This is a genomic window from Streptomyces sp. SID5469 (genome assembly GCF_009862865.1).
Classification (GTDB): Bacteria; Actinomycetota; Actinomycetes; order Streptomycetales; family Streptomycetaceae; genus Streptomyces; species Streptomyces avermitilis.
Window position 1 is genome coordinate 1,770,343 of record NZ_WWIN01000001.1, and the last position, 57,005, is coordinate 1,827,347.

Annotated in this window: 50 protein-coding genes (1 of these 50 running past the window's edge); 23 read left to right on the forward strand and 27 right to left on the reverse strand. The window is 71.5% G+C overall.

The features are described 5' to 3' along the window. Positions 1-156, forward strand: the 3' portion of a protein-coding gene (locus tag GTY58_RS07615) for a DeoR/GlpR family DNA-binding transcription regulator (protein ID WP_010982871.1). It extends 675 nt beyond the left edge of the window; 156 of the gene's 831 nt are visible here — the last part of the coding sequence; its start codon lies beyond the left edge, outside the window; it ends in the stop codon at positions 154-156. Positions 157-268: 112 nt separating this feature from the next. Continuing rightward, positions 269-748, forward strand: coding sequence for an SRPBCC family protein (locus tag GTY58_RS07620; protein WP_010982872.1), 480 nt, complete (start codon positions 269-271; stop codon positions 746-748). 52 nt (positions 749-800) lie between these two features. Here GTY58_RS07620 and GTY58_RS07625 read toward each other — a convergent pair whose 3' ends face one another. Beyond that, positions 801-1,925, reverse strand: coding sequence for a PLP-dependent cysteine synthase family protein (locus tag GTY58_RS07625; protein WP_010982873.1), 1,125 nt, complete (start codon positions 1,923-1,925; stop codon positions 801-803). A gap of 366 nt (positions 1,926-2,291) precedes the next feature. On the opposite strand from GTY58_RS07625, the gene GTY58_RS07630 reads away from it, so the two are divergent. Together GTY58_RS07630 and GTY58_RS07635 are read left to right on the forward strand one after the other, a co-directional pair. Next, positions 2,292-2,615: a hypothetical protein gene (locus tag GTY58_RS07630; RefSeq protein ID WP_010982874.1), complete on the forward strand. Its 324-nt coding sequence runs from the start codon at positions 2,292-2,294 to the stop codon at positions 2,613-2,615. Positions 2,616-2,863: 248 nt separating this feature from the next. Beyond that, positions 2,864-3,379, forward strand: coding sequence for an ATP-binding protein (locus GTY58_RS07635; protein ID WP_010982875.1), 516 nt, complete (start codon positions 2,864-2,866; stop codon positions 3,377-3,379). 210 nt (positions 3,380-3,589) lie between these two features. Here GTY58_RS07635 and GTY58_RS07640 read toward each other — a convergent pair whose 3' ends face one another. After that, complete coding sequence (locus GTY58_RS07640) at positions 3,590-3,901, reverse strand: SHOCT domain-containing protein (protein ID WP_010982876.1); 312 nt, start codon at positions 3,899-3,901, stop codon at positions 3,590-3,592. A gap of 163 nt (positions 3,902-4,064) precedes the next feature. Here GTY58_RS07640 and GTY58_RS07645 point away from each other — a divergent pair, with 163 nt between their 5' ends. The 3 genes from GTY58_RS07645 to GTY58_RS07655 all read left to right on the forward strand — a co-directional run bounded on the left by GTY58_RS07645 (position 4,065) and on the right by GTY58_RS07655 (position 6,208). Then, a complete protein-coding gene (locus tag GTY58_RS07645) occupies positions 4,065-4,625 on the forward strand; it encodes a TetR/AcrR family transcriptional regulator (protein WP_237528736.1) in 561 nt (186 codons plus the stop codon). Positions 4,626-4,718: 93 nt separating this feature from the next. Next, on the forward strand, positions 4,719-5,303 hold the full coding sequence (locus GTY58_RS07650) for a DUF4865 family protein (RefSeq protein WP_010982878.1): 585 nt from the start codon (positions 4,719-4,721) through the stop codon (positions 5,301-5,303). Continuing rightward, positions 5,300-6,208 carry a phosphotriesterase gene (locus GTY58_RS07655; protein WP_037646225.1) on the forward strand — a complete coding sequence of 303 codons (909 nt, stop codon included), beginning with the start codon at positions 5,300-5,302 and terminating at the stop codon, positions 6,206-6,208. The genes GTY58_RS07650 and GTY58_RS07655 overlap by 4 nt, the downstream gene beginning before the upstream one ends. 85 nt (positions 6,209-6,293) lie before the next feature. On the opposite strand, the gene GTY58_RS07660 is transcribed toward GTY58_RS07655, so the two are convergent. Together GTY58_RS07660 and GTY58_RS07665 are read right to left on the reverse strand one after the other, a co-directional pair. Then, positions 6,294-7,538, reverse strand: coding sequence for an ROK family protein (locus GTY58_RS07660; RefSeq protein WP_010982880.1), 1,245 nt, complete (start codon positions 7,536-7,538; stop codon positions 6,294-6,296). A 133-nt stretch (positions 7,539-7,671) separates the two neighbouring features. Next, a complete protein-coding gene (locus GTY58_RS07665) occupies positions 7,672-8,340 on the reverse strand; it encodes an alpha-ketoglutarate-dependent dioxygenase AlkB (protein WP_010982881.1) in 669 nt (222 codons plus the stop codon). A gap of 80 nt (positions 8,341-8,420) precedes the next feature. Here GTY58_RS07665 and GTY58_RS07670 point away from each other — a divergent pair, with 80 nt between their 5' ends. Then, complete coding sequence (locus GTY58_RS07670) at positions 8,421-9,563, forward strand: methyltransferase (protein ID WP_010982882.1); 1,143 nt, start codon at positions 8,421-8,423, stop codon at positions 9,561-9,563. On the opposite strand, the gene GTY58_RS07675 is transcribed toward GTY58_RS07670, so the two are convergent. Both GTY58_RS07675 and GTY58_RS07680 read right to left on the reverse strand, forming a co-directional pair. Further along, on the reverse strand, positions 9,553-10,458 hold the full coding sequence (locus GTY58_RS07675; RefSeq protein ID WP_010982883.1) for a class II fructose-bisphosphate aldolase: 906 nt from the start codon (positions 10,456-10,458) through the stop codon (positions 9,553-9,555). The genes GTY58_RS07670 and GTY58_RS07675 overlap by 11 nt on opposite strands. Before the next feature lie 33 nt (positions 10,459-10,491). Next, the gene (locus GTY58_RS07680) at positions 10,492-11,382 is read right to left on the reverse strand and encodes an SIS domain-containing protein (RefSeq protein ID WP_037645982.1); all 891 of its coding nucleotides are present in this window, start codon (positions 11,380-11,382) and stop codon (positions 10,492-10,494) included. Between the two features lie 126 nt (positions 11,383-11,508). Between GTY58_RS07680 and GTY58_RS07685 the strand changes: the two genes are divergently transcribed. The 4 genes from GTY58_RS07685 to GTY58_RS07700 all read left to right on the forward strand — a co-directional run bounded on the left by GTY58_RS07685 (position 11,509) and on the right by GTY58_RS07700 (position 16,994). Next, positions 11,509-12,288, forward strand: coding sequence for a DeoR/GlpR family DNA-binding transcription regulator (locus GTY58_RS07685; protein WP_010982885.1), 780 nt, complete (start codon positions 11,509-11,511; stop codon positions 12,286-12,288). 313 nt (positions 12,289-12,601) lie between these two features. After that, positions 12,602-13,471 carry a MoxR family ATPase gene (locus GTY58_RS07690; protein WP_010982886.1) on the forward strand — a complete coding sequence of 290 codons (870 nt, stop codon included), beginning with the start codon at positions 12,602-12,604 and terminating at the stop codon, positions 13,469-13,471. After that, positions 13,468-14,841: a VWA domain-containing protein gene (locus GTY58_RS07695; protein ID WP_010982887.1), complete on the forward strand. Its 1,374-nt coding sequence runs from the start codon at positions 13,468-13,470 to the stop codon at positions 14,839-14,841. Before GTY58_RS07690 ends, GTY58_RS07695 begins: the two co-directional genes overlap by 4 nt. Positions 14,842-14,951: 110 nt before the next feature. Further along, a complete protein-coding gene (locus GTY58_RS07700) occupies positions 14,952-16,994 on the forward strand; it encodes an alpha-glucuronidase (protein WP_010982888.1) in 2,043 nt (680 codons plus the stop codon). 48 nt (positions 16,995-17,042) lie between these two features. Here the strand turns inward: GTY58_RS07700 and GTY58_RS07705 are convergent, their stop codons facing one another. Genes GTY58_RS07705 through GTY58_RS07730 form a run of 6 tightly spaced genes read right to left on the reverse strand, consistent with a single transcriptional unit; the run spans position 17,043 to position 24,912 of the window. Then, positions 17,043-19,079, reverse strand: a complete 2,037-nt coding sequence (locus tag GTY58_RS07705) for a beta-galactosidase (protein ID WP_010982889.1) — start codon at positions 19,077-19,079, stop codon at positions 17,043-17,045. Next, complete coding sequence (locus GTY58_RS07710; RefSeq protein WP_042492836.1) at positions 19,076-19,792, reverse strand: DUF624 domain-containing protein; 717 nt, start codon at positions 19,790-19,792, stop codon at positions 19,076-19,078. The genes GTY58_RS07705 and GTY58_RS07710 overlap by 4 nt, the downstream gene beginning before the upstream one ends. Then, the gene (locus tag GTY58_RS07715) at positions 19,789-21,312 is read right to left on the reverse strand and encodes a xylan 1,4-beta-xylosidase (RefSeq protein ID WP_010982891.1); all 1,524 of its coding nucleotides are present in this window, start codon (positions 21,310-21,312) and stop codon (positions 19,789-19,791) included. The genes GTY58_RS07710 and GTY58_RS07715 overlap by 4 nt, the downstream gene beginning before the upstream one ends. After that, a complete protein-coding gene (locus tag GTY58_RS07720; protein ID WP_010982892.1) occupies positions 21,309-22,958 on the reverse strand; it encodes an extracellular solute-binding protein in 1,650 nt (549 codons plus the stop codon). Before GTY58_RS07720 ends, GTY58_RS07715 begins: the two co-directional genes overlap by 4 nt. A 35-nt stretch (positions 22,959-22,993) precedes the next feature. After that, positions 22,994-23,917 carry a carbohydrate ABC transporter permease gene (locus GTY58_RS07725; RefSeq protein ID WP_042494282.1) on the reverse strand — a complete coding sequence of 308 codons (924 nt, stop codon included), beginning with the start codon at positions 23,915-23,917 and terminating at the stop codon, positions 22,994-22,996. Further along, positions 23,914-24,912 carry an ABC transporter permease subunit gene (locus GTY58_RS07730; protein WP_010982894.1) on the reverse strand — a complete coding sequence of 333 codons (999 nt, stop codon included), beginning with the start codon at positions 24,910-24,912 and terminating at the stop codon, positions 23,914-23,916. Before GTY58_RS07730 ends, GTY58_RS07725 begins: the two co-directional genes overlap by 4 nt. A gap of 298 nt (positions 24,913-25,210) precedes the next feature. Here GTY58_RS07730 and GTY58_RS07735 point away from each other — a divergent pair, with 298 nt between their 5' ends. Beyond that, on the forward strand, positions 25,211-26,200 hold the full coding sequence (locus GTY58_RS07735; RefSeq protein WP_037645981.1) for an acetylxylan esterase: 990 nt from the start codon (positions 25,211-25,213) through the stop codon (positions 26,198-26,200). Between the two features lie 44 nt (positions 26,201-26,244). Here GTY58_RS07735 and GTY58_RS41565 read toward each other — a convergent pair whose 3' ends face one another. After that, a complete protein-coding gene (locus GTY58_RS41565; protein WP_107083178.1) occupies positions 26,245-27,423 on the reverse strand; it encodes a glycosyltransferase family 4 protein in 1,179 nt (392 codons plus the stop codon). 76 nt (positions 27,424-27,499) lie between these two features. Further along, the gene (locus GTY58_RS07745) at positions 27,500-29,701 is read right to left on the reverse strand and encodes a glycogen debranching N-terminal domain-containing protein (RefSeq protein ID WP_010982897.1); all 2,202 of its coding nucleotides are present in this window, start codon (positions 29,699-29,701) and stop codon (positions 27,500-27,502) included. A 282-nt stretch (positions 29,702-29,983) separates the two neighbouring features. Here GTY58_RS07745 and GTY58_RS07750 point away from each other — a divergent pair, with 282 nt between their 5' ends. Both GTY58_RS07750 and GTY58_RS07755 read left to right on the forward strand, forming a co-directional pair. Further along, positions 29,984-32,977, forward strand: coding sequence for a tetratricopeptide repeat protein (locus GTY58_RS07750; RefSeq protein WP_078234587.1), 2,994 nt, complete (start codon positions 29,984-29,986; stop codon positions 32,975-32,977). 109 nt (positions 32,978-33,086) lie between these two features. Further along, the gene (locus GTY58_RS07755) at positions 33,087-34,250 is read left to right on the forward strand and encodes an MFS transporter (protein WP_037645980.1); all 1,164 of its coding nucleotides are present in this window, start codon (positions 33,087-33,089) and stop codon (positions 34,248-34,250) included. Positions 34,251-34,401: 151 nt separating this feature from the next. Here the strand turns inward: GTY58_RS07755 and GTY58_RS07760 are convergent, their stop codons facing one another. Further along, complete coding sequence (locus GTY58_RS07760) at positions 34,402-34,812, reverse strand: MarR family transcriptional regulator (RefSeq protein ID WP_037645977.1); 411 nt, start codon at positions 34,810-34,812, stop codon at positions 34,402-34,404. An 85-nt stretch (positions 34,813-34,897) separates the two neighbouring features. On the opposite strand from GTY58_RS07760, the gene GTY58_RS07765 reads away from it, so the two are divergent. Then, on the forward strand, positions 34,898-36,379 hold the full coding sequence (locus GTY58_RS07765; RefSeq protein WP_010982901.1) for an MFS transporter: 1,482 nt from the start codon (positions 34,898-34,900) through the stop codon (positions 36,377-36,379). A gap of 101 nt (positions 36,380-36,480) precedes the next feature. On the opposite strand, the gene GTY58_RS07770 is transcribed toward GTY58_RS07765, so the two are convergent. The 3 genes from GTY58_RS07770 to GTY58_RS07780 all read right to left on the reverse strand — a co-directional run bounded on the left by GTY58_RS07770 (position 36,481) and on the right by GTY58_RS07780 (position 39,236). After that, positions 36,481-37,146, reverse strand: coding sequence for a response regulator transcription factor (locus GTY58_RS07770; RefSeq protein WP_010982902.1), 666 nt, complete (start codon positions 37,144-37,146; stop codon positions 36,481-36,483). After that, positions 37,143-38,480 carry a sensor histidine kinase gene (locus GTY58_RS07775; protein WP_010982903.1) on the reverse strand — a complete coding sequence of 446 codons (1,338 nt, stop codon included), beginning with the start codon at positions 38,478-38,480 and terminating at the stop codon, positions 37,143-37,145. Before GTY58_RS07775 ends, GTY58_RS07770 begins: the two co-directional genes overlap by 4 nt. A gap of 105 nt (positions 38,481-38,585) precedes the next feature. After that, positions 38,586-39,236: a TetR/AcrR family transcriptional regulator gene (locus GTY58_RS07780; RefSeq protein WP_010982904.1), complete on the reverse strand. Its 651-nt coding sequence runs from the start codon at positions 39,234-39,236 to the stop codon at positions 38,586-38,588. A 185-nt stretch (positions 39,237-39,421) separates the two neighbouring features. Here GTY58_RS07780 and GTY58_RS07785 point away from each other — a divergent pair, with 185 nt between their 5' ends. After that, positions 39,422-40,465, forward strand: coding sequence for a medium chain dehydrogenase/reductase family protein (locus GTY58_RS07785; protein ID WP_010982905.1), 1,044 nt, complete (start codon positions 39,422-39,424; stop codon positions 40,463-40,465). A 53-nt stretch (positions 40,466-40,518) separates the two neighbouring features. Here the strand turns inward: GTY58_RS07785 and GTY58_RS07790 are convergent, their stop codons facing one another. Then, positions 40,519-41,253, reverse strand: coding sequence for a TetR/AcrR family transcriptional regulator (locus GTY58_RS07790; protein WP_010982906.1), 735 nt, complete (start codon positions 41,251-41,253; stop codon positions 40,519-40,521). 185 nt (positions 41,254-41,438) lie between these two features. Between GTY58_RS07790 and GTY58_RS07795 the strand changes: the two genes are divergently transcribed. Next, entirely contained in the window at positions 41,439-41,891 is a 453-nt protein-coding gene (locus GTY58_RS07795) for a nitroreductase/quinone reductase family protein (RefSeq protein WP_037645973.1), read from the forward strand. Positions 41,892-41,974: 83 nt separating this feature from the next. On the opposite strand, the gene GTY58_RS07800 is transcribed toward GTY58_RS07795, so the two are convergent. Beyond that, positions 41,975-43,180 (reverse strand): geranylgeranyl reductase family protein, encoded by a 1,206-nt coding sequence (locus tag GTY58_RS07800; RefSeq protein ID WP_010982908.1) that lies wholly within the window; start codon positions 43,178-43,180, stop codon positions 41,975-41,977. Between the two features lie 184 nt (positions 43,181-43,364). Between GTY58_RS07800 and GTY58_RS07805 the strand changes: the two genes are divergently transcribed. Both GTY58_RS07805 and GTY58_RS07810 read left to right on the forward strand, forming a co-directional pair. Then, the gene (locus GTY58_RS07805; RefSeq protein WP_010982909.1) at positions 43,365-44,720 is read left to right on the forward strand and encodes a dipeptidase; all 1,356 of its coding nucleotides are present in this window, start codon (positions 43,365-43,367) and stop codon (positions 44,718-44,720) included. 61 nt (positions 44,721-44,781) lie between these two features. Then, entirely contained in the window at positions 44,782-45,510 is a 729-nt protein-coding gene (locus GTY58_RS07810; protein ID WP_037646210.1) for an MBL fold metallo-hydrolase, read from the forward strand. A gap of 121 nt (positions 45,511-45,631) precedes the next feature. Here the strand turns inward: GTY58_RS07810 and GTY58_RS07815 are convergent, their stop codons facing one another. Together GTY58_RS07815 and GTY58_RS07820 are read right to left on the reverse strand one after the other, a co-directional pair. Then, positions 45,632-46,672, reverse strand: coding sequence for an NUDIX domain-containing protein (locus GTY58_RS07815; protein WP_010982911.1), 1,041 nt, complete (start codon positions 46,670-46,672; stop codon positions 45,632-45,634). Between the two features lie 152 nt (positions 46,673-46,824). Continuing rightward, a complete protein-coding gene (locus GTY58_RS07820) occupies positions 46,825-47,019 on the reverse strand; it encodes a hypothetical protein (protein WP_010982912.1) in 195 nt (64 codons plus the stop codon). A 417-nt stretch (positions 47,020-47,436) separates the two neighbouring features. On the opposite strand from GTY58_RS07820, the gene GTY58_RS07830 reads away from it, so the two are divergent. Further along, positions 47,437-49,485 (forward strand): NPCBM/NEW2 domain-containing protein, encoded by a 2,049-nt coding sequence (locus GTY58_RS07830; RefSeq protein ID WP_010982913.1) that lies wholly within the window; start codon positions 47,437-47,439, stop codon positions 49,483-49,485. A gap of 30 nt (positions 49,486-49,515) precedes the next feature. On the opposite strand, the gene GTY58_RS07835 is transcribed toward GTY58_RS07830, so the two are convergent. After that, positions 49,516-50,475 carry an ROK family protein gene (locus GTY58_RS07835; RefSeq protein ID WP_010982914.1) on the reverse strand — a complete coding sequence of 320 codons (960 nt, stop codon included), beginning with the start codon at positions 50,473-50,475 and terminating at the stop codon, positions 49,516-49,518. Positions 50,476-50,699: 224 nt separating this feature from the next. Here GTY58_RS07835 and GTY58_RS07840 point away from each other — a divergent pair, with 224 nt between their 5' ends. Beyond that, positions 50,700-51,764 (forward strand): LacI family DNA-binding transcriptional regulator, encoded by a 1,065-nt coding sequence (locus GTY58_RS07840; protein ID WP_078234907.1) that lies wholly within the window; start codon positions 50,700-50,702, stop codon positions 51,762-51,764. Between the two features lie 215 nt (positions 51,765-51,979). On the opposite strand, the gene GTY58_RS07845 is transcribed toward GTY58_RS07840, so the two are convergent. Further along, positions 51,980-53,284 carry an aldolase/citrate lyase family protein gene (locus tag GTY58_RS07845; protein ID WP_037645967.1) on the reverse strand — a complete coding sequence of 435 codons (1,305 nt, stop codon included), beginning with the start codon at positions 53,282-53,284 and terminating at the stop codon, positions 51,980-51,982. A gap of 142 nt (positions 53,285-53,426) precedes the next feature. On the opposite strand from GTY58_RS07845, the gene GTY58_RS07850 reads away from it, so the two are divergent. Next, positions 53,427-54,320 (forward strand): endonuclease/exonuclease/phosphatase family protein, encoded by an 894-nt coding sequence (locus tag GTY58_RS07850; protein ID WP_037645965.1) that lies wholly within the window; start codon positions 53,427-53,429, stop codon positions 54,318-54,320. Positions 54,321-54,440: 120 nt separating this feature from the next. Here GTY58_RS07850 and GTY58_RS07855 read toward each other — a convergent pair whose 3' ends face one another. From GTY58_RS07855 to GTY58_RS07865, 3 genes are all read right to left on the reverse strand, one after another. Further along, on the reverse strand, positions 54,441-55,403 hold the full coding sequence (locus GTY58_RS07855) for an electron transfer flavoprotein subunit alpha/FixB family protein (protein ID WP_010982918.1): 963 nt from the start codon (positions 55,401-55,403) through the stop codon (positions 54,441-54,443). 54 nt (positions 55,404-55,457) lie between these two features. Then, entirely contained in the window at positions 55,458-56,252 is a 795-nt protein-coding gene (locus tag GTY58_RS07860; protein WP_010982919.1) for an electron transfer flavoprotein subunit beta/FixA family protein, read from the reverse strand. A 191-nt stretch (positions 56,253-56,443) separates the two neighbouring features. Beyond that, on the reverse strand, positions 56,444-56,950 hold the full coding sequence (locus GTY58_RS07865; RefSeq protein ID WP_010982920.1) for a flavin reductase family protein: 507 nt from the start codon (positions 56,948-56,950) through the stop codon (positions 56,444-56,446). Positions 56,951-57,005 lie beyond the last annotated feature (55 nt).

Genomic DNA, 57,005 nt, shown 5'->3' on the forward strand with positions numbered 1-57,005 from the left:
TGGGGCACGGTGGGCCTGAGTTCGTTCGCATCGCTGGATCAGGTCGACACGCTGGTGACCGACGCCGGACTGCCGGCCGGGGCGCGCGCGGAGGTCTCGGAGCACCTGCGGCGTCTGGTGGTGGCCGGGGAGCCCGGGGACGGTACAGACATCTGACGGCCCGCCAGCTATGGTGACGCTGCCCGCGCCGCGCCCCGTGGTGGGGGCCCGGCCCTGTCACCGTTCGCTTCCGCTCGGGAACTCCGTTTCCCGCAAGGGGGTTTCGTCCATGGCACGCCGTCTGCGCCCGGTCGGGCTCGACTTCACTCAGATCGCTCCCGTGTGTCTGGTGTTCGCCCGCGAGGTGGCCGCGCCCCCGAAGACGGTCTTCCGTGCGCTGGCGGAGGACGTCGGGGGCTGGAGCGAGTGGTTCGGCGCGGTCACCTCCGCCCGGCCGGTCGAGGACGGCGCCGGGCGGGAGGTCCGGCTCAAGGGCGGGACCCGCTTCCGGGAGACGGTCGTCGTGGCGAAACCGGCCGAGGTGTACGCGTACCGGGTCGACGAGACGAACGCTCCCGGGATGTCCGCGCTCCTCGAGGAGTGGCGGCTGACGCCGGCCGGTACGGGCACCCGGGTGCAGTGGACCTTCGCGGCCGACGGGCCCGCGGTCTTCCGGTTCGTGGTGAACCTGGGGCGAGCGGGTCTGGGGCGCGCGTTCCGGGACGCGGTGACCTCGCTGGACCGGCGGCTGGCGGCCACGCGCGCGTGAACCCCCTGCGACGCTGTCCGGCCGCCCCGCGTGCGCGCGCGGGGTCCGCGGCTCAGTCCCGCCAGACCCCCGTCGCCAGCAGCGAGTCGATCGCCGCCGTGTACGGCGCGATGTCCAGCCCCTGCTCGGCCAGCCACGCGTCCGAGTAGTACTTGTCCAGGTAGCGGTCGCCCGGGTCGCACAGCAGGGTCACCACGCTCCCCCGGCGCCCCTCGGCGACCATCTCCGCGACGATCTTCAGGGCGCTCCACAGGCCCGTGCCGGTCGAGCCGCCGGCCTTGCGGCCCATGGCCTGTTCCAGGGCGCGTACCGCGGCGACGCTGGCCGCGTCGGGGACCTTCATCATCCGGTCGATGGCGCCGGGCACGAAGCTGGGCTCCATACGGGGTCTGCCGATGCCCTCGATGCGCGAGCCGCAGTCGCAGGTGACGTCCGGATCGCCGGTCGTCCAGCCCTCGAAGAAGCACGAGTTCTCCGGATCGGCCACACAGATGCGGGTGTCGTGCTGCATGTAGTGGACGTAGCGGGCGAGGGTCGCCGAGGTGCCGCCGGTGCCTGCCGTGGCGACGATCCACGTGGGCTCCGGGAACCGCTCCAGCTCCAGCTGACGGAAGATGGATTCGGCGATGTTGTTGTTGCCGCGCCAGTCCGTGGCCCGTTCCGCGTAGGTGAACTGGTCCATGTAGTGGCCGCCGGTCTCCGCGGCGAGGGCGGCGGACTCCTCGTACATCTTGCGCGAGTCGTCCACGAAGTGGCACTGCGCGCCGTGGAACTCGATCAGGCGGCACTTCTCGGCGCTCGTCGTGCGGGGCATGACCGCGATGAAGGGCACGCCGATCAGCTTCGCGAAATAGGCCTCGGAGACGGCCGTCGAGCCGCTGGACGCCTCGATGACCGGGCGGCCGGGCCGGATCCAGCCATTGCAGAGTCCGTACAGGAACAGCGAGCGGGCGAGCCGGTGCTTGAGGCTGCCGGTGGGATGGGTCGACTCGTCCTTGAGGTACAGGTCGATTCCCCACTCCTCGGGCAGTGGGAAGCGCAGCAGATGCGTGTCGGCCGAGCGGTTGGCGTCGGCCTGGACCTTACGGACGGCTTCCTTGAGCCAGCTCCGGTAGTCGGCGTCGCTGTGGTCGACATCGAGGGTTTCGCCGGGATGAGTGGTACGGGGAGTGCTCACGGCGGGGCTCCTTACACGGTGTGCCGACGCCGCGTCGCGCGGTCGGACGCCTCGATCATAAACACCTTCCGCACGCTTCTCACCTGCATAAACACACCTTTGAGCACCCCAAAGGCACCCCTGGGGCAGGGGTGCGCCGGGTGGTGGGGGCGCATCCGCGCGAGTGCGCCGGATACCCGCCCCCACCTCGCCGTGCGTACTGGTGCTCGCTGCCGGGGGCGGGCAGACTGCACCGCAGGGGACGTCGGTTCCGAACGCGGGCGCACACTGGAGCACGACCACACTCGATCAGGGCCCGCCTGGATCACGACCCGACGCGGGATCCACGGCACGGCACAGGCGAAGCGCACAAGGGGGCGGAGCATCATGGCGGAGCCGGAGTTCACGGCCACAGGCGTGCGGATCGGGAAGAGGCTGCGCTCGCTCACCCGGGCCGGGCAGGTCCGGATCAGCGGCGGCAGGCTTGAGCTGCTCACCAGCTACGGCAGCGAGATCGACAGCGCGCCGGTGCAGGCGGTGCGCGCGTCGAAGCCCTGGTTCGCCCCTGAGGACCGGGCGTTGGCGGATGTCAACGGCACCCGCTATTCGCTGACCCTCGGCGAGCACGATCCCGCGCCCGGGAAGCCGGGTCCGCCGTCGGCACGCCGGTTCATAGAGGCGGTCCGCAAGGCGTCCGGGCGCCGTAGCTGAGAGTGGCGCGAGTTGCAGGAGTGCATCCCCTGGGCCACGCTGGTCTCACCTCACTCTGGGTGTACCGGCGATAACGCTGCGAACCAGCCCGCCGGGTCATCAACAGCGGGCGGCCGACGTACGCAGCCGCTCCACAGCAGACAGCCGGAATGGCCGGCCGCCTGCTCAGCAGGCGGCGTTTTCACGCAGCCACCCTGCTGGATCCGATCTCCGTCTTCTTCCGGACCTCAATTCGGGGAGTCGCAGCCGTGATCAGCAAACCAAGCAGGCACTGCACGGTAGAGCTCCAAGCCCTTCCGTCGCGGATCGGCCAGGTCCGCAGAATCGTCTCTGCGCAGTTGCGCTACTGGCATCTCGACCCCTTGATAGACCAGGCCGCACTCGGTGTGACCGAGCTGCTGTCCAACGTCCACCGCCATGCCCAGCCCGACAAGACGTGCATCGTGGAGATGGAGCTGCTGCTGGACCGGCTCACGGTCTCGGTGCACGATCACGACCCCCGGCTGCCCGTGGTGCGGGACGCGGAACCGTCGGCCACCTCCGGGCGCGGCCTCGCCATGGTCGCCGCGGTGAGCGAGAGCTGGGGGGTGCGGCCGGAAGGCGAGTCCGGGAAGGTCGTGTGGTTCACGCTCCCGGCCCCCTCCGCGACGGCGCTGCCCACACGTCCGCCGCGCGACATCGGCCGACCCGTGCCCGTTCTCAGGCGCGCGGTCGACGGGCGCAGGTCCGAACACGCTCCCGCCCGGTCCGCCGTTGCCGGCTGACCGGGCGGTGACCCGTCGCTCGTACCTCCGGTTGCCGTGCCTCGTACGTCCCTCATGTGGACGTCGGGGCCGGCCGCGCCCGTCGGATCATTCCGTGGCGCCGACGCGCGGCACGTGCAGGCGTGGCCGCCCGTCGGCAGTTCGGCCGATGAGCGGTTCGAGATAGCGGGCCACGTTGCCGCGGTTACGGCTGCCGCCGACGTCCCGGGGCTAGACGGATGCCGCGCCGCCCTTGCCCAGGCGGCCGAACTGCTCGTCCAGGACGGAGAGCCGACGCCAGTACTCGTCCTCGTCGATCTCACCGGAGGCGAAGCGCCGGCCGAGCACGGCGATCGGCGAGTCGCCCGTCGGGCGGCCGTCGCCCATGGCGCCCCACGCTCCGCCACCCCACGGTCCGCCGCGTCCGCGCCTCACGGTGCGGCGCAGGACGGTCACGACGCCGATCACGACGGCCGCCCAGATCAGCGGGAAGAACGGAATCCACGGGCCGGGCCCGCCGTCCCAGTTCGCCAGGGTCTGCATCTCGGGTCATCTCCTCGGTGGGGTTCTCCTGTGATGTCTCGAGAATGGCTCCGGGAGGGGGCCCGGGTCGTCGTACGGCCGACGGCGGTGCGCGTACCTCCCGGGGAGTACGGGCGCTATTAAGGCCTCGACGTCTGTACCTACTAGTATGTACAGTCACGGTATGAGCACCCAGGAGCGACTGATCGAGTCCACCCGCGAGCTGCTGTGGGAACGCGGTTACGTGGGCACCAGCCCCAAGGCGATCCTGGAGCGCGCGGGCGCCGGCCAGGGCAGCATGTACCACCACTTCAAGGGCAAGCCCGATCTGGCGCTGACCGCGATCCGCCGCACCGCCGAGGAACTGCGGGCTGCCGCGGAGGGCGCGCTGAGCGGTCCGGGCACGCCGTACGAGCGCATCGAGGCGTATCTGCGCCGCGAGCGCGACGCCCTGCGCGGCTGTCCGATCGGGCGGCTGACGATGGACCCGGACGTGGTGGCGAGCGAGGAACTGCGCGCCCCCGTCGACGAGACGATCGACTGGCTGCGCGAGCAGCTGGCCGGGATCGTCGAAGAGGGAAAGGAACAAGGGCAGTTCGCGCAGTCGCTGGACGCCGAGGAGATCGCCGCGACCATCCTCGCGACCGTCCAGGGCGGCTATGTCCTGGCACGCGCCGCCGGCTCACCGGCAGCCTTCGACACGGGCGTGCGCGGCCTGCTCTCCCTGCTGCGCCCCCCGCCATGAGGAGTTGCCCCGGCGCACCTCGCGCCCGGCACGACCACCGACCGGGACGCACCCGTCGGCCCGGACGAACACCCCTCACCCAGGAGGCACCCGGTGCACGCCATGCAGTACGAGCTGACCCTTCCCGCCGACTACGACATGGACATCATCCGCAGCCGGGTGTCCCGCCTCGGTCATGCGCTCGACCACTGGGACGGCCTCGGATTCAAGGCGTATCTGATGCGTGAGCGCGGCGTGGACGGCTCGCCGGTCAACCAGTACGCGCCGTTCTACCTGTGGAACACGGTCGAGGGCATGAACTCCTTCCTCTGGGGAGGCGCCTTCCAGGGGATCGTCGACGACTTCGGGCGACCGCCGGTGCAGCAGTGGACAGGGCTGTCGTACGAGGAGGGGGGCGCCGCCGGCTCCCCGGCCAGGGTCGCGGTGCGGCACCGGCGGCGGGTGCCCGAGGGGGCGCGGCTGACCGGGCTGATGCAGGACGCGGTGCGGGAGGCTCAGCAGCTGGCCGCGCTGGACGGCGTGGTGGGCGCGGCCGCCGCCGTGGATCCGCGGCGCTGGGAGCTGGTGCACTTCTCGCTCTGGGAGCATGACGCGCCGAAGGCGGCGGGTGAGGTCTTCCAGGTGCTGCACCTGTCGGCGCCGGGCCGGGCGAGCCTGCCGCGGGGGCGTCAGTGGTGAGCACGGTCCGCACCGTGCTCGGGGACGTGCTCCCCGAGCACCTGGGCGTCTGCGACGCGCACGATCACCTCTTCTTCGGCAGCCCTCAACTCCCGGGACAGGAACTGCGGGACGCGTCCGCCGCCCGGGCGGAACTGGCCGCCTTCCGCGAGCAGGGCGGCGGGAGCGTGGTGCAGTGGACGCCGTACGGCCTGGGCCGGCGCGCCGCGGACCTGCCGCTGCTGTCCCGTGACACGGGCGTGCACGTGGTGGCCGCGACCGGACTGCACCAGGCCGTCCACTACGACGCCGGGACGCTCGCCGAGCTGCGCGGCCGGCTGGCCGACACGTTCGTCGCCGAACTCACGACCGGCATCGGCCCGTCCGGGGTCCGGGCCGGGCTGATCAAGGTCGCCGGCGGCTTCCACGCCCTCGACGCGCACGCCCGCTGGACGATGACCGCGGCCGCCGAGGCCCACCACGCGACGGGCGCGCCCATCGCGGTGCACCTGGAGCTTGGCACGGGCGCGCTCGACGTCCTCGACCTGCTGTGCGGTGAGTCGGGTGTGCCGCCGCACCGGGTGATCCTCGGTCACCTGAACCGCTCCCCCGATTTCACGGTGCACCGCCAGGCCGCGGAGGCGGGCGCCTTCCTCGCCTTTGACGGCCCGTCACGCGCCAATCACGCCACCGACTGGCGCATGCCCGACGCGCTACGGGCCCTCGCCGAGGCGGGCTTCGGCCATCGGCTGCTGCTCGGCGGCGACACGACGACCGCGGCGGCGCGCTCGGTCAACGGCGGCCCTGGACTCCCGTATCTGCTGCGCCGACTGCGCCCGCGGCTCGAACAGGCCCTGGGGAAGGACCTGGTGGGACGGATCTTCACCGAGAATCCGGGGCGGGCCTTCGGGGTGGAATGGCGCTAGGGCCTGTCGCAGGCACCGGTTCAGGAGCCGGCCGAGATGCGGCGCCCGCTCGGGGCGCCGTGGAGCCCGGCCGGGCCGTGAGCCGTCAGGTCCCGGCCAGGGCCGCGAGCGGATCGTCCAGTACCGGCTGCCACGCCAACTCCGCGGCGCCCACGAGGCTGTTGTGGTCGAGGGTGCAGGGGAGGATCGGTACGCCGCCGCTCTGGCCCCACAGGCTGCGGTCGGCGACGACGGCGCGCAGCCGGTCCGGGTCGGCGTCGAGCAGGGTGCGGTGCAGGCCGCCGAGGATGATGCGGTCCGGGTTGAGGATGTTGACGAGTCCGGCGAGTCCGAGGCCCAGCCGGTCGATCAGCGCCTGCGTCGCCGTCCGCACATACGGGTCGGCGTACTGGGTGCGGATCAGGTCGTTGGCCTGCTGGAGCAGCGAGACCTCGGGGCCGGGGTCGCGGCCGGCCGCGGTGAGGAAGGCCAGCGGATCCGCCTCCACGTCGAGGCAGCCGCGGCTGCCGCAGTGGCAGGGGCGGCCGCCCTCGGGGTTGACCGTCAGATGCCCGACTTCCAGCGCGAGTCCCGAACTGCCGGTGTGCAGACGCCCGTCGAGGACCAGGGCGCCGCCCACCCCACGGTGTCCGGTGGCCACGCACAGCAGGTCACGGGAGCCGCGGCCGGCGCCGTGCCGGTGCTCGGCGAGGGCGGCGAGGTTGACGTCGTTGGCGGCGAAGGCGGGGCCCGTGATGCCCGCCGCGCGGACGCGCTCGGCGAAGATCTGGCGGACGGGCGCGCCCGCCGGCCAGGCCAGGTGCAGCGGGTTGAGCGCGAGGCCCTCCGGCTCGGCGACGGCGGACGGCACGGCGAGCCCGGCCCCGACACAGCGCCGTCCGGTCTCCTCGAGCAGCTCGGCGCCCGCCTCGACCACCGAGCCGAGCACCTTCGCCGGGTCGGCGTCGACGGTCTCACAGCCGGGCGCGGTGGCGACGATGCGCCCGCCCAGACCGACGAGCGCGGCCCGGAATCCGTCGGCGTGCACCTGGGCGGCGAGCGCCACCGGCCCGTTCTCGGCGACCTCCAGCCGGTGCGAGGGGCGGCCCTGCGAGCCGGCGGCGGCGCCCGGGTGCGCGTCGACACGGATCAGTCCCAGGGCCTCCAGCTCCGCGGCCACCGCTCCGGCGGTCGCCCGGGTGACCCCCAGCTCGGCGGTGAGCACGGCCCGCGTCGGCGCACGTCCCGTGTGCACCAGCTCCAGCGCCGGCCCGAGCGCACCGCGTCCCCGGTCCAGCCGCGTCCGTGTGTTCCCTTCCCCCGCCACCCGGGGGCCCGCCTTGCCATTCATGAGGGCGAGTCTCCCATGATCCGCTCCGGTGAGACCCGGCAGCCGGCTCCGATGAGGCCCGGCAGCCGGCTCCGGTGAGGGCCCGGCGTCCGCCGCGCCGGGGGCCCCGCGGTCGATGACCGCCGCTTCGGTCTCATTCGCCGGACGGGTCCTGGAAGCCGCTCACCCGCAGCGTGATGTTCAGCCGGCCCACGAGCCCCAACTCGGGCGGCGCCGTGTCCGCGTACACCCTCGGTACCCCGTGGTACGCGAGCCGGCTCGCGCCGCCGAACACGAACAGATCGCCGCTGCGCAGTTCCACGTCCGTGTACGGCCGGGTCCGGGTCCGCGCGTTGCCGAAGCGGAAGACGCAGGTGTCGCCGACGCTGAGCGAGACGACCGGCGCGCCGGACTTCTCGTCGCTGTCGCGGTGCATGCCCATACGGGCGTCGGCGCCGTAGAAGTTGATCAGAGCGATGTCGTACGGGACCGGCGGCACCGCCTGCGGGCCGAGGGCGTCGGACACCGCGTCGCGGCCGAGCTCCGCCAGCCAGTCCGGGAGCGGCTTCACGGGGGCGCCGTCGCCGTCGACGACCGTACGGGCGTACCCGTAGGGATACCAGTGCCAGCCGAGGCAGACCTGCCGGGAGGTCATCGTGCCGCCGCCGGGGGTGTGGACGGTGCGCAGGCCGGCCGGTGGGCGGGCCCAGTCGCGGCAGGCCGCCAGGAACCGCCGCTGCCGGCCCGCGTCCGCCCAGTCCGGCACATGGACCGCGTCCGGTGCGACCTGTGCGCGGCTTCGCGGGAACAGCTCGGCGTCCATGCCCCCATCATCACGTACCGCCTCCTCGCCCATCGGCGCGGACCGGGGCCGATCTGCGGCTCGGTTAGCCTGGAGCCACGATGAACGACCCGATGACCACGCCCTGGGGCGCGTACGCGCTCGCCCGCTTCCCCGAGGATCCACGCGACCGGCTGCGTGCCTGGGACGCCTCCGACGCGTATCTCCTGCGGCACCTCGCGGCGAGCGGCACTCCGCTCTCGGGATCGGTGGTCGTGCTCGGCGACCGGTGGGGTGCGCTCACCACGGCGCTCGCGGCGCACCGGCCGACGCAGATCACCGACTCGTTCCTCGCCCGGGAGGCGACCCGGGAGAATCTCGGCCGGGCCGGCGTCGACCCGTCCTCGGTCCGGCTGCTGACCACGCGGGACACCCCGCCGGAGCGGATCGACGTGCTGCTCGTACGCGTCCCGAAGAGTCTGGCGCTCCTGGAGGACCAGCTGCACCGTCTCGCGCCAGGGGTGCACGAGGGGACGGTCGTCGTAGGCGCCGGGATGGTCAAGGAGATCCACACCTCGACGCTGAAGCTGTTCGAGCGGATCCTCGGCCCGACCCGTACCTCGCTCGCCGAGCAGAAGGCCCGGCTGATCTTCTGCACCCCGGACCCGGGGCTCGTACGGGACCCGAATCCATGGCCGTACCGCTATCGGCTCCCCGACGGCGTCGGCCCGTTGTCGGGGCGGCCCGTGACCAACCACGCCGGCGTCTTCTGCGCCGACCGGCTCGACATCGGCACCCGGTTCTTCCTGCGGCACCTCCCGCGCGTGAGCGGGGCCGAGCGTGTGGTGGACCTGGGCTGCGGCAACGGAGTCGTCGGTACGGCGGTCGCGCTGACCGAGCCCGAGGCCGAGGTGCTGTTCGTGGACGAGTCGTACCAGGCGGTGGCCTCGGCACGGGAGACGTTCCGGGCGAACGCGGACGGGACCGCCGAGTTCCTGGTGGGCGACGGTCTTTCCGGGGTACCCGCCGCGAGCGTCGACGTCGTCCTCAACAACCCGCCGTTCCACTCCCACCAGGCGACCACGGACGCCACCGCCTGGCGCATGTTCACGGGGGCGAAGCGCGCGCTGCGGCCGGGCGGCGAGCTGTGGGTGATCGGCAACCGCCACCTCGGCTACCACCTGAAGCTGCGCCGCCTGTTCGGCAACAGTGAACTGGTCGCGAGCGACGCGAAGTTCGTGGTGCTCCGGGCCGTCAAGAAGTAGGCGTCCCGCTACCCGAGCCGGTCGTCCGGTGCTGCGGGCCGCCGGCGGCCCGCAGCACCGCGATGAGCTCCGCCGCCGCGGCCGCCATCGCCTCCCGCCCCACACTGAGGTACTTGCGTGAGTCGACCGCGTCGGGATGTGCGGCGAGGAACTCCCTGATCGCTCTGGTCATCGCGAGGTTCAGCGCGGTCCCGATGTTGACCTTGGCTATGCCGCCCGTGACGGCCGCCGCCAGTTCGTCGTCCGGCAGGCCGGAGGAGCCGTGCAGGACGAGCGGTACGTCCAGCTGCGCGGCGAGCCGCCTGAGCAGACCGTGGTCGAGCGCGGCCGTGCGCGAGGTCATCGCGTGCGAGCTGCCGATCGCCACGGCCAGTGCGTCCACTCCGGAGTCGGCCACGAAGGCGCGCGCCTCGGCCGGATCGGTGCGGGCTCCGGCCGCGTGCGCGTCCAGCGGCGGCTCGCCGTTCTTGCCGCCGACCTGTCCCAACTCGGCCTCGATCCAGAGCCCTCGGGCATGTGCCCAGTCGGCGGCGGCGCGGGTCGCCGCGAGGTTCTCGGCGTACGGCAGCCGGGCCGCGTCGTACATCACGGAGCCGAATCCGGCGCCGGGCGCCTGGCGCAGCAGGTCGTCGCTCTGGACGTGGTCGAGATGGAGTGCGACCGCCACCGACGCCCGTTCGGCGGCCGCGGCCGCGGCCCGGGCCAGCGGGAGCAGACGGCCGTAGCGGAACTTGACGGCGTTCTCGCTGATCTGGAGGACGACCGGCGCGCCGACGGACTCCGCGCCCGCGATGACGGCCTCGACGTGCTCCAGGGTGATGATGTTGAACGCGGCGACGGCGGTGTGGTCCGCGGTGGCTCCGGCGATGAGGTCACCGGTTGCTGCCAGTGGCACAACTCCTCCTTCTGCGGCGGCGGTCGGGCCGGTTCAGCGGGCGGCGGGGGCGAGTATCACCGAGCGGGTCAGATGGCGCGGCCGGTCGGGGTCGAGTCCGCGGGCGGCGGCCACGGCGACCGCGAGCCGCTGTGCGCGGACGAGTTCGGCGAGCGGGTCGAGACCGCCGGCCACCCACAGTCCGCCGGTTTCCCGGACCTGTTCGGCCAGTCCTTCGGGTGCCTCGCCGAGCATCCAGGTGGCGGTCCCCCGGGTGGTGATGCTGATGGGGCCGTGCCGGTACTCCATCGCCGGATAGGCCTCCGTCCACGCCAGTGCGGCCTCGCGCATCTTGAGCCCGGCCTCGTTCGCGAGCCCGACGGTCCAGCCGCGCCCGAGGAAGGTGAACTGCGTGCACTCGACGAGCCCTTCGGGCAGCGGAGTGTCCAGGGCGGTGCGGGCGTCGGCGACCACGGCGTCGGTGTGCAGGCCGAGGTGGGCGCGGAGCAGGGTGAGGGCGGTGGTCGCGAACCGGGTCTGCACGACCGACCGCTCGTCCGCGTAGTCGAGCACGACGACCTCGTCCGCCGACTCCATCACGGGGGTGCGCGGGTCCGCGGTGACGGCCGTCGTGCGGGTACGGCCCCGGAGTTCGGCGAGGAGCGCGAGGACCTCGGTGGTGGTGCCGGAGCGGGTGAGCGCGACGACACGGTCGTACGCGCGTCCGGGCGGGAATTCGGAGGCGGCGAAGGCGTCCGTCTCCCCCTGTCCGGCCTGTTCCCGCAGCGCGGCGACGGCCTGCGCCATGAAGAACGAGGTTCCGCACCCCACGACGGCTACCCGCTCCCCCGTCGCGGGCAGTGCTCCCGCGTACTCGGCCGCCTCCGTGGCGGCGCGGGTCCAGCAGGCGGGTTGGCTGTTCAGCTCGTTCTCGACATGGCTCATGCCGTAACCCCTCCCCAGCGATGCACTTTCATGCAAGATATAGCGGCCTTTCGAGCACAATCAAGCATGCGGAGGGAAGTAAGGGGTGCGCTAAGGTCGCCGGAGATCGAGGAACGGAGAGTGGGGATGTCGCGCGACGCCCGCTGGAAGACACTGCTGGAACTGCTCGTCGAGCGGGGCCGGCTGGATGTCGAGGAGGCGGCGGCCCAGCTGGAGGTGTCGGCGGCGACGATCCGGCGCGACTTCGACCAGCTCGCCGAGCAGCAGATGCTGGTGCGCACGCGCGGCGGCGCGGTCGTGCACGGCGTCTCGTACGAACTGCCGCTGCGCTACAAGACGGCCCGCCACGCCTCCGAGAAGCAGCGCATCGCGAAGGCGGTGGCCGAGCTGATCGCCCCCGGCGAGGCAGTGGGGCTGACCGGAGGCACCACCACCACCGAAGTGGCGCGGGCGCTGGCCGTGCGCGGCGACCTCGCGTCCGGCTCGCCCGCGCTGACCGTGGTCACCAACGCCCTCAACATCGCCAACGAGCTGGCCGTACGACCTCAGTTCAAGATCGTGGTGACCGGCGGGGTCGCGCGCCCGCAGTCGTACGAGCTGGTCGGGCCGCTCGCGGACGGCGTGCTCGGCCAGATCACCCTCGACGTCGCCGTGCTCGGCGTGGTCGCCTTCGACGCCGCGCACGGCGCGGCCGCGCACGACGAGGCGGAGGCCGCGATCAACCGGCTGCTGTGCGAGCGCGCCGAGCGCGTGGTGGTCGCCGCGGACTCCAGCAAGCTGGGCCGGCGTGCGTTCGCCCGGATCTGCGCGACGGAGGCGGTGGACACGCTGGTCACGGACGCGCCGGTGAGCGAGGACACGGTGCGCCGCTTCGCGGAGGCGGGCGTGGAGGTCGTCGCGGTCTGAGGGGTCTCGCCGAGTGCCGCGTCGGGCACGAGGGCCGACGCCGACGTGTCCGGCGGAAAGGCCGCGCTCACCGTCCGGCGGAAAGGCCCCCTCACCTCACCACCGGCCGGTCCGCCGTGGACGCTCGCGCGGCCGCCCTGGGATCCGGCATCTCCTCCGGCGGCGACTCCTGAAATCCGGCCGGGACCCGGGCGGACCGCCCACGGCCACCCGTACCGACCGTGACGTTCGCCGCAAACGCGGCCGGGCTGTTGTGGCCGGCGACCGGAACCTGATCCAGTGGCCCCAGCGTCGAGATCCGGGGGAACACCGCATGACAACCGGCCATTTCACATCCGTCGAGGACGTCTCCGCACGCCTCGCGGAGACCGGCTATCTGGCGTCCCCCGCGGTCGCCACCACCGTCTTCCTCGCCGACCGTCTGGGCAAGCCCCTGCTGGTGGAGGGCCCCGCGGGAGTGGGCAAGACGGAGCTGGCGAAGGCGGTGGCCGAGGTCGCGGGCGCCTCGCTGATCCGGCTCCAGTGCTACGAGGGCGTCGACGAGTCGCGCGCGCTGTACGAGTGGAACCACGCCAAACAGCTGCTGCGCATCAGCGCGGGCCGTGACGAGACGTGGGACGAGGCGCGCACGGACATCTTCGGCGAGGAGTTCCTGCTCCCGCGCCCGCTGCTCACCGCCATCCGCGGCGACGAGCCGAAGGTGCTGCTGATCGACGAGACCGACAAGGCCGACGTCGAGGTGGAGGGCCTGTTGCTGGAGGTGCTGAGCGACTTCCAGGTCACCGTCCCCGAGCTGGGCACGATCACCGCGACGCGCCGCCCGTTCGTGGTGCTCACCTCGAACGCGAGCCGCGAGCTGTCCGAGGCGCTGCGCCGGCGGTGCCTGTTCCTCCACATCGGCTTCCCCGACGAGGAGTTGGAGTGCCGCATCGTACGGCTGAAGGTGCCGGGCCTCGACGCGGCACTGGCCGAGTCGGTGGTACGGGTGGTCGGTGCGCTGCGCGAGATGGATCTGCGCAAGGTCCCGTCCGTCGCCGAGACCATCGACTGGGCGCGCACGCTCCTCGCGCTCGGCGCCGACACCCTCGACGAGACCGTCGTACGCGACAGCCTCGGCGTACTCCTCAAGCACCAGGAAGACATCCTCAAGGCGTCCGCCAAGCTCGACCTGGACGCCGTGTGAAGGCGCCGGCCGCGTCCGGTGTGCCCGAACGGCTGACCGCGCTCGTCCAGGCGCTGCGCTCGCACGGCATCCGGATCGGGACCGGCGAGACCGTGGACGCCGCACGGGCCCTGGAGGCGCTGGGCCTGGCCGACCGCGAGTATCTGAGGGAGGGGCTCGCCTCCGCGCTGTTGCACGGCACCGGGCAGCGGGCCGTGTTCGACCCGGTCTTCGATCTCTACTTTCCGCGCGGTGTCGGAGTACCGGAGCCCGGCAGCGGTCCGGCCCCGGACCGGGACGAGCTGCGGGACCGGATCGCCGCCGCCCTCGCCGCGGGCGATGAGGCGCTCCTCGGCCAGTTGGCGGCCGAGGCGGTGAACGGCTTCGGGGGGTACGGGAGTTCACCGGGGTCGGACGGCTGGTCGTCGTACCAGACGCTCGACCGGCTGCGTCCACAGACCCTGCTCGCCCGCGTCCGCGCGAGTGTCCTGGCACAGGCCACGGACAGCGGGTTCGCCGACCGGTTGCTCGACGACGAGATCCGCCGGCGTATCGAGGAGTTCCGCCGGCAGGTGCGCACCGAGGCACGGCGCAGGGTCGCCGAGCGGCGCGGGGCGGACGAGATCGCCCGCCGGGGTGTCGCCCCGACCGCCGACCGGGTCGACTTCCTCTTCGCCGGACGCGCCCAACTCGCCGAACTGCGGCGGACGGTGCAGCCCCTGGCGCGCAAACTGGCCACCCGGCTGGCCGCGCGCCGCCGCCGTGCCTCCCGCGGCACCATCGACCTGCGCCGGACCCTGCGCGGCTCGCTGTCGACGGGCGGCGTGCCCATGCGCCCGGTCCTGCGCCGACGCCGTCCGGTCCGTCCCGAACTGGTGCTGCTGTGCGACGTGTCCGGCTCCGTGGCCGGCTTCTCGGACTTCACCATGCTGCTCGTGCAGGCGCTGCACGACCAGTTCAGCAAGGTGCGGGTGTTCGCCTTCGTCAACCGGATCGACGAGGTGACCGGCCTGGTCGTCCGCGGTGCGGCCGACCCGGAGGGGCTCGGTGCCCGCATCATGGCGCAGGCCGCCCTGACGGGCTGGCACGACAGCAGCGACTACGGCGTCTCGCTGGGCGAGTTCGCGGAGCGGTACGCCGACGCGGTCGGGCCCCGGGCGTCGGTGTTCGTCCTCGGTGACGCCCGGACGAACAGGAGCGACCCGAACCTTCCCGCCCTGCGCCGCGTCGCCGAACGGGCCCGGCGGGTCTACTGGTTGAACCCCGAGCCGCACACCCAGTGGGGCACGGGCGACTCCGCGGCCCTCGCCTACGCCGAGGTCGTCGAGATGCACGAATGCCGCAACGCCCGGCAGCTCGGCGAGCTCGTCGCGCGTCTGCTTCCGGTGTAGGTCCCTCCCCGAACCGGACTGGCTCGACCGGGTTCACGCGCGCATCGGGTGAGGCATATACGGGGGGACGGACGGAACTCGCGCCCCACGGCTGCCGAAGGACCCACCGCATGCGCAGATCGGCTCGTACGGCTCCGGCGGCACTCACGCCTCTGGCCGATCACGTCGACCCCGCCTGGCTGCCGTCCGAGGCGTTCCGCGCGCTCGGCTCCCGGCGCACCGTCGTGTGCGGGACCGGGGCGCTCGTCGACACCGTGCACGGTGAAGTGGCGTGGGCGTGCGGGGCGTTCGGCGGTTCGGTGGTGCGTGCCGAGGAGCCGGCGGACGACCGGCCATGCGACCTGCTGCTGCACCTCGGCGAACGCCTGGACGCACCCGAGCCGCTCGGCGACGAGGGGTTCACGCTGGTGCGGCGGCGGGGCCGGACGACGGTGACCGCCGCGGGGCAGCGCGGGCTGCTCTACGGGCTGTTCCATGTCGTACGGCTGGGCGAGGCCGCGTTCGGTGCCTCGCGAGCCCGCGAGGCGCACCGTCCCGCGCTGGCGTCGCGCATGCTCGACCACTGGGACAACGTGGCGGTCCACCCGGTGATGGGACAGGTGGAGCGCGGCTACGCGGGCGGCTCACTGTTCTGGCGGGACGGCCGGGCGCGCGGCGACCTGGAGCGAGTGCGGACGTACGGACGGCTGCTCGCGGCCTGCGGGATCAACGCGGTCGCCGTGAACAACGTGAACGTGCACGCGACGGAGGCGCACCTGCTGACCGACCGGATCGGCGAAGTGGCCGAGATCGCGGGCGCGTTGCGCCCCTACGGGATCAGGACGCAGCTGTCGGTCACCTTCGCGGCACCCCTGGTCCTCGGCGGCCTGGCGACGGCCGACCCGCTGGACGAGGCGGTGCGCGCGTGGTGGGCCGAGGCGACCGGCCGGGTGTACGCGGCGATTCCCGACTTCGGCGGGTACGTGGTGAAGGCGGACTCGGAAGGGCAGCCGGGGCCGTTCGCCTACGGCCGCAGTCACGCGGACGGCGCGAACCTCCTCGCCGACGCGCTCGCCCCGTACGGCGGCACCGTGCACTGGCGGGCCTTCGTCTACGACCACCGGCAGGACTGGCGGGACCGGTCGACGGACCGGGCGCGCGCCGCGTACGACCACTTCGTGCCGCTCGACGGCCGCTTCCGGGACAACGCGGTCCTCCAGGTGAAGCACGGGCCGATGGACTTCCAGGTGCGTGAGCCCGTCTCCCCGGTCATCGGCGCCATGCCGCGCACCCGGCTCGCGGTGGAGGTGCAGGCCACCCAGGAGTACACCGGCCAGCAACGGCATGTGTGCGCGCTCGCGCCGATGTGGAGCCAGGTGCTGCGGTGGCGCCCCGAGGGGGCGACGGGGACGAGTGTCGGGGAGCTGGCGCGCGGCGGACTGGTGGCGGTGTCGAACGCCGGCGACGACCCGTACTGGACCGGGCACCCCCTCGCCCAGGCCAATCTCTACACGGTGGGGCGGCTGGGCTGGCAGCCGGACGCCGACCCGTTCGGCCTGCTGGACGAGTGGATCGACCTGACCTTCACGCCCGCGCGCACCGAGGCTCCGGAGCGACTGGTCGCCGGACTGCGCGCGGTGCTGTACCGCTCCTGGCGTACGTACGAGAAGTACACCGCCCCGCTCGGCGTGGGCTTCATGGTGCAGCCGGGACACCACTACGGGCCGAGCGTGGACGGCTACGAGTACAGCCCGTGGGGCACGTACCACTTCGCCGACCGGGACGGCGTCGGGGTCGACCGCACGCGCGCCACCGGTACCGGGTACGCGGGGCAGTACGCCAAGCCGTGGGCGGAGGTGTACGAGTCGCCGGACACCTGCCCCGACGAACTGCTGCTGTTCTTCCACCATGTGCCGTACGGGCATGTGCTGCACAGTGGCAGGACGGTGATCCAGCACATCTACGACACGCACTTCGAGGGCGTGGCCGAGGTCGAGGAGGCCCGGCAGGTGTGGGCCTCGCTCGTGGACCTGGTGGAGCCTGCGCGGCACACGCGGGTGGCGGAGCGGTACGAGGAGCAGCTCCGCGGCGCCCGCGAGTGGCGCGATCACATCAACAGCTACTTCTTCCGGAAGTCCGGGGTGCCGGACGCGCACGGTCGCCGGATCCACTGAGGCCGTACCGAGGCCCCGCTGAAGCCCCGTTGAGGCCCCGTTGAGGCCCTACCGAAGCCGTAGTACCGCCACGCCGAGCGGGTCGAGGGTGAGCGGCTCGGACCGCTCGGACCGCTTGCCGGTCAGCAGGTCGGTGGCGGTGGCGTGGGCGGTCAGGCGGGCCGGTTCGGGCGCGTGGTTGAGGAGGAACAGCAGGCGGGTTCCGTCGGGGGCGACACGCGTGGCGGTCTCCACGGCCGGGTGGTCGGCGTACGGGCCGATCAGGTCGTGGCGGGCGAGGACGCGGCGTACCACCCAGTCGACGCCGGGCTGTGCCAGGGCCGTGGCGACGTACCAGCCCTCGCCCCCGCGTTCGCCGAAGCGGTGACGGGTGACGGCCGGGGTGCCCGCGTAGAAGTCGGCCTGATACGTGCCAACCGGCTCGGCGCCTCGCGGGAGGACGATCTCGAAGACCAGCCGTGCGTCCGTGTGCACGACGTCTTTGTCGTCCCCCAGGGTCACCGGGTGGGCGGTGTCCGCCGGGCGGGCGTCCCACTCGTCGACGCGGATGCCCATGAGCGGCGCCAGCGGGCCGGGGACGTCGGCCAGGAAGGCCCGGTCGTGGGTGTCGACGCGGCCCGAGAGGAAGGTGGTGAGCACCGTGCCGCCGCGTGCGGCCACGGCTTCGAGGCGGCCGGCGAGATCACCCTTGACCATGTGCAGGGCGGGCGCGAGCACCACGTCGTACGCGCGGAGGCCGGCGGTCACCGGTACGACGTCGATGTCGGCGCCGGCCTCGCGGGCGGCCCGGTAGTAGGCGTGCACCTGATCCTGGTACCGGACAAGCCGGGAGGGGCCGTCGGAGATCTCCAGGGCCCACCAGCTGTCCCAGTCGAAGAGGAGGGCGGTACGGGCGGGGGTGCGGGCGCCGAGCGGGGTGTCGCCGAGGAGCTCAAACTCCCTTCCCAGGTGGCTCACTTCACGGAACACCCGGGTGTCGTCGCGGCCCGCGTGCCCGATGACCGCGCCGAAGTACTTCTCGCAGGCGCCACGCGAGGCGCGCAGCTGGAAGTAGAGGACGGCGTCGGCGCCGTGGGCGACGGCCTGCCAGCTCGCGAGGCGCAGTTCGCCGGGGCGCCGCAGCGGGTTGACGTCGCGGCAGGCCGTGGTGGACGGGGCCTGCTCCATCAGCCAGAAGGGGGCGCCGTCCTTGAGGCCGCGCATCAGGTCGTGGGCGAGCGCCGGCCAGGTCGGCGGGGCGTCCAGGGGCGGGTAGTTGTCCCAGGAGGCGAAGTCCAGGTGGGGCGCCCAGCGGTGGTAGTCGAGCGGGCGGTACATGCCCATGAAGTTGGTGGTGACGGGCGTCTCGGGACTGTGCTCGCGGATCGCCTCCTTCTCGGCGAGGAAGCAGCCGAGCAGCGCGTCCGTGGTGAAGCGCAGGTAGTCCAGGGTGATGCCCTGGAAGGCGGTGTGGTCGGGGCCGCGCCAGTGCTCGGTGAGCGCGCTGGGCGGCTCGATCTGGTCCCAGTCGGTGTAGCGGTGCGACCAGTAGGCCGTGTACCAGGCGTCGTTGAGGGCGTCGAGGCCGCCGTGGTGTTCGCGCAGCCAGCGGCGGAAGGCCTCGGCGCACAGGTCGCAGTAGCAGGCGCCGCCGTACTCGTTGCCGATGTGCCAGGCGAGCAGCGCCGGATGGCCCGCGTAGCGCTCGGCGACCCGGCCGGCCAGGGCGGTGGCCGCGCTCTTGTAGGCGGGTGAGCTGGGGCAGAAGTTGTGGCGCTGGCCGTAGCGGTGGCGGCGGCCCTCGAAGTCGGTGCGGTTGACGTCGGGGTGGGCGCGGGCCAGCCACGGCGGAAGGGCGGCGGTGCCGGTGGCCAGGCAGACGCGGCGGCCCTCGGCGGCGGCGCGCTCCAGGATGCCGTCGAGGACGCCGAAGTCGTAGGCGTCCTCGGCGGGTTGAGTGAGGGACCAGGCGAACACCCCGACGGTGAGGGTGTCGATCCGGGCCTGGGTGAACAGGCGGTGGTCGTCGTCCCGGACGGCCTCGGGCCACTGCTCCGGGTTGTAGTCGCCGCCGTAGGGGATCTTGCCGATGCCGGGCGCGGTCATGCGGTGAAGTCCTCCTCGGTTTCGGTGATCACCGGACGGCAGGCGTGCAACAGGGACAGCAGCAGGAGGGGGGCGAGCAGAGCGGGCAGGGCCTCGGTGGCGAGCAGGGTGAGGCCGGTGGTGAGGACGATCAGGGAGGCGGCGCCGAGGGTGGCCCTGACGTGCCGGAGCAGGAAGTACGCGGCGAGGCGACAGGTGTCCGCGGTGCGGAAGGTGAACAGGGAGGTGAGGACGAGGGCGTGGGCGCCCCAGAGCAAGCAGCCGAGGCCGATGACGGCCAGCAGGGCGGCCCACCAGCCGGGCAGCCCGCCGACGGCGAAATGGGTCAGGCAGAAGGCGATGACGGTGAGCCAGGCGAGCAGCGGGGTCCAGATCTTCAGGGCGGGCCGGGCGTTCAGGCGCCAGCCGCGCCAGTAGTCGCGGGCCGGGTGCAGGTCGGTGAGGTCGCGGCCGCGGTGGTGCAGCGCGTACACGGCGGCCGCGAGGGCGGGGCCCAGCGGCAGCAGACAGGCCGCGGCGAGCGGCAGACCGGACGGGTCGGGCCCGAGGACGAGCAGGGCGCCGAGGCCCGGCGACGCGGCGGTGAGCAGCATCACCTCCACGGTGAGCAGGGTGTGGACCAGGGCGGCGGCACGGGAGAGCGGGCCGTCGCCGAAGGACCGGGTGCGGGGGCTTCGGGTTTCGCCGGCCCGGCCTTCGTCCACGACGCTCATCGCGGCTCCACCGGGGAGCCCAGCAGGCGCCGCTCGTCCCACCACGGCGGTGTCTCGTCCTCGACGGGGCTCAGCTCCACCAGGGTGACCTCGTGGCGGGCGAGGGTGAGGCCGAGGTCGGCGCGGAAGTCCTCGACGGGGAGGCGCAGATGGCTGCGGGCGGGTTCGGCGGCCTCGTGCAGCAGATCGATCTGGTGGGGCCGGGGCGAGCGCGGGCCGCCCATGTGCCGCCACGCGGTCCACGCGTTGCCGTGCTCCTCGTCCACGGTGGAGCGCCGGACGAAGGCGGCGCCGCGCGGCCTCCTGCCCACGGGCACGGACAGCCGCAGGGTGTGCCGGTCCGGGCCCGGTGTGCGGCCGGTCTCGTCGACGGGCGCCCAGGCCAGTACGGTGACCCGACCGTCGGGGTGGCGGGTGACGAGATGGTCGTCGCCGCGCTCCAGCAGTTCCTCCCCCATCCGGGCCATGAACGCGTACAGGTGGTACGTGGGCTTCTTGACCTGGCGGTGGGTGAGCAGCCCGAAACCGCCGTGGAACAGCGCGGTGGGCACACCGGACTCCTCGAACATGTCACTGAACGTCCAGTACGAGAACGAGTCCGCGTGGTCGCCGCCCGCCGCGAGTACGGGCGCCAGGTAGGCGGCGTGGAACGCGGTGTCGTGGATCGGATTGTCCGGACGGTAGGAGGAGTTGAACTCGGTGATGTGGACCGGGAGTTCGGTGTATCTCGTGCCCTTGAGCTGCTCGCGCGGCCGGGCGAACTGGTCGAGCAGCCGCCGCGCCGGGGCGAGGGTCTGGTACGCGCCGAAGGGCACCGGCCGGGCCGGTCCCGAGGTGTACGCGTGCCGCGACACGAAGTCGACCGGGACCTCGCGGCGCTCCGCGAACTCGGCAAACCGGAGCAGCCACTCGTCGGCGCCGGGCGAGATCGCCGGGCCGCCCACCTGGAGGGAGGCGTCCACGTCCTTCACCGTGCGCGCGGTCACCTCGTACAGGCGGTGGTACTCGGCCTCGTCGGCCCCTTGCCAGAAGTCGGTGAGGTTCGGCTCGTTCCACACCTCGATCGGCCAGGTGCGCACCTCCTCGATGCCGTAGCGGTCGACGAGGTGCGTGAGCGTCGCCCGCACGAGCCGCGCCCACTCGTCGTACGAGCGGGGCGGGGTGACATTGCCGCGCCACCAGAAGACCGTCTGGTCGCCGCTCGCCAACTCCGTGGGCATGAAGCCGAGTTCGAGGAAGGGGCGGACATGCAGACCCAGGTAGGCGTCGACGACCTGATCGACGTAGGTGAACGAGTGGTGCACACGCCGCGCCCCCTCGTACGCGTACGGCCGGTACACGCCCATGCCGTCGGACAGCAGCCCGTGCCCCCGGATGTACCGGAAGCCGATCTCGCGCTGGAGCAGCGCGAGGGAGTCCTGGTAGTCGCGGCGCAGGGCCAGTTCGATGCGGCCCGTGCCGACGCAGGCGCGCCAGGCGTCGGAGAGCCGTCCGGTCGCCTCGGCGGGGACGCTGATCACCCGTGCTCCTTCTTGAAGCGCTCGTACGCCGTGTTGTGCAGGTCGATGTACCGCTGCATGTTCTTGGCCTTGAGTTCGGCGAGGTAGGCGTCCCATTCGCTCATCGGGCGCTTGCCGAGGGCGAACTTCAGTGTGTTCTGCGTGACGTGGTCCTTGAGCGGCGTGTCCCAAAGCGTCGCCTGCTCCTGCTCGTCGGCCTTCAGCGGGTGGGCCGGGTCGACCGGGAGGAGCTTGCGTCCCGCCATGGCGTCCTGGAACGCCTTCTCGTCCGGGGAGAACGAGGAGGACACCAGGGCCCAGGAGCCGCCGTAGGCGAACTCGCCGTTGGTGAACCCGTAGTCCTTCTGCAGGTCCTTCGGCGCGGAGGGGTCGGAGCCCATGTAGCTGATGCCGTCCGCGACCTTGTAGCGGCCCGCTCCCGAGCTGGTGTAGGTGACGCCCTCGACGCCGTACTTGGCGAACTCCTGTCCGCCGTCCGAGTACCACAGCCAGTCCACGAACTGCATCATGGCGACGAAGCTGTCGCCCTCGGCGGCCCTGCCGGCGACCATCAGGCCGTTCTCCAGGCGGCTGCCCACGATCACCTCGCCGGTCGGGCCGATCGGCACCGGGATCATCTCGATGGTCGCGCCCTTGACCTGTTTACCCAGGTTGTAGCGGTAGTTCTGCACCAGTTCCTGCGGGTTGGCGCTGATGACGAAGGACTTCCCGGACAGCAGCTTCCGCACCGCGTCGTCGTCGGACTGGGTGAAGCTCTCGGGGTCCATCAGCTTCTCGGCGACGAGCTTGCGCAGGTACTCGAGCATCTGCCGGTACTCGTCCGTCGCCCCGGTGAAGACGTACTTCCGTGCCTTGGTGTCCCAGGCGGTGTTGGCGTAGCTCCAGCCGGCCTTCGTGCCGAACGCCGGTCCCAGGTAGTTGAGGAGCGCGCCGCCCGGTGTGGGCTGGCCCCAGCGGTCGGAGAACGGATAGACGTCCGGGTACGCGGCCTTGAGCGCCTTCAGCACGTCGTAGACCTGATCCCAGGTGGTCGGCAGGTCGAGGCCGTGCTTCTTCAGGACGTCCGTACGGAAGGAGAGCGAGTAGCCGGACTTGACCTTCTCGTGCAGGCCGGGCAGGACGTAGTAGTTGCCGTCGGCCTGCCGGATGCTGTCCAGGTCGCCCTCGAGTCCCCACTTCTCGACCTTCGCCCGGAAGTTCGGCATGAGCCTGACGTACTCGCTGACCGGCAGGATGGCCCCGGAGGACACGAACGCGGTCTCCTGGCCCGGGTACGTCTTGGGGATCAGTAACGGCGCGTCGCCCGCGCCGATGAGCAGGCTTCGCTTCTTGTCGTAGTCGCTGGCGGGGACCGAGGTCGGCTTGAGGGTGACGCCGGTTCGCTCGGTGACCTCCTTCCAGAACAGCCAGTCGCGCTTCATCGGGTAGGTCGGCATGTCGTTGTGCAGGATCGTGAAGGTGAGCGCCTTGGTGGCCTTGAACTGGTCCCCCGCCCCGTAGTTCTTCATCGCGCCGGCCCGCTTCTTGGAGAGGTCCTTCGTGTCCGCCTCCCCGTCGCCGCTGCCGCAGCCCGTCAGGGCGGCGAGGCCCGCGAACCCGGCCACGGCGAGCAGGCCTCTGCGGGACAGCTGTCCGGTGTTCTTCACGGATGACTCCCTTGTTTCCGTAGTTCGGAGCGCGGTCAGCCCTTGACGGCGCCGAGCGTCACGCCGGAGACGAAGTAGCGCTGGACGAACGGGTACACGAGGAGGATCGGCAGCGCGGTGAGCACGATCGTCACCGACTGGATGTTCGCCGCGACCTGGGTGAGCTGTTCCAGGTCCGCCCCGGCGTTCTCGCCGCCGGTCGCGCCCGCGATGAGGTTGCGCAGATAGACCGTGACCGGCATCTCCTCGGCCCTGTCCAGGTACAGGAAGGCCCCGAACCAGGAGTTCCAGAACGACACCGAGTAGAAGAGCACCATCGTTGCGATGACCGCCTTGGACAGCGGCAGCACGATCCGCAGCAGGATGCCGTAGGTGCTGAGGCCGTCGATCTGCGCGGCCTCCTCCAGCTCGGTCGGCAGGCTCTCGAAGAACGCCTTCATCACCAGGAGGTTGAAGACGCTGATCGCGTTCGGGATCACCATCGCCCACAGCGTGTTCTTCATGCCGAGGCCGGTGATCAGTACGTAGTTCGGGATCAGGCCGCCGGAGAAGAACATGGTGAACACGGCGACGCCGACGAGCGCGCCGCGGCCCTTGAGGTGCGGTTTGGCCAGCACGTAGGCGTAGCAGGTGGTGAGCACCATGGCGATGGCGGTGGCGACCACGGTGTACAGGACCGTGTTGCCGTAGTTCCGCCAGAACATCCCGTCCTTGAGGACGATCTTGTAGGTGGTGAGGTTGAAGCCCTCGGGGAGCAGGTTCACCTGGCCGGCCCGGATGCGGTCCTCGGCGCTGAACGAGCGGGCGACGATGTTGACGAACGGGTAGAGCGTGACGGCCACGACGCCGGTCAGGATCAGCCCGTTGACCGCCTGGAAGACGCGGTGGCCGCGGGACGGCCGGCCGGCCGAGAGACGCGGGCGGGCAGGGCGGCGCGGGCGCCCGTCGGAGAGGGTCACCACAGGCTGGTCCCCACTGTGCGGCGCGAGAGCTGGTTGGCGGAGAAGATCAGGACCAGGCCGATGACCGCTTCGAACAGGCCGATGGCCGCGGCGTAGCTGAAGCTGTTGGACTCGACGCCGGTGCGGTAGAGGTACGTGGAGATCACGTCGGCGGTGGGATACGTCAGCGGGTTGTAGAGGAGCAGGACCTTCTCGAAGCCGACGGCCATGAACGTGCCGATGTTGAGGATCAGCAGCGTGATCATGGTGGGGCGGATGCCGGGCAGGGCGACGTGCCAGATCTGCTTCCAGCGGCCCGCTCCGTCGATGCGCGCGGCCTCGTACAGGTCCTCGTCGATGGTGGTGAGGGCGGCGAGGTAGAGGATGGTGCCCCAGCCCGCGGTCTGCCAGATCTCCGAGCCGACGTAGACCGCGCGGAACCAGTCGGGCTCCTGAAGGAACCTGACGGGCGCCTGGCCGAACGCCTTCAGGGCATGGTTGACCGGGCCGTCGGTGGCGAGCATCTGCATGGTGACGCCCGCGACGATCACGATGGACAGGAAGTGCGGAAGGTACGACACCGACTGCACGAAACGTTTCAGCGCACGGGTGCGGACCTCGTTGAGCAACAGCGCCAGCACGATCGGCACCGGGAAGCAGAACACCAGGGTCAGCGCGCCCAGCCACATCGTGTTGGTGAACACCTGCCAGAACGTCGGATCGGTCAGGAACATGCGCACATAGCGCAGGCCGACCCACCGCTCGCCCAGCATGGAGCCGCCCGGTTCGAAGCGACGGAAGGCGATGGCGTTGCCGATCATCGGCAGATAGCGGAACACCAGCAGGAACAGCAGCGGCAGCACGACCAGCGAATACAGCTGCCAGTCACGGCGCAGCGCCTGCCGCCAGGTGCGGCGGGGTGCGGGCCGCCGGCGCGGCCGGGGTGCAGTGTGCTCGGACGGCGATGGATTCCGCGCGCCGGGCGTGGGGTCCACAGCGGTGGGGCTGGTCATGCTCGGGCCTCCCGTGGCGAGAGCAGGGAAAGGCAGTGCACGTCCGACGAGGCCCGTCCGTATGAACGCGGCCGATAAGTTCCATAAAAATTCCGGTAACGCAGCGGCAACCTAGGGGCGCCTGATGTCGCTGTCAATGGATGCCGCACGATGTGGAATTGGGGCAGCATGGGCGTTTGAACGCTCCAACACCTAGGTACGACACCTGAGTTCACCTGTCAGCGTCTACCGATAATTTCCGGCCTTCCACCGTAACTATCGGACGGCCCGGGCCGTCCCCGACCGCTTGCGAGGTGCCGTGCCCGCATTCGATCTACCACCGGCCGAACTGGAGAACCACCGCCCCGCCCCCCACGAGCCCGCCGATTTCGACGCCTTCTGGCAGGCCACCCTGAAGGAGTCCGGGCAGGCCGAGCCGGTCCTGTCCGTGCGGCCGTTCGACAGCGGCCTGCGGCTGGTCGAGACCTGGGACGTGACCTTCCGCGGCTTCGCCGGCGACCCGGTGCGCGCCTGGTACACCCGGCCCGCCGAAGCCCCGCGACCGCTGCCGGCCGTCGTCGAGTACGCGGGGTACGGACGCGGGCGCGGACTCCCGCACGAGCGGCTCACCTGGGCGGCCGCCGGGTACGCCCATCTCCTCATGGACAACCGGGGCCAGGGCGACCAGTACGGGTGCGGCGGCGACACCCCCGACCCGCACGCCACGGCACCGAGCGGCCCGGGTCCGGCCGTACGCGGACTGCTGGACCCGCGCGACTACCACTACCGGCGCCTGATCACCGACGCGGTGCGCGCCGTCGCCGCCCTGCGCGCGCTGCCGGGGGTGGACGGCTCACGGGTGGCGGCGGTCGGCAACAGCCAGGGCGGGGGACTCGCTCTCGCCGTCGCCGGGCTCGTCCCCGACCTCGCGGCCGTACTGGTCAGCGCGCCCTTCCTGTGCGGCATCCGGCGCGCCCTCGAACTCACCGACGCCGCCCCGTACGGTGAGATCACCGCCTATCTCGCCGTGCACCGCGGCGCCGAGGCGGCTGCGTATCGCACCCTCTCCTACGTCGAGGGCGTCTCCTTCGCCCGGCGCGCGACCGCCCCCGCGCACTTCGGGATCGGTCTGCGCGACACGGTCTGCCCGCCGAGCGGCGCCTACGCCGCGTACAACCGCTACGCCGAACTCACCGGCCACGACCCCTTGAAGGAGATCCACCCCTACCCGTTCAACCAGCACGAAGGCGGCGACGCCGTCCATGTGCGCCGCCAACTCACTTGGCTCGACGGCATCCTGGGCGGCTGACGAGGGGCGGCCGACTGTGCGCGGCACCCGCCGCCGCGCCGCGGTCACCCGATCCGCGGCAGGCCCTCGACGCGTTCGTCCAGGAGGGCGGAGTAGTTGGCGCACATCTTGTCGACGTACGTGTCGAGGTTGAACTGGCGCTCCACGTGTCTGCGCCCCTCTCGCCCCAGCCGCTTCGACAAGGCCGGGTCGAGGAGCAGTCGGCGTACCCGGTCACTGAGCTGTTCCAGGTCGCCCGGGGTCACCACGTACCCGGTCCGGTCGTGCAGGACGGCCTCCGGCAGACCGCCGGTCGCGGTGACCACGACGGGACGCCCGGCGGACATCGCCTCCAGCGGCGCCAGCCCCAGGGGCTCGGGATAGTCCGAGGGGTAGACGACGACGTGGGCACGCGCGTAGAGCCGTGGCATCAGTTCCTTGGGGGTCGGGACCAGGTCCACGTGGGGGCGCAGTCCCAGGCCGTCGATCAACCGGTTGAGACGGTCGAGGAACCCCTGCTGCTCCTCGTGCCAGTCGACGACCTCCTGAGGACTTGTCAGCACAAGCCGTACGCTCAGGCCGGTCCGCCTGAGTGTGTCGAGCATGCGGACAGCCAGCTCGGCGCCTTTGTTGGGGATGAGACGAGCGGGCAGGAGCACGGTGTGGGGGCCGTCGCTCCGCGGGGGCGGCAGACTCCGGAACCTGTCGGTGGCGATCCCCAGATAGGTGCGCCGGGCCCGGATGCCGAGATGAGTGCGGCAGGCGAACGCGAGGTAGTCGGACACCACGTAGTGGCCGTCCCAGGAACGGCAGAACTGCGCTGTCCACGGATCCTCGGGCCAGACGCTGTGGTACGTGTGCAACAAGGTCGTACCGCTCTGTTCCCGAAGCCGGTTGAGGGCGAGGGCGGGGACCGGCGAGAAGTGATGCAGGTTGTGCCCGTGCACGATTCGGATGTCGCGCGCGTCCACGACCCGGGCGAGCCACTCGTGGAGTTCGGCCGCCCGACGCTGTTCGACCGGCGTCAGCCACCTTCCCGTGCGGCTGTTCTCACCCAGGGCGGCATGGTGGTACTCCGCGAGCCGCAGCAGCGGATGTGTGAGGATCTCGACCCGGTCGACGGGCTGCGGCCGGGCCTCACCGGTCAGCAGGGTCACCTGGTATCCCCGGCGGGTCAGCCGGCCGGCGTAGTCGGCGAGATGTGACTCGACACCCCCGACCGTAGGGGGAAAGGCCCAGTGCACGAGGGCGATGGAACGCCGCGATTCCGATGGCCTGCCGCGTACCACGTGTCTCCCTCTCGTCGGGGACCGCTGTGCGTTAGGTCGTGCAGGGGGCGGGGGCGGCGATGTGCCAGTGCTTGCCGTCGATGCCGAGCACCTCGGTGCCGCCGTGGGTGTCGACGCGGACGTCCACCGTGTCCGCACCGAGCCTCAACCCCCGAACAGAGTAGGGGGAATTCAGGCCCATGAGCGAGGGCGCGATCGGCCGTACCGTCAGCCGGCGGCGCGGAACGTCGGCTTCGAGACCGAGCATCGCGGAGCAGAGGAGCGTGGCCGAGGCCGCTGCCCACGCCTGGGGGCGGCAGGACGGCGGGAACGGGGCCGGCCGGCCGAAGCGGGGTGAGGGGTAGGCGGCGTAGAGCTCGGGCAGTTGGTGGTCGAAGTGCGCGGCCGCGTCGAGCATGCCGTCGATCAGCGCCGCGGCCTCGGCGGCGAACCCCGCGGTGGCGAGCCCGTGGACCGCGATGGCCGAGTCGTGCGCCCAGACCGAACCCCCGTGATAGCTGAAGGGATTGAACCCCGGCAGCCGAGCGGAACGGGTGCGGATTCCCCAGGGCGTCCGCAGTTCCTCCGAGACGAGGGCCTCGGCCACCTGCCGGCGTTCCTCGTCGTCGAGGAGGATCCCGGAGTTCAGCAGATGCCCCATGTTGGAGGTCAGTCCGCTGACGGGGTGCCCTTCGGCGTCGACGGCGATGGCCGGATAGCGCCGGCCCTTGGGCTCGGTGATCCAGAAGGACCGGTGGAAGGCGGCGCGCAGTCGGCAGGCGCGCTCCTGCCACCGCTCGGCCTCACCGCCCCCGTCCCCGAGGGCGGTGAGGATGTCGCTGTACGCCATCGCCGCCTGGTAAGCGTAGCCCTGCACCTCGCACAGGGCGATGGGCGGCTCGATGTGCCGTCCCTCGGCGTCGCGGACCGCGTCGGGAGAGTCCTTCCAGCCCTGGTGGAGCAGGCCGTTGGCCCTGCCCTTGCCGTAGCGGATCAGGTGGTCGCCGCCCATGGCGCCCTCCACCCATTTCATGGCGGCCCGGGCGTGGGGCAGCAGCAGCTTCAGTTCTTTCTCGGGAAGACCCCATTTCCAGGCTTCGTGCAGCAGCACGACGAAGAGCGGTGTCGCGTCCACGGAGCCGTAGTAGCGGGCCGGCAGGACCATGCCGTCCCCGTGCCGTGTCTCGGCCGGACGCAGTTCGTGCAGGATGCGTCCGGGGGCCTCCTCGGTGAACGAGTCGTGCCGCTCCCCCTGGCGACGGGCCAGGGTCCACAGCGTGCCGCGGGCGAGATCCGTGCCGAGCGGAAGCATCATCCGGGCCGCCCAGATGCTGTCGCGGCCGAACAGACCCAGGAACCAGGGACATCCGGCAGCCACGAACTGATCCTCACGCTCCCCGGCGGCGCTGCTCCGCTCGGCGAGGCGCAACGCCTCCAGATCGGCCAGTCCCCTCTTCAGCAACGCCGCCATGCGCTCGTGCCCGGTCACCTCCGGGGTCTGCCAGGGCACGCCGAGCCGAGGTGGTACGGGATGGCCCGCCACGGTGGTGGTCTTGCCCTGGAGCAACAGGCGTACGGACCACTCCTCGTCCGGCTGAAGGCACAGCTGCCAGCGGAACTCCGCACGGCCGGGGTGCTCCCGGTCGAGCAGGAGCTCCGGCTTGGGCAGGCCGCCCGCCGGTGCCGTCCGGCCGTCCGCCGACGTGGTGAGGGCCTCGGCGCGGAGCAGGACCCGGCTCTTGTCCCGCGGGCACAGCCAGCGCACGCCTCGGGCGACGCCCTCCACCTGCTCGCAGCCGACGTCGTCGACCGGGGCTCCCGCCTTGACCGTGGCGACGTCGGCGAGATCGGTCGCGGCCACCACGGAGAGGGTGAACCGCGCCTCCTGAGAGTTGACGTTGTGCAGCCGGATGACGTCGCCCGATTCCCCGCTTCCCGGCCGCCGCACCGCACGTTCCCGGGTGACCAGCAGCCAGGGGGCCGACGTCGGATCGCCGGGCTGTCGGCACATCGCCCGGAACACGGCCTCGCGGGGACCCTGCTGGCCGTGGTCGACCGGCTCCGGTTCCTGCCCGTTGACGAGCACTCTCAGCGTGTGGAGCAGCCGCCGGTCCTGGTCGTAGAAGCCGTCGACTCCGGTGCCCCGCAACTGTCCGTCGGTGGCCGACAGCGCGAACGACGGGGCGGCCAGGCAGATCACCCTGGTGTGCAGAAACGGCTGGAGGCCGACCTCGGGGGAGGCGGAGTCGATCACTGAAGTACCTTTCCGAAGCGCTGCGTGGCCACTGCGCCTGTGCCGGCTCGGCCTGTCGAGCATGCGTCGCATCGCCGCACGTAACAAGGGCGGTCCCCGGAGGAATTCAGCCCCGGCACGCGCTTGATGGGGAGCAACCATAACGGCTCACTGCCGCCTCAGCCATCGTCCGAGGCCGGTCGTCGCCGGAGTCGAGGAGTTCTGCAGCAACGGCGCCAAAAGGCGCTCTTCACCTCATAATTGTTGCTCTCATCGGGGGACGGTGTTGGACGGGGGGATCCCATGCGCCGTAGTAACCGGGTGCGGCGACGCCTGGACCAGGTACTGGTGTTCACGGGAGCGGCGGTCGCCGCGGGGGCGGGAACAGGGGTCAAGTTCGTCGACGGCGGCGTCCAAGCCCTGCTGATCTGTCTGCTGGCCGGCGGGACCGGCATCGGCGCGTACGCCGCGAACTCCCTGCGCGCCCGCGCCGGCGGGCCCCCGCCCCATGTCCTGATCAGTCACCCGGACGGCGACGAACCCTGGGCACTCTGGCTGGCGTGGCGGCTGCGGCGCATCGGGTATCTGACCTCCACCCGGTCCTGGGCGGCCACGGAGCGTACCGTGCCGCCCCCGCCGGAGGTGGCCCCGGACCACGAACTGATCATCCTCTCCCGGGCGTTGGACGACGCGGGTCCCGCCACGGAGGAGACCCGTCCGTCCCGCACGCGGGGCAGGACCGTCCTGGCCCTGGCGACCACCCACCGCGATCCCGCGCTGACCAGGTGGGCGGGGTACGAGGTGCTCAGCCTGGCGGGCCGCACCGCCGCCGAGGCAGCCGCCACCGTCGACGCCCGGCTGCACCACGCCGGTGCGGGCCCCCGGCCCGACTACACCGCCCCCCACGTGGCCGGCGAGGCCGAACCACGCTACCCGGGCGAAGGCGCCCTGGTCACCAATCTCCAGCCGCGCGGCGTCTCGCACTTCACGGCCCGGCGTACGGAACTCGCCCTGCTGCGGGAGGTCCTGGGCAGGGTGAACGTCTCCGGCGACGGACGGATCTGCGCGATCCACGGCCTGAGCGGCATCGGCAAGACCAGACTCGCACTGGAGTACGCCCGCCGGTACGAGGATCTGTTCGACGTCATCTGGATGGTCGAGGCCAGCCATCCCCCGACCGCGCGGGCGAGCCTCATCGCCCTGGCCCGCGCGCTCCAGGAACGGCGGGAGCGGCAGCCGGGTGCGGTGGCGGCCCAGGAGGAACGCGACCCGGAGCAGACGCTGCGCCGCCTGCTCCTCAACGAGCTGCCCAGGACCAAGTCACTGCTGATCTACGACGGGGCCGAGGACGATTCGGCCATCCGCGAGTTACTGCCCGACGCCAGGAACGGCGGCCAGGTCCTGATCACCTCGGTCAGCCCCGCCTGGCAGCGGATCGCCCCGCATCGCATCGCCCTCGAGGAGTTCTCCGCCGAGGAAGCGGTGGCCTTCCTGAGGGACGCGAGCGGTGTCGACGACGTGACCGGCCTGGGGCGCATCGTCGAACGTCTGGGGCGGTTACCCCTCCCGCTCGAACACGCCGCCGCCTATCTGCGCCAGTCGCCCGACATCGACTCCTATCTGCGCGCGCTGGAGCTGCCCTCCAGCCTGACCCCGCCCGCCCGTGCCGATGTGAGCCCGAGCGGCGCCGAGGCGTGGATCCTCTCCTTCAACCAGGTCGAAGCGAAGGACGAGGTCGCCGGTCTGCTCCTGCGTCTGTGCGCGTTCCTGGCCCCGCAAGGCATCCCCAGCTACTTCTTCGACAACGCGGCGGACCGCACCGACCTGCTCCCGGCGGCGCTCTGCGAGAGCGTGACGGAGCCGGCGCGTTACCTGCGGATCACGGGTACCGCGAAGAGCTACTCCCTGCTGACGGGTGAGGGCCAGCTGGTCATGCACACCAGGGTGCAGGCCGTCATCCGCGAGGCGATGACGGCCCACGAGCGCTCGGTCCACGCGGCCGACGCGGCCCGCCTGGTCAACGGGTGGTTCCCGGAGGATCCGGACCGTGTCAGGACCTGGCCCCAGTGCGTCGAACTGCTCCCGCACGCCCGCGTGGTGCTGGGCCACTGCCGGGACCACTCGGTGGTCGACGAGAACACCGCCACCCTGTTGCAGAGCGTGGGTGAGTACTTCCGGGCGCAGGGCGACCACAACGAGGCGGAGCGGCTCCTGATGGAAGCCCTGCACCAGCGGGAACGCCTCAGAGACCGCTCGCACCCGCTGGTCGCCGACACCTTGTTCTGCATCAGCCGGCTCAAGGTGCTGCGCGCCGAGTTGCCGGAGGCGCGGGACTTCGCCGAGCGCGCCCTCGACATCCGCACCCGGCTGCTCGGCGAGGGGGACCTCCGCACACTCGACAGCCGGTTGCAACTGGGCGAGGTGCTGCGCGAACTGGGTGACTTCGCGGCGGCGTCCGCGGTCGTGGAACAGACGATCCGGCGCCTGCGCAGAAGGGGCGACGCCGACCCGGTGAAGGTGGCCGAGAGCCTGCGCGACCTGGGTGTCGTCCGCTGGCGGCAGGGACGGCTCCCGGAGTCGATCGGCCACCACCGAGAGGCGCTCCAGTTGCTCGAACAGACCCCGGGAGGCGGTGAGCGGGCCCGGCGTGACGACACCGCGTCGGTGCACGAGGCACTGGGGCTGGCCCTGCTCGACTCCCGTGATCTGGAAGCGGCCGAACACCACCTGAGGACCGCGTTGGCCGTCCTCAAGGACGCGAAGTACGCCGAGGGCCACCCCCTCGTCCTGTCCTCCTCCGTCCATCTCGGCGAGACCCTCAGGCAACGGGCGATGCGGTATCGCGGGCGCGGCGACCAGCGCGCCGGTGCCCGGGAGCGTTCGTCCCCGGGGGACCTCGAGGCCGCGCGTCTGCTGGGCGAGGCGAAGCGGACCTTCGACCGCGTACTGTCCGCACCGCATATGAACGGGGACCATCCGGACCGCGCCTGCGCCCTCGTCCGCTACGCGCATCTGCTGCTCGACCAGGGCAACAGCGAAGCGGCCATGACGGAGGTGACGAACGCGCACCGGATCTACACCGACAAGTACGGCTCCCGGCATCCCTACGTGGCCGAGGCCTGCTACCGCAGGGCACTCATCCACAAGAAGCGGGGACAGTTGCAGAAGGCGCTCGAGGATCTCGAAACGGGGCGAGAGATCTATCTGGGCGTGCACCCCGCCGATCATCCCCTGCTGCGGCAACTGGACGACGAACTCCAGGATGTCTCCGCCGCCGCGACCGGAGACCATCCGTGACACGGCGTGCCGGCCCTCGTGCAGCCCGTCCACTCCCTTGTCCCCGCTCCCTGCCTCCACCTAGTCTGACTTTGTGCCGCAAATAAACAAAACCTGTTCGCCCAGCGTCGTGCCGAACACCGACCTCACCCGGCTCCGCGTCGCCCTCACCGTCTTCTTCGCCCTGGACGGCTTCGTCTTCGCCGGCTGGGTCGTCCGGATTCCGGCCATCAAGGAGCAGACGGGCGCGTCGGCGAGCACACTCGGACTCGCGCTGCTCGGAGTCTCGGCCGGTGCGGTGATCACCATGATGCTCACCGGACGCCTCTGCCGCCGCTTCGGCAGCCACCCGGTGACGGTGGTCTGCGGCGTCCTGCTGTCGGTGAGCGTCGCGCTGCCGCCGTTGACGCACTCCGTACCGGCCCTGGGCGCGGTGCTCCTGGTCTTCGGAGCGGCGTACGGCGGGATCAACGTGGCGTTCAACAGCGCGGCCGTCGATCTGGTGACCGCGCTGCACAGGCCTGTGATGCCGAGCTTCCACGCCGCCTTCAGCCTCGGCGGGATGGTCGGCGCCGGGCTCGGCGGACTGGTCGCCGCCCATCTGTCCCCCACCCACCATCTGCTCGCCCTCACCATGGTCGGCCTGCTGGTGACGGCGGTCGCGGGGCGCACCCTGCTCCGTCACGAGCCCCCGGTGCCGCCGGACCGCCCGCGACAGGAGGAACACGCCCGGCGGCCTCTCGACGGCCGTACGCGCGGACTGGTCCTCGTCTTCGGCCTCATCGCGCTCTGCACGGCGTTCGGGGAGGGCGCGATGGCCGACTGGGGCGCCCTGCACCTGGAGCAGGACCTGGACGCCCACCCGGGCGTCGCGGCCGCCGGCTACTCCTGCTTCGCCCTCGCCATGACGGCCGGCCGGCTGAGCGGAACGGCACTCCTCGAACGGCTGGGCCGGACCCGCACCGTGGTCGTGGGCGGCACGACCGCCGCGGCCGGCATGCTCCTCGGCGCGCTCGCCCCCTCGGTGTGGGCGGCACTGCTCGGCTTCGCGGTCACGGGGCTCGGCCTCGCGAACCTGTTCCCGGTCGCCGTCGAACGCGCCGGCGCGCTGGCGGGCCCGAGCGGAGTCGCGATCGCCTCCACGCTCGGATACGGCGGCATGCTCCTCGGGCCGCCCGCGATCGGCTTCATGGCGGACTGGTACTCCCTGCCGGCGGCACTCACGAGCGTGGCGGCACTCGCGGCGGTGGCCGCGGCGATCGGCTTCGTGACACGGCGTACGACGGCAGACTGACGGGCGACGGGCAGCGGGCAGCGGGCAGCGGGCAGCGGGCAGCGGGCAGCGGGCAGCCAGGAGACTTTCGCGGTCCTCGCTCCCCGCGACCCCTCAGGGCGGCAGACGGCCCGTCACATACAGTCCGTCACAGACGGACAGCCGCAGACGGTCAGCCGCACTCGGCCGCGTCGCCCGCCAGCATCCGCGTCAGCACCGCGCGCTGCACCGGCAGCACCTCGTCACGCAGGGCGCGGCCCTTCGGGGTGAGGCACACCTGCACGCCGCGCCGGTCCTCCGGGCACATCCCGCGCGTCACGAGGCCGTCCTTCTCCAGGCGGCCGATCAGCCGGGACAGGGCGCTCTGACTGAGATGGACGCGGTCGGCGATCTCCTGCACGCGGTAGCCGCTGCCGCCGTCCGGCGCGGCACCCTCGGCCAGCACGTCGAGCACCTCGAAGTCACTGGCGCCCAGACCATGCGGGTGCAACTCGCGGTCGAGCTCGCACAACGTACGCGCATGCACCGCGAGAATCCCGCGCCACTGGTCCACGAGCACTTGCTCGGCCTTCTTCGCCGCCATGGACGCACGGTAGCAAAAAATCGAGTTTGTTGCATCGGAATTAAATGCATTTGCATTCAATGCATGCGCATGTACTGTCTTCCCTATGACCTCTCCGCTCACCACCTCCGTGTCCGGGGGACGCTGGACCCCTCGGCTGTGGGGCACCCTGCTGGTGCTCTGCGCCGCGATGTTCCTGGACGCGCTGGACGTGTCGATGGTCGGCGTCGCCCTGCCGTCCATAGGCTCCGAACTCGACCTCTCCACCTCGACGCTCCAATGGATCGTCAGCGGCTACATCCTGGGATACGGCGGACTGCTCCTCCTCGGCGGACGCACCGCCGACCTGCTGGGCCGCCGCCAGGTCTTCCTGGTGGCCCTGGGCGTCTTCGCGCTCGCCTCGCTGCTCGGCGGCCTCGTCGACTCGGGGCCGCTGCTGATCGCCAGCCGCTTCATCAAGGGCCTGAGCGCCGCGTTCACCGCGCCGGCGGGCCTGTCGATCATCACCACGACCTTCGCCGAGGGCCCGCTGCGCAATCGCGCGCTCTCCATCTACACCACCTGCGCGGCCACCGGCTTCTCGATGGGTCTCGTGCTGTCCGGACTGCTCACCGAAGCCAGCTGGCGCCTCACCATGCTGCTGCCCGCGCCCATCGCGGTGATCGCGCTGCTCGCGGGTCTGAAGCTGCTCCCTCGCAGCGAACGCGAGAAGGACCACAACGGCTATGACATCCCCGGCGCCATCCTCGGCACCGCGTCGATGCTGCTGCTCGTCTTCACCGTCGTGGAGGCCCCCGAGGCCGGCTGGGCGTCGGCCCGCACGCTGCTCTCCTTCCTCGCCGTCGCCGCCCTGCTCACGGTCTTCGTCCGGGTCGAGCGGCGATCACCGGGTCCCCTGATCCGGCTCGGGGTGCTGCGCTCCGGCAGTCAGATCCGGGCACAGCTGGGCGCGATGGCGTTCTTCGGCTCGTACGTCGGTTTCCAGTTCCTGGTGACGCTCTACATGCAGTCGTTGCTCGGCTGGTCGGCGCTGCACACCGCGCTCGCCTTCCTGCCCGCCGGCGCACTGGTCGCGCTGTCCTCCACGAAGGTCGGGGCCGTCGTCGACCGCTTCGGCACCCCGCGCCTCATCGCGGCGGGCTTCGCGCTGATGGTCGTCGGATACGCGCTGTTCCTGCGCATCAGCCTCGATCCTTCGTACGCGGCGGTCATTCTGCCGACGATGCTACTGATCGGCGCGGCCTGCGCGCTGGTCTTCCCCTCGCTCAACATCCAGGCCACCAACGGTGTGGACGACCACGAGCAGGGCATGGTCTCCGGCCTGCTCAACACCTCGGTGCAGGTGGGCGGCGCGATCTTCCTGGCGGTCGTGACGGCCGTGGTCACGGCGAACGCGCCCGAGGGCTCCTCCCCGCAGGCGGTGCTGGACAGTTACCGCCCCGGTCTGATCGTGGTGACCGGGATCGCCCTCGCGGGCCTGCTGATCACTCTCACGGGACTGCGGACGCGGCGCACCCAGGCGTCCGTCGTGGTCGCGGAGTCACCCCAGAAGGCGCCGGAGGCGGAGCGCGTGGCAGTACACGACTAGGGCCTCAACATGCCCCAGGGGGAGCCTCCGTGGTGTGCGTCCGGCGCGGTTGACCGCCCGCCGGGCGCACGCCTGTTTGACTCGGGGTGCGGGTCCGGGGATCAGCCCAGCCAGCCCGGCCGCACCAACCCCGACTCGTAGGCCAGCACCACGAGTTGGGCCCGGTCGCGGGCACCCAGCTTGACCATCGTCCGGCTGACGTGCGTCTTGGCGGTGAGGGGACTGACGACCAGGCGGCGGCCGATCTCGTCGTTGGACAGACCGAAACCGACCAGCGCCATCACCTCCCGCTCCCGCTCGGTGAGTCCGGCGAGGGAGTCGGCGGCCGCCGGCGCCTTGGAGCGGGCCGCGAACTCGGAGATCAGCCGCCGGGTCACCCCGGGCGAGAGCAGTGCGTCGCCCTGGACCACCGCCCTTACCGCACGCAGGAGTTCGTCCGGCTCGGTGTCCTTGACGAGGAAGCCGGAGGCACCGGAGCGGATCGCCTCGAAGACGTACTCGTCGAGTTCGAAGGTGGTGAGCATGACCACCTTGACGTGCCCGAGGTCCGCGTCGTCGGTGATCCGGCGGGTCGCCGCCAGGCCGTCGAGGAACGGCATGCGGATGTCCATCAGCACGACGTCCGGGCGCAGTTCGCGCACCTTGCGCAAGGCCTCCTCGCCGTCGGCGGCCTCGCCGGCCACGTCGATGTCCGGCTGTGCGTCGAGCAGCGCCTTGAACCCCGCCCTGACCAGCGACTGGTCGTCGGCGAGCAGTACCCGGATCACCGGTCCTCCTTGATCTGAAGGGTCTCCTCGGGCGGCGCCCTGAACGGCAGTACGGCAAGCACCCGGAAACCGCCGTCGGCGCGCGGTCCCGCCTCGATCGTGCCACCCAGCGCGGCGGCCCGTTCGCGCATTCCGGCGAGCCCGTTCCCACTGCCGCCCGCGTCGACGCCGGCCGCGGGCCCGTCGTCGTCGATACGGAGACGCAGTACGCCCTGGGTGCCGCCCTGCGTGCTCGCGTGGGGGTCGACCCGAGTGCCGGCCCGCGCGTCACCTGGGAGGTCACCGCCGGTGTCGCCCCGGCCGTCGTCGATCAGCACGCGCGCGTGCCGCGATCCCGAATGCCGTACGACGTTCGTCAGTGCCTCCTGGACGATCCGGAAGGCGGCGAGATCGGTGCCGGGCGCGAGCTTCGGCACCTCGCCCTCGATCTCGACCGTCAACCCCGCGCTCGCCGCCTGCTCGACCAGTTCCGACAGCCGGTCGAGCCCGGGCGCCGGCGCACGCGGCGCTTCGTCGGGCGTGCGCAGGGTGTCGAGTACGTGCCGCACCTCTCCCAACGCCTCCTTGCCGGCCGCCTTGATGATGGTGAGCGCCGTGCGCGCCTGCTCGGGGTCGGAGTCGAGCAGCGCGAGACCGACGCCCGCCTGAACGTTGATCACCGAGATGCTGTGCGCGAGGACGTCGTGCAGTTCGCGGGCGATCCGCAGCCGCTCCTCGTCGGCGCGCCGCCGGGCCGCCTGTGCCCGCTCGGCGCGTTCGCGGGCCCACTGCTCACGGCGTAGCCGTGCCAGCTCCGACACCGCCATGATCGCCACCACCCAGGTGACGATGACGATCTCCTGCCCCCAGGGGGCGGGCGCGTCCCCGGAGGGCGGCAGCCACCGGTAGAGCCAGTGCGACACCACCACATGTCCGGCCCAGAGCATGCCGACCGCGGTCCACGCGGCCCTGCGGTGCCCGGCGACAACCGCGCTGTAGCAGCCGACGGCGACGATGAGGAACACCGGCCCGTACGCATATCCGGCACCCAGATACAGCATCGCGGCCGCCGCCGTACCGAAGACGACGGGCACCGGATGGCGATGCCGCCACAGCAGGAGGGCCGAACCGAGGAGCAGCAGTGCGCGCGCGAAGGGGTCCAGCGGCGCACGGCCCCCCTCCTGCACGTGCGCGGCGAAGTCCGAGCCGACGAGTACCAGGACGGTGAGCAGCGCCGTCGAGCGCCACGGCAGACGGGGACCGCGGCCACGGCCCTGGCGCCGGTCGTCGACCCAGCGGCGCCACCACGGTGGTCCGTGCCGCCACCCCTGGGCGTTCGCGCGCTGTTCCTCCATGGCGTTCACGCTAGACGGCACGGGGAGTGGGCGGCGTCGGCCGAGCGTGGTGATCACGTCTACTCCCCGGGGAGTACAGGTCGGCCGGGGCGCGCCCTCTCCCGGCTACCGCGTGGCCGACAGGTCGTCGATCTCGGCTGCGAAGAGCGCGGCCGGGTCGAAGCCCATGCCCGTGAAGTGGCCGGCGAGTTCCAGGGACAGGACGCCGTGCAGACGGGTCCAGAAGGCCAGCGCCGTGTGCAGGACCGCGGGCGGGGCGGGGTGGTCGGCCGCCCATGGGCGGTGGTCCGCGAGGTGTTCGTCGAACGCGTCGCCGTGCGGGGCCGCGCCCGGCGCCGCCGCACACGCGTCGAGCAGGGTCGACATGATCTCCGAGGCGATCGCGGTGACGTCCTCGGGTGCGTGATAGCCAGGTACGGGCGTGCCGTAGACGAGGAAGTACCGCTGGGGGTCGCCGAGTGCCCAGTCGCGCATCGCGTGCGCCAGTCCTACGAGGTCGGCGCCCGACTCGGCGGCGGCGCGGAAGGCGTCCGCGAGGCTGCGGTAGGCGTCCCGGATCAGCTCGGTGATCAGTTCGTCGCGGCCGGCGAAGTAGCGGTAGAGCGCCGGGCCGCTCATGCCCAGCTGCTTGGCGATCGCGTTCAGGGACAGCCCTGACGCGCCCGCGGTGGCGATCTGCTCCCAGGCCCGTTCCTTGATCTCCGAGCGCACCTGGGCCCGGTACCGCTCTCGGGGACTCTCCTTGACTCCGGCCATCGTCCGCGACGCTCCCCTCTGCCTTCACCGCTTCGTCTCACTCTTCGCCGCACTCTTCGTTTCAACCTATCACCAGAGATAGAGCCAGTAACAGAGATGGAAGCAAGGGCTTGACACCATCGCGAGCGCTAGTCATTCTCGTTATAGCTTCTAACGCAAGCAAGTGACTCTAGACGGAGGTCGTCATGGAAGGCGTCATCGCGAGCAGGGAACTCCTCGAGGTCGTGCTGCCCGGCACGGTGGAACCGGAGGGGCTTCAGCTCCGGTACCGGGCGCTACCGGCCCCGGAAGCCGGGCAGATCCTGATCGCGATGGAGGCCACCGGCGTCTCCTTCGCCGAGCAGCAGATGCGCCGCGGCCGGTACTACGACCAGCCGCCGTTCCCCTTCGTCCCGGGCTACGACCTGGTCGGCACCGTGCGCGCGGCCGGCAGCGGAGTCACTCCCGGCCTGGTCGGCAAGCGGGTGGCCGCCTTGACGAAGGTCGGTGGCTGGGCCAGTCATGTGGTGATCGACGCGGCGGACGCGGTGGAGGTGCCCGCCGGCGTCGGGGCGGCTGAGGCGGAGACACTGGTGGTCAACGGAATCACCGCGTGGCAGATGCTCCACCGCAAAGCCCGGGTGCGCGCCGGGCAGACAGTCCTCGTCCATGGAGCCAACGGCGGCGTGGGCACGGTCCTCGTGCAGCTCGCGCGCGCCGCGGGCGTGAAGGTGATCGGCACGGCGTCCGCGCGCCATCACGACGCCCTGCGTGAACTGGGCGTGACCCCGGTCGACTACCGCACCGAGGACGTCCCCGGCCGGGTCCGCGAACTGGCTCCGAACGGGGTGGACGCCGTGTTCGACCACGTCGGCGGACGGAGCGTGATCGACTCCTGGCGGCTGCTCGCACCGGGCGGCACCCTCGTCTCCTACGGCAGCGCCGCCACCCGGGACGACACGGGCTCCAAGCAGTGGCCCGTACTGAAGATCCTCGGCCGGGTGTGGCTGTGGAACACCCTGCCGAACGGCCGTCGCGCGTACTTCTTCAACGTCTGGGCGGGCCGCGCCCTGAGCAAGAACCGCTTCCGCGCCCGGCTGCGCGCCGACCTCACCGAGGTGTTCGCGGCCCTCCAGCGCGACGAGGTCACCGCCAGGATCGCCGCCAGGCTCCCGCTCGCGCGCGTCGCCGAAGCGATGCGGCTGGCGGAGTCGGGGACGGTCGCCGGCAAGGTCGTGCTGATCCCGTAGTACGACCCGCCGGACCCGGGGGTGCGACCCGCGTGCCCCGTACCCTGCCGGTCTCAGGGCCCCTGCTTACTCCCGCCGCGCGGCGGGGTCGGCCCGGTGAAGACCAGACCCACGTCGTGGGCGAGCTGGGCGGCGGCGTGCCGGAAGAACGGCTCACGGTCCTCGACCAACCGGTGGAACTGGCCGAACAGCTCGAAGCCGACCAGCCCGAAGAGCTTCGCCCAGGCCGCGACGAGCGCCACGACCGTCGCCGGCGGAAGGTCCGGCGCGAGATCGGCGGCCATCCGCCGGGCCTCGGGCTCGAGTTCGGCGGGCAGCCGCGAGCCGACGACACCGGGTCCCTGGTGCGCGTCGCGGACGATGCCCATGAGAACCAGGCCGACGCGGGACGCGGCCGGCACGGTGGTGTCGGGCGCTACGTAACCGGGCACCGGCGAACCGTAGATCAGCGCGTACTCGTGCGGATGAGCCAGCGCCCAACCGCGCACCGCCTCGCACACGGCGACCCACCGCTGGGCATGGTTCGCCGCGTCGGAACCCTTGGCGTGCGCCGCCTCGGCGGTCTCACCGAGGGAGTCGTAGGCGTCGATGATGAGGGCGGTCAACAGGTCGTCGCGGCTGGGGAAGTAGCGGTACAACGCGGAGGAGACCATGCCTAGCTCGCGGGCGACGGCCCGCAGCGAGAGCCTGGCGGCGCCTTCCGCAGCGAGTTGTCTGCGCGCCTCGTCCTTGATCGCGGCGGTCACTTCGGTCCGGGCTCGGGCGCGGGCTCCTCGTGCGGTGCTCATGCCGGGCAGTGTCCCATGCTTTCGGAGCAGTGCACACAGTTCGGAGCAGTGCACACAGTCCGGAGCAGTGCTCCGGGTGGAGAGCAGTGCCCATAACTGAGAGCACTGCTCTTGCTTTGGAGCGCCGATCTCATGCACACTCCTCTCAAGCGAGAGCACCGCTCTCCAAAGCGTCGGGAGTCAGCATGTCGTCGTCCCCGTACTACCTCCAGGGCAGCCGGTTCACCATCCGCATGAACGGCGTCATCGGCTGGCTCGCCCGCCGCGGATTCAGCCTCAAGGGCACGGCCGAGCTCTCGGTGCGCGGCCGCAAGAGCGGGCAGCAGCAGCGCATCCCCGTCAACCCGCACCCGTACGAGGGCGCCGAATACCTGGTCTCGGCCCGCGGCCACTCCCAGTGGGTGCGCAACATGCGCGTCGCGGGAGGCGGTGAGCTGCGGGTCGGCCGCACGGTGCGCGCGTTCACCGCGGTGGAACTTCCCGACGAGGAGAAGCTCCCCGTCCTGCGGGCCTACCTCGAGAAGTGGGGCTGGGAGGTCAACCAGTACTTCAAGGGCGTGACGGCCAAGTCAACCGACGAGGAGCTGATCGCGGCCGCCCCCGACCACCCGGTGTTCCGGATCACGGTCAAGCCGTGATCCGGGCCCGGCGTACCTGACCTACCCGGCGTACCCCGCCGCCCCTGCCTGCCCGCACCCGTCGCACCGCCGTACCGCTGCGCCTACCGATCCAGCGAGGTCAGGACACGCCCCGCCATCGGGTGGCTGCGGACGAGTTCGCCGAGCGAGGTGGCACCCCGGGTGATCTGCGCGAACGCCTTCCAGGCGGGCCTGAAGCCGGTGAGCGCCGCGTGGAACATGCCGGGACGGCGCTCGAACGCCGTGAGCATGCGCTTGCCGACGCTCATTTCGACGCCCAGCCCCGCCTTGATCGCGAAGGCGTAGTTCAGGGCCTGGCGCCGCGTGTCCACGGCGTCGTGGGCCTCGGCGATACGGACCGCCCACTCCCCCGCCAGCCGTCCCGACCGCAGCGCGAAGGAGATGCCCTCCCGGGTCCACGGCTCGAGGAGCCCGGCCGCGTCACCGCACACCAGCACCCGCCCGCGCGACAGCGGCGAGTCGTCGGCACGGCAGCGGGTCAAGTGACCTGAGGAGATGCTCGGTTCGAAACCGGCGAGGCCGAGCCGGGCGATGAAGTCCTCCAAGTACCGCTTGGTGGCGGCACCTTCACCTCGCGCCGAGATCACACCGACGGTGAGCGTGTCCCCCTTGGGGAACACCCAGCCGTAACTGCCGGGCATCGGCCCCCAGTCGATCAGGACCCGCCCCTGCCAATCCTCGGCGACGGTCTCCGGCACCGGGATCTCCACCTCCAGGCCGAGGTCGACCTGGTCGAGCTTCACACCGACATGCGCGCCTATCCGGCTGGCGCTGCCGTCCGCCCCGACGACGGCCCGCGCGAGCAGGGAATCGCCGCCCTGAAGGACGACGGCGACCGTGCGGCGGTCCGGTACGGCGGACCCGTGCTGCTCGACCCGCGAGACCGTGACACCCGTACGGAGTTCGGCGCCCGCCTTCTGTGCGTGCTCGACGAGCTGCTGGTCGAACTCGGGCCGGTTGATCAGGCCGAACAGCATCTGCTTGGAGCGACGGGTGCGCGTGAACCGGCCGTTGTTCGAGAACGTGACCGCGTGCACCCGGTCCTGGAAGGGCAGCTCGAAGCCGGGTGGCAACGCGTCACGCGAAGGGCCGATGATGCCGCCGCCGCACGTCTTGTAACGGGGCAGCTCCGCCTTCTCGAGGAGCAGGACACTGCGTCCCGCGACCGCTGCCGCATAGGCGGCCGAGGCGCCCGCGGGCCCCGCGCCGACCACGACGACATCCCAAACCTGCTGCGCGTCGTCCGTCGAAGAGTTCTCGCTGCTCACGATGGTCTACTGCTCCCGATCAAGCCGCTTGCCGCACCTGTCTCAGGCATCCTACGGCGGGCGTCGCCGCCGGCCCCTGTGGGAGGATCGGCAGCGTATGCGCCCTGCACACCAGAACACGCGTACGCACCGCACGGACACCCGTACTCATAAGTACAACGTCGCACCTACAAGGAGCGTGCCCATGTCGTCGAATCCGGTCGCCGAGACCGTCGCCTCCCTGATGCCGCGGGCGAAAGCGGAGCTCACCGAGCTGGTGGCCTTCAAGTCGGTGGCGGACTTCGACCAGTTCCCGAAGAGCCAGAGCGAGGGTGCCGCCAAGTGGGTCGCGGAGGCGCTGCGCGACGAGGGCTTCCAGGACGTGGCACTGCTCGACACCCCGGACGGCACACAGTCGGTGTACGGGTTCCTGCCCGGCCCGGCGGGCGCGAAGACCGTGCTGCTGTACGCGCACTACGACGTGCAGCCGCCGCTGGACGAGACGGCCTGGGTCAGCCCGCCCTTCGAGCTGACCGAGCGCGACGGCCGCTGGTACGGGCGCGGTTCCGCCGACTGCAAGGGCGGCGTCGTCATGCACCTGCTGGCCCTGCGTGCGCTCAAAGCGAACGGTGGCGTTCCGGTGAACGTCAAGGTGATCGCCGAGGGCTCGGAGGAGCAGGGTACCGGTGGTCTCGAGCGGTACGCCGAGCAGCACCCCGAGTTGCTGACCGCCGACGCCATCGTCATCGGCGACGCGGGCAACTTCCGGGTGGGTCAGCCGACGGTCACGTCGACGCTGCGCGGTATGACGCTCGTCCGCGTGAAGGTCGACACGCTCGCAGGCAACCTGCACTCGGGGCAGTTCGGCGGCGCGGCGCCCGATGCGCTGGGCGCGCTGATCCGCGTACTGGACTCGCTGCGGGCTGAGGACGGATCGACCACCGTCGACGGGCTGACCGGCGACGCCCGGTGGGAGGGGCTGCGGTACGAGGAGGAGCAGTTCCGCAAGGACGCCAAGGTGCTCGACGGCGTGGAGCTGATCGGTTCCGGCGCCGTCGCCGACCGCATCTGGGCGCGTCCGGCCGTCACCGTGCTCGGCATCGACTGCCCGCCGGTCGTCGGGGCGACCCCGTCCGTGCAGGCCGGCGCCCGGGCGCTGGTGAGTCTTCGGGTGCCGCCGGGCGTGGACGCGGCCGAGGCGGCCAAGCTGCTCCAGGCCCACCTGGAGGCGCACACACCGTGGGGCGCGCGGGTGAGCACGGAGCAGATCGGCCAGGGCCAGGCGTTCCGTGCGGACACCACCAGCCCGGCGTACGCGGCGATGGCCGAGGCGATGTCGGTCGCCTACCCGGGCCAGGAGATGCAGTACGCGGGCCAGGGCGGCTCCATCCCGCTGTGCAACACGCTCGCCTCCCTGTACCCGCAGGCGGAGATCCTGCTGATCGGCCTGAGCGAGCCGGAGGCGCAGATCCACGCCGTGAACGAGAGCGTGTCTCCGGAGGAGCTGGAGCGGCTCTCGGTGGCGGAGGCCCTGTTCCTGCGCAACTACGCGGCGGTCTGAGCCAGTCTGCCCACAGCAGAGGGCCCTCCCCCACCGGGCGATGGCCCTCTACGTTCGCCTCATGCAGGTCATCGAAGTCCTCTCGGGGCGTACCGCACTCCATCTGCTGCGCTTCGCCGTCGGCCAGGCGTATCTCTGGTGCGACGGCGACGAGTCGACGCTGATCGATGCGGGTGCGGTCGGCTCGGCCGCCTCGATCGTCCAGGCGCTCACCGGCATCGGGCGTCGCCCCGAGGACGTACGACGCATCGTGCTGACCCACTTCCACGAGGACCACGCGGGCGGGGCGGGCGAGTTCGCGGCGTTGAGCGGCGCTCGTGTGTCGGCCCACCGGCTGGACGCGCCGGTCGTACGGGGCGAGCTCCCCGGACCGCCGCCGGTGTTCGAGGACTGGGAGCGACCGATCCATGCCGGGGTGAGCAAGCTCCTGCCGGAGCGGTCCCCCGACCAGGTGCGGCCCGAGGCCGTCGCCGAACTGTCCGACGGCGATGTCCTGGACTTCGGCGGTGGCGCACGCGTCGTCCACGCCCCGGGGCACACGGCCGGGAGTGTCGCCTTCCATCTCCCCGAGCACGGCGTGCTGTTCACGGGAGACGCCGTCGCGGCCTCGCCCGTCGACGGCCGCGTCATGCTCGGCGTGTTCAACGTCGACCGGGCCCAGGCCGTCGACTCGTTCCGCCGACTGGCATCACTCGACGCGGACATCGCCTGCTTCGGCCACGGCGGTCCGGTGGTCGGCGCTGCCGCTGGGGCGCTGCGCGCGTCGGCGCGGACGTACGACGAGGTGTAGCGGTCGTCGTCCGCGGCGGACAGTCTTGGTGCGGGGCGGGGCGGTGCGGGGCGGTGCGGCGGACCGGCCGGGCCGACGACCGGGCCACCGGCACGCCCCGCGCGAGTCCGCCGGGTCGGGGTCAGCCGAGCGGGATCCCGGCCTCCAGATACAGCGCCGCACCGCGCTCGCGTGCGCGCAGCGCCCAGCGGAGCCGTTCGTACCGCACGGGCGGCAGCAGCCCGGCCGCCTCCTCCTCGGTGACGAAGCGCCAGTCGCGCAGTTCGGGCCCGGGCAGCACCAGGCGTCCGGCCTCATGGCTGTCGAGGAGCCCTCCGTCGAAGAGGAAGCGCAGTCCGCCGTAGCCCGGCGGCACAGGCGCTTCCCAGTCGACGACGAGGAGCCGGGGTACCTCGTCGAGCCGGATGCCGGTCTCCTCGGCGACCTCGCGCATGCCGGCCCGTGCGGGCGCCTCGCCGGGTTCGACGACACCTCCGGGGAACTCCCAGCCGGCTTTGTAGGTGGGGTCGACGAGCAGTACCCGGTCCTGTTCGTCGAAGAGGAGCACACCCGCGGCGAGGGTCTCGGCGGTCGGCTCGGGGGTCTGCACGATGTCGCACGCGGGCGCGTCCCCGGTGCGCACGGCCTCGGCGATCCGCAGGGCGGTCTCGTACGGGGTGAGGGCGCTGGTGTCGACGGGGTGGGCGTCGGCGGTGAGCCAGGCGGCGAGGGCGGCCCGGTAGGGCTCGATGTGGTCGTACGACCACTGCCGTACCCGCATCTCGCCGTCAGCCAGGTCTGCGGGGATCTCCCGCTCGGCTATTCGCTCCCGCAGGATCGTTTCCGCCGGGGCGAGGAGGACATGGCGTACGGGAATGCGCCGGGAGGCGAGGCCACCGAAGATCTCGTCGCGGTACTCCTGTCGCAGCAGGGTCATCGGAACCACCAGGACACCACCGAGATCGGCGAGCATCGCGGCCGCGGTGTCGACCACGAGCCGTCGCCAGATCGGCAGGTCCTGGAAGTCGCCGACCTCGGCGAGGCGTTTGGGCGGCAGCAGGTGCGTGAGTGCGCCGCCGATGACCTCGGGGTCGAAGAGCGCGCTGTTCGGGATCAGTTCGATCAGTTCCCGTGCGGTGGTGGTCTTCCCCGCACCGAACGCACCGTTGATCCAGACGATCACGGTTCCCCCTCTTCTGTTGGCCCCCCTGTGGCTTGCCCTCTCCACCCTGCCACGGAAACCAGGCCCTGATGAGGGCGCCTCGGCGTGTCCGACACGCCGCGGCGCCGGTGCCCCCGTCCCCGGGGCACCGGCGCCGCGACCATCGGATCCCGTCAGCCTTTCCGTCCCAGGGCGTTGTCGTCCACGGCCAGGCTGTCGCTGTTGATGGTGTGGTCGACGGTGCTGATCGTGTCGTTGACGTTCAGATCACCGATTACGTCGCCGTCCACGGCGTGGGACGGAGTGACTGCGGCGACGACGAACCCGGCGGCGAGGGAGGCGATGGCGAGCATGCTGCGCTTCTTCATGCCCGGTTCAACTGCGGAACCGGGCATGAGTCACGGCCCGGTCCCCGTTTCGGCCACACTGTCCCTTCGAGGACCCGAGCGTGACTCCCGTCGGGAAGCGTGACCGCGCCCGCTCCCACGGCCGTGCCGCGCAAGAGATTCCGCCGGGACATCCGATGTCCTGCCTCGTCCCCGGATGCGCCAGGCCCCTCAACGATGGCTGTGCCACGTCCCCCTCAACGGGCTGCCACCTCACACAACCGAACGCGCGGCTTGGATCTCACTCCCATGTGAGGGCGCCGTCAAGGGTTCTGGCGGGATATCGAACAAACACTACCGCCCTCTTCCAACAGAGTCCGACACGTTCTAACGTAAAAGTGCATGGTTGACGTGAACATGGTGACATCCCGCCTTTAGCGCGCTCGGAGGAACGTAACGATGCGTCACCCCTACGCCCGCACAACCCGCACAACCCGCACAACCCGCACAACCCGCCGAAGAGTCGTCGGAGCGCTCACCGCAGGACTGTTGTGTACGGCCGGGCTCGCGGCGCCGGCCCTCGCCGCTCCCGCCGCCGGTCCGGTCTCGCCCCGGCCGGCCGACAGCCTCGCCCTCACCCCGCCGATGGGCTTCAACAACTGGAACTCCACGGGATGCCGACCGGAGTTCAACGAGGACATGGTCAAGGGGACAGCCGACATCTTCGTCGAGAAGGGTCTCAAGGACGCCGGGTACCAGTACGTCAACCTGGACGATTGCTGGGCCCTGCCGGCCCGGGACTCGAACGGCAAGTTGGTGCCGGATCCCGCTCGATTCCCGGGTGGAATCAAGGCGGTTGCCGACTATGTGCACTCCAAAGGGCTCAAGCTCGGCATCTACACCAGCGCGGGCACCAAGACATGCAACGAAGCCGGTTTCCCGGGCGCGCTGGGCCACGAGTACAGCGACGCCCAACAGTTCGCGGACTGGGGCGTCGACTACCTCAAGTACGACAACTGCAACAACCAGGGTGTCGACGCGAAGCTCCGCTACACCACGATGCGTGACGCGCTGAAGGCCACGGGGCGCCCCATCGTCTACAGCCTCTGCGAGTGGGGCGAGAACAAGCCCTGGGAGTGGGCGTCGGACGTCGGACAGCTGTGGCGTACGACCGGGGACATCAGCGACAGTTGGGGCTCGATGCTGTCGATCCTCAAGCAGAATCTGCCCCTCGCGCCGTACGCCGGTCCCGGCCACTGGAACGACCCGGACATGCTGGAGGTCGGCAACAGCGGCATGACCGACACCGAGTACCGCACCCACTTCTCGATGTGGTCGATCATGGCCGCGCCGCTGCTCATCGGCTCGGACCTGCGCAAGGCGTCCGCCGCGACCTTCGACATCCTCGACAACAAGGAGGTCATCGCCGTCGACCAGGACCCGCTGGGCAAGCAGGGCACGGTGCTCTCCTCCGAGGGCGGACGCTGGGCCGTCACCAAGGAGATGAAGGACGGCAGCCGGGCGGTGGCCCTCTTCAACGAGACGGACAGCGCACAGCGGATCACCACCACCGCGCAGGCCGTAGGACTGCCGAAGGCACACGCGTACACGCTGCGCGATCTGTGGCAGCACAGGAGCTACAACACCGCCGGCACGATCTCGGCGACCGTCCCGGCGCACGGGACGGTCCTCGTACGGGTCTCGGCCGACGCCGCATGGGCCAAGAACCCGCCCGCCGTCGAACTGGGCGTGGACGGCAGCCCGTTGCTGGAGGCGGGCAGGACGGTCGCCCTGACCTCGGCGCTCACCGACCTCGGCCGTACGCCCGCGAAGCGTGTCTCCGTGACACTGAGCGGGCCCCGGGGGTGGCGGGTGAGGGCGACCTCGCCGACCACCGCGGGCACGGTGCCGACAGGCCGTTCGCTGCGCACGAAGTGGAAGGTCACCGCGCCCGACGGCACGGCCGCCGGCTCGTACGACCTGACGCTGAAGGCGACCTACCGCTCGCCGACGGGGGTACGCGCCGAGACCCTGGTGCCGCTCGCGGCGTCCGTGGTGCCGGCCCCGCCCTCGGGCGTCTCCTACCTCGGGGACCTGCCCTGGATGTCGACGACCAACGGCTGGGGCCCGGTGGAGCGCAACACCAGCAACGGTGAGAGCGCCGCCGGCGACGGTCGTCCGATCACTGTCGACGGCGTCGTCCACGCCAAGGGGATCGGTGTGCACGCCGAGAGCACCATCGCGTACTACACCGGCAGGTCGTGCGAGACAGTCACCGCGGACGTGGGGGTCGACGACGAGCAGGACACCAATGGCAGCGTCACCTTCGAGATCTGGGCGGACGGCACCAGAGTCGCCTCGACCGGGGTCCTGACCACCGCGATGCCGGCGCGACCGCTCTCGGCCGATGTGACCGGCGCCCAGGTGGTCCGGCTGGTCGTCACCGACGGCGGCAACGGCATCACCTCGGACCACGCGGACTGGGCGGACGCCAAGCTCAGCTGCTGACGTCGGGCAAGGGGCCGGGAGCCGTCGGCCTCAGCCGCTCACCCCGACGGCGGTCGCGCTCGGCTTCCTGCTGAGCGCGGCCGCCGCGGCGCCGACCAGACCGGCGTCCGTGCCCATCTGCGCGGGCGTCACGGTCAGCCGCTGCACGAACGACAGGGTGGCGTAGTCCCGCAGCGCGGCCCGCAGCGGCGTGAAGAGGACATCCCCCGCCTTGCCCACTCCCCCGCCGATGACGGCGATGTCGACCTCGACGAGGGTCGCGGTCGCGGCGATCCCCGCGGCCAGCGCCTGGGCCGCCCGCTCGAAGGAGGCCACGGCCACCGGGTCGCCCGCCCGCGCGGCGGCGGCCACCGCGGCGGCCGAGGTGTCACCGTCGGGGCCCGGCTGCCAGCCGCCCTCCAGCGCGCGGCGCGCGATGTTGGGTCCGCTCGCGATGCGCTCCACGCAGCCGCGGGAACCGCATGGGCACAGGTCGCCGTCGAGGTCCACGCTGATGTGCCCGATGTGGCCCGCGTTGCCGGTGGGGCCCGAGTGCAACTGCCCGCCGAGGACCAGGCCACCGCCGACGCCGGTGGACACGACCATGCACAGCGCGTTGTCGTGGCCGCGAGCCGCGCCCTGCCAGTGCTCGGCCGCCGTGATCGCCACACCGTCGCCGATCAGCTCGACGGGCAGCCCCGCCGTGGCCTTGCGGACCCGCTCGACCAGCGGGTAGTCGCGCCACCCCGGCACGTTCACGGGGCTCACCGTGCCCGCGGAGGCGTCCACGGGGCCCGCGCTGCCGATGCCGACGGCCGTCGCCCCGCCCCACAGCGAGGAGCCGGTCAACTCGCCTATGACGTCCTCGACGGCACCCATCACGGTGTCGCCGTCCTCCTGCGCGGGCGTGGCGCGCTGGGCACGCAACAGGATCCGGCCGTGGCCGTCCACCAGCGCTCCGGCGATCTTGGTGCCGCCGATGTCGAGCGCGGCCACGAGGTCGGTGTGCATCAGTTTCAGATCTCCCAATGCCGTGTCGTACCGGTCCCGGCACGGCGACTGCCGTCACGGTTCCGGGTCCGGGTCCCCGGCCGAGAGCGGGCTGAACGGTGCGCCCCTGGGGGAAGGCGCAGGCCGGAGTTGCGATGGACAGTCTCTCCCGAGTCTGACAACGTTGTCCAGGCTCTATGCTCGACGCCACATCCTCATACAACCCCGGGGCCCGACGCATCCCCGTGGACGACAGGACAGGACAGCGCATCGTGGCAGAGACCGCCCGCAGAGCCGAGAACCGCTACGGCAACCGTCCGACCATGAAGGACGTGGCGGCGCGTGCCGGTGTCGGCCTGAAGACGGTCTCCCGCGTAGTCAACGGCGAGCCGGGCGTCACCCCCGACACGGAGCGCCGCGTCCAGGAGGCGATCGACGCGCTGGGCTTCCGCCGCAACGACAGCGCGCGGGTGCTGCGCAAGGGCAGCACCGCGAGCATCGGCCTGGTCCTGGAGGATCTCGCCGACCCTTTCTACGGCCCTCTCAGTCGCGCGGTCGAGGAGGTCGCCCGGGCCCACGGCGCCCTGTTGATCAACGGTTCCAGCGCCGAGGACCCGGACCGCGAGCAGGAGCTGGCGCTGGCCCTGTGCGCACGGCGCGTGGACGGGCTCGTCGTCATCCCCGCCGGTGACGACCACCGCTATCTGGAGCCCGAGATAAAGGCGGGCGTCGCCACGGTGTTCGTGGACCGCCCCGCCGGACGCATCGACGCCGACGCCGTACTGTCGGACAGCTTCGGCGGTGCCCGCGCCGGCGTCGCCCATCTCATCGGCCACGGCCACCGCCGGATCGGCTTCATCGGTGACATGCCCCGCATCCACACCGCCGTCGAGCGGCTGCGCGGCTACCGGGCCGCGATGGAGGACGCGGGCATACCGGTCGAGGACTCCTGGATGTCCCTGGGCGTCACCGATCCCGAGCGGGTGCGCCGGGCCGCCGAGAAGATGCTGTCGGGCCCCTCCCCCGTCACCGCGGTCTTCGCGGGCAACAACCGCGTGACCGTCACCGTCGTACGTGTCCTCGCCGAGCACGGCCGCCGCATCGCCCTCGTCGGCTTCGACGACTTCGAACTCGCCGACCTCCTCCAGCCGGGCGTCACGGTCGTCGCGCAGGACGCGGCCGCCCTCGGCCGTACGGCCGCCGAGCGCCTGTTCCGGCAGCTGGACGGCTCGCTCGTCACTCCCGAGCGCATCGAGCTCCCGACCCGGCTGATCACCCGCGGCTCGGGCGAGCTCCCGCCGGCGGACTGAACCGCCGACGGACGAGTGCACACCGCGGGGTGCCGGCCCTCGCTCCGGCACCGCGCGCGTCCACGGAGGTACCCGGCCGCTCGGCCCGAGGGGCCCGTGCCCGTCCCTGTCGACTCCGCCGTGCGAGGGCGGGGTTCGGGGTCACCGGACAGGTCTACGTCGTGCGGTGCCGGGTGCCCGCCCACACATCGGTGTCGCCGCCGGGGCGTCGGCAGCTACTTCGCGGACGCCGTCAGGTCGCCCCGCCTGGGCCCCGCGAAGCCCTCCAGGTCGGTCCGGGTCAGACCGGTCGCCTCGGCGACCTCCGCGACGTCGAGGGCGCCGCAGTCCAGGCCGCGCAGCAGATAGCCGCTGAGCGCCTTGGCGGTCGCGGGCTCGTCCATGACGTCTCCGCCCGCGCGGTCGGCGTACCGCGAGAGCCGTGCCGCCGCCTGCTCGAAGCCCTCGCGGTAGAACGCGAACACGGCCGCGTACCGGGTCGGGATGTGGCCCGGATGCATGTCCCAGCCCTGGTAGTAGGCGCGGGCCAGAGCCCGCCGCGTGAGCCCGTAGTGCAGCCGCCAGGCGTCGTGGACCTGCTCGGTCGGGCCGACCGGAAGGACGTTGGTGGAGCCGTCACAGACGCGCACCCCGGTACCGGCGGCCGCGACCTGCATGATCGCCTTGGCGTGGTCGGCGGCCGGGTGGTCGCTGGCCTGGTAGGCGGCGCTGACGCCGAGGCAGGCGCTGTAGTCGAAGGTGCCGTAGTGCAGTCCGGTGGCGCGGCCCTCGGCGGCCTGGATCATCCGGGCCACGGTCGCGGTGCCGTCGGTGGCGAGGATGGACTGGCTGGTCTCGATCTGGATCTCGAACCCGAGCCGTCCCGGTTCGAGACCGCGGGCCTTCTCGAAGGCCTCGAGGAGCCGGACCATCGCGGTGACCTGCTCGGCGTACGTCACCTTCGGCAGCGTCAGGACCAGCCCGTCGGGCAGACCGCCCGCTTCCATCAGCCCCGTCAGGAAGACGTCGAGCGTACGAATGCCCCGGTCGCGTACCGGCGCCTCCATGCACTTCATGCGGATCCCCATGTACGGGGCCGCCGTGCCGTTCCGGTACGCCTCGGCGATCAGCCGGGCCGCACGCGCGGCGGCCTCGTCCTCCTCGGCGTCGGGGCGCGGGCCGTAGCCGTCCTCGAAGTCGACACGCAGGTCCTCGATGGGCTCACGTTCCAGCTTGGCGCGTACGCGGTCGTAGACCGGCGCGGCGAGCTCCTCGGCGAGGCCGAGTGCGGTGGCGAAGGAGGCGGCGTCCGGGGCGTGTTCGTCGAGCGCGGCGAGGGCGCGGTCGCCCCAGGAGCGGATGGTGTCGGCGGCGAACACGTCACCGGGTACGTACACCGTGTGGACGGGCTGGCGGGTGCCGGGGTCTCCCGGGTAGCGGCGCTCCAGTTCCGCGTCGACCGGGGCGAGGGTGGCGCTGATTCCCTCGCTGACGGCGCCCGCGAGGCTCGTCGCCACCTTCTCCTGCTGGCCCTGACCCATCCCACACCCTCCCATTTTCCGCTACACGGAATCAACAATCCGTATAACGAAGCTATCTGGGCGGCTTCCCGCTGGTCAACACCCTCTTGAACCTCGGGCCGCATCTCCTGGACCATCCTGACTCGTGACCGAAGGAGGACGCGTGTCGAACACCAGCCGAGTGACCCGCCGCACGGGGCTCAGAACCGCGGCGGCCGTCGCGGCGGCCTTACCCCTGCTCAGTGCCTCGCCCGCCTCCGCCTCGCGGAACCGAGGCCGCCGCCTGGACGTGATGACGTTCAACCTGCGCTTCGCGAGCGCCTCGGAACCCCACAGCTGGGCCGTTCGCCGCCCCGTCATGCGCGAGCTGCTGCGCCGGGAGCGGCCCCACGTCATCGGCACCCAGGAGGGGCTCTACCAGCAGGTGCGTGACATCGAGGCCGACCTGGGCCCGCACTACGACTGGATCGGCACGGGCCGCGCGGGCGGCAGCCGCGACGAGTTCATGGCGGTCTTCTACGACACCCGCAGGCTCGCCCCGCTGGAGTACGACCACTTCTGGCTCTCCGACACCCCTGACGTGATCGGTTCGAACACCTGGGGCGGCGGCTCCATCCGCATGGTCACCCGGGTCCGCTTCCGCGATCTGGCGGACGGCGACCGGCCGTTCCATTTCCTCAACACCCACCTGGACAACGCGAGTCAGTACGCACGCGCGCGTGCCGCCGCCCTGATCGCCGACCGGATCGCGGGCCTCGACCGCTCCCAGCCGCTCGTGGTGACCGGCGACTTCAACGCCGCCGCGCACAAGAACGCGGTCTACGAGACGATGCTGGGCGCCGGACTCGTGGACACCTGGGACACGGCCGCCGAACGCGGCAAGCTGTACGGGACGTTCCACGGCTACAAGCCGCTGGTGCCGGACGGCGACCGCATCGACTGGATCCTGGCCTCGCCCGGAGTGGCCGCGCACTGCGCGTCGATCAACGCGTTCTCGTCGAACGGTCAGTTCCCCAGCGACCATCTGCCCGTGCAGGCGTCCCTGCGCCTGGCCTGAGGCGAGGGCCCCTGCGATCTGCGCCTGGCATGAGGCGAGGGCCCCTGCGATCTGCTCCCGGCATGGGACGAGGCCCCTGCGACCGTGACGGTCGCAGGGGCCTCGGAGCAGCCGATGCGGTCAGCCCTTGCGGGTCTTGACCTCGTCGGTGAGCTGCGGGACGACATCGAAGAGGTCGCCGACCACGCCGTAGTCGACCAGGTCGAAGATCGGGGCCTCGGCGTCCTTGTTGATCGCCACGATCGTCTTCGAGGTCTGCATACCGGCGCGGTGCTGGATCGCGCCCGAGATGCCGGAGGCGATGTACAGCTGCGGCGAGACGGCCTTACCGGTCTGGCCGACCTGGTTGGAGTGCGGGTACCAGCCGGCGTCCACCGCGGCACGCGAGGCACCGACAGCGGCGCCGAGGGAGTCGGCGAGCGCCTCGATGATCGCGAAGTTCTCGGCGCCGTTGACACCGCGGCCGCCGGAGACCACGATCGCGGCCTCGGTCAGCTCCGGGCGGCCGGTCGACTCGCGCGGGGTACGGCCGGTGACCTTGGTGCCGGTCGCCTTGTCCGAGAACGAGACCGACAGGGCCTCGACGGCGCCGGCGGCCGGGGCGGCCTCCACGGGAGCCGAGTTCGGCTTGACCGTGATGACCGGGGTGCCCTTGGAGACACGGGACTTGGTGGTGAACGAGGCGGCGAACGCCGACTGCGTGGCCACCGGACCCTCGTCACCGGCCTCCAGGTCGACGGCGTCGGTGATGATGCCGGAGCCGATGCGCACCGCGAGGCGGGCGGCGATCTCCTTGCCCTCGGCGGACGACGGGATCAGCACGGCGGCCGGGGACACGGCCTCGTAGGCGGCCTGGAGCGCGTCCACCTTCGGTACGACCAGGTAGTCGGCGTACTCGGCGGCATCGTGCGTGAGGACCTTGCCCGCACCGTGCTCGGCGAGCGCGGCGGCGGTGTTCTCCGCGCCGGAGCCGAGGGCGAGGGCGACCGGCTCGCCGATGCGGCGGGCCAGCGTCAAAAGCTCCAGGGTGGGCTTGCGGACGGCACCGTCCACGTGGTCGACGTAGACGAGAACTTCAGCCATGGGAATGCTCTCCTGCGGATTGCGAAGTCTGAGGGGCGGTAAGGGGTGTGGGCCTTAGATGAACTTCTGGCCCGCGAGGAACTCAGCGAGCTGCTTGCCGCCCTCGCCCTCGTCCTTGACGATCGTGCCGGCGGTGCGCGCCGGACGCTCGGTCGCGGAGTCGACCTTGGTCCAGGCACCCTCCAGGCCGACCTCCTCCGCCTCGAGGTCGAGGTCGGACAGGTCCCAGGACTCCACCGGCTTCTTCTTGGCCGCCATGATGCCCTTGAAGGACGGGTAACGCGCCTCACCCGACTGGTCGGTGACCGACACGACGGCGGGGAGGGAGGCCTCCAGCTGCTCGGAGGCGGAGTCGCCGTCCCGGCGGCCCTTCACGACACCGTCCTCGACCGACACCTCGGACAGCAGGGTCACCTGCGGGACACCCAGACGCTCGGCCAGCAGCGCCGGCACCACGCCCGCCGTGCCGTCGGTCGACGCCATGCCGGAGATCACCAGGTCGTAGCCGGCCTTCTCGATCGCCTTCGCCAGCACCAGCGACGTACCGATCACGTCGGTGCCGTGCAGGTCGTCGTCCTCGACGTGGATCGCCTTGTCGGCACCCATCGAAAGCGCCTTGCGCAGCGCGTCCTTCGCGTCCTCGGGGCCGACCGTGAGAACGGTGATCTCGGCGTCGTCGGCGTCGTCGGCGTCGTCGGCGATCTGCAGCGCCTGCTCCACCGCGTATTCGTCGAGCTCCGAGAGCAGACCGTCCACGTCGTCCCGGTCGACGGTCAGGTCCTCCGCGAAGTGCCGGTCGCCAGTGGCGTCGGGCACGTACTTCACAGTGACAACGATCCTCAAGCTCACGCCGGCTCTCCTACTGCATCGTCATTTCTGAGCTACCTCTTGCAGGCAGCATAGGCGCCTGAAGCGGCCGATCCCGGTCGGGGCGGCCCGCGCTCCGAACGAAATATTACTCGTCAGTACACATAGTGAATGCCCGCTAAGCAAGCGCTTTGAACTGTGACCTTGACAACGCTGCGTAATCGGGCGGCGGATCAGTCACGGAGGCCGCTGAAGCGCCCCTGGTGATAGAGGAGCGGCCGTCCGGCGCCTGTCGGGTCACCCAGGACGACCTCCGCGAGGACGATGCGGTGGTCGCCCGCGGGAACGCGTGCCACGACCCTGCACACCAGCCAGGCGAGCACGTCGTCGAGCACGGGTACGCCTTCCGGGCCCTCGCGCCAGCCCGTGGACGCGCCGAAGCGGTCGGCGCCGCTCTTGGCGAAGACACCGGCCAGTTCCTGCTGGTGCTCGCCGAGTATGTGGACGCCGACGTGGGCGGTCTCGGAGATCGCGGGCCAGCTGGACGCGCCGACGCCGATGCCGAACGAGACGAGTGGGGGCTCGGCGGAGACCGAGGTGAGCGAGGTGGCGGTGAAGCCGACGGGGCCCCCATCGCCCCGGGCCGTGATGACGGCGACTCCGGCCGCGTGGCGGCGGAAGACGGAGCGCAGCAGGTCGGGGGAGGCGAGCTGGGTGCCGAGGTCGGGCGTGGCCGTCATGGAGTTGTCCTTCTGCGAGAGGTGGGGAGCGGTTCCGGGGCTGTTCAACAGCCCG

Bases quoted from the DNA above. Each gene is read 5' to 3' on its own strand.
- GTY58_RS07790 (WP_010982906.1), bottom strand. From the start codon at position 41,253: ATGAGCACCGCACGAGGAGCCCGCGCCCGAGCCCGGACCGAAGTGACC.
- GTY58_RS07865 (WP_010982920.1), bottom strand. From the start codon at position 56,950: ATGACGGCCACGCCCGACCTCGGCACCCAGCTCGCCTCCCCCGACCTG.
- GTY58_RS07645 (WP_237528736.1), top strand. From the start codon at position 4,065: ATGAGCACCCAGGAGCGACTGATCGAGTCCACCCGCGAGCTGCTGTGG.
- GTY58_RS07780 (WP_010982904.1), bottom strand. From the start codon at position 39,236: ATGGCCGGAGTCAAGGAGAGTCCCCGAGAGCGGTACCGGGCCCAGGTG.
- GTY58_RS07855 (WP_010982918.1), bottom strand. From the start codon at position 55,403: ATGGCTGAAGTTCTCGTCTACGTCGACCACGTGGACGGTGCCGTCCGC.
- GTY58_RS07660 (WP_010982880.1), bottom strand. From the start codon at position 7,538: ATGAATGGCAAGGCGGGCCCCCGGGTGGCGGGGGAAGGGAACACACGG.
- GTY58_RS07845 (WP_037645967.1), bottom strand. From the start codon at position 53,284: ATGGGTCAGGGCCAGCAGGAGAAGGTGGCGACGAGCCTCGCGGGCGCC.
- GTY58_RS07690 (WP_010982886.1), top strand. From the start codon at position 12,602: ATGACAACCGGCCATTTCACATCCGTCGAGGACGTCTCCGCACGCCTC.
- GTY58_RS07775 (WP_010982903.1), bottom strand. From the start codon at position 38,480: ATGGAGGAACAGCGCGCGAACGCCCAGGGGTGGCGGCACGGACCACCG.
- GTY58_RS07760 (WP_037645977.1), bottom strand. From the start codon at position 34,812: ATGGCGGCGAAGAAGGCCGAGCAAGTGCTCGTGGACCAGTGGCGCGGG.
- GTY58_RS07680 (WP_037645982.1), bottom strand. From the start codon at position 11,382: ATGAGCCATGTCGAGAACGAGCTGAACAGCCAACCCGCCTGCTGGACC.
- GTY58_RS07820 (WP_010982912.1), bottom strand. From the start codon at position 47,019: ATGAAGAAGCGCAGCATGCTCGCCATCGCCTCCCTCGCCGCCGGGTTC.
- GTY58_RS07810 (WP_037646210.1), top strand. From the start codon at position 44,782: ATGCAGGTCATCGAAGTCCTCTCGGGGCGTACCGCACTCCATCTGCTG.
- GTY58_RS07640 (WP_010982876.1), bottom strand. From the start codon at position 3,901: ATGCAGACCCTGGCGAACTGGGACGGCGGGCCCGGCCCGTGGATTCCG.
- GTY58_RS07795 (WP_037645973.1), top strand. From the start codon at position 41,439: ATGTCGTCGTCCCCGTACTACCTCCAGGGCAGCCGGTTCACCATCCGC.
- GTY58_RS07670 (WP_010982882.1), top strand. From the start codon at position 8,421: ATGAACGACCCGATGACCACGCCCTGGGGCGCGTACGCGCTCGCCCGC.
- GTY58_RS07630 (WP_010982874.1), top strand. From the start codon at position 2,292: ATGGCGGAGCCGGAGTTCACGGCCACAGGCGTGCGGATCGGGAAGAGG.
- GTY58_RS07835 (WP_010982914.1), bottom strand. From the start codon at position 50,475: ATGCACACCGACCTCGTGGCCGCGCTCGACATCGGCGGCACCAAGATC.
- GTY58_RS07830 (WP_010982913.1), top strand. From the start codon at position 47,437: ATGCGTCACCCCTACGCCCGCACAACCCGCACAACCCGCACAACCCGC.
- GTY58_RS07710 (WP_042492836.1), bottom strand. From the start codon at position 19,792: ATGAGCGTCGTGGACGAAGGCCGGGCCGGCGAAACCCGAAGCCCCCGC.
- GTY58_RS07705 (WP_010982889.1), bottom strand. From the start codon at position 19,079: ATGACCGCGCCCGGCATCGGCAAGATCCCCTACGGCGGCGACTACAAC.
- GTY58_RS07685 (WP_010982885.1), top strand. From the start codon at position 11,509: ATGTCGCGCGACGCCCGCTGGAAGACACTGCTGGAACTGCTCGTCGAG.
- GTY58_RS07765 (WP_010982901.1), top strand. From the start codon at position 34,898: ATGACCTCTCCGCTCACCACCTCCGTGTCCGGGGGACGCTGGACCCCT.
- GTY58_RS07665 (WP_010982881.1), bottom strand. From the start codon at position 8,340: ATGGACGCCGAGCTGTTCCCGCGAAGCCGCGCACAGGTCGCACCGGAC.
- GTY58_RS07785 (WP_010982905.1), top strand. From the start codon at position 39,422: ATGGAAGGCGTCATCGCGAGCAGGGAACTCCTCGAGGTCGTGCTGCCC.
- GTY58_RS07805 (WP_010982909.1), top strand. From the start codon at position 43,365: ATGTCGTCGAATCCGGTCGCCGAGACCGTCGCCTCCCTGATGCCGCGG.
- GTY58_RS07730 (WP_010982894.1), bottom strand. From the start codon at position 24,912: ATGACCAGCCCCACCGCTGTGGACCCCACGCCCGGCGCGCGGAATCCA.
- GTY58_RS07750 (WP_078234587.1), top strand. From the start codon at position 29,984: ATGCGCCGTAGTAACCGGGTGCGGCGACGCCTGGACCAGGTACTGGTG.
- GTY58_RS07700 (WP_010982888.1), top strand. From the start codon at position 14,952: ATGCGCAGATCGGCTCGTACGGCTCCGGCGGCACTCACGCCTCTGGCC.
- GTY58_RS07620 (WP_010982872.1), top strand. From the start codon at position 269: ATGGCACGCCGTCTGCGCCCGGTCGGGCTCGACTTCACTCAGATCGCT.